Genomic DNA, 55,874 nt, shown 5'->3' with positions numbered 1-55,874 from the left:
GTCGTCTCGAAAGCGAGAGCGGCGAGCCGACCGACTCGGGGTTGGATCGGTCGACTTTCGCCGCTCTCCGTCAGGCGCTGCCCCGCGTGAAGGGTGCGCCGACCTCTGCGGAACGTGTCCGCTCAGAAGCGATAGTTCAGGCCGGCCTTGATGACATGGTCATGCAGATCGGTCTTCGACTTACCGCCGGCTGAATAGGTCGTCACATCGTTGGTCGTGACGTAGTTGTATTCGAGCTTGGCGGAGAGACCGCCGGCGAAACCCTGCTCGACGCCGGCGCCGAGCAGATAACCCTGCTTCCAGCCGCTGGGGCCGGAAATGCCCTTGCCGCCTTCATACTTGGTCATCGTCAGACCCGCGGTCCCGTAAACGAAGGTGCGGTCGAATGTCAGACCGGCCTTGGCCTTGGCAGCGCCGCGGAAGCGCTCTTCCAGGCGGCCGTTCGGCACGCGCACCTCTGCATTTCCGAGATAGGAGCCTTCCAGTTCGGCGCCGATGATGCCCGGGCCGACCTGGAAATTGTAACCGGCCTGAACGCCGGCTGCGAAGCCCTTGCCACCGGAGAAAGGGTTCAGCTTCGGCGAGGCGATGCCCCCATGCGCGCCGAAGTAAGCACCGCTCCATTGGAAGGCGGCCGGGCGTTCGTAGCTGTTGTCCGGCGCCGGGTAATTCGTGTAGTCGGCGGCGGATGCATTGGTCGCGGCCGTAATGGTCAGAGCCGCGAACAGAATCGATTTTGCGCTGAGCGACATTGGTAAACTCCATACGAAACCCATGTGCCATCCCTTGGCGCTCGAGGGGTCTCAGTTTGCGTTGGAGAACCGGAAACCGGTTCCTGCTGCTCTCCGGCACCGCCCGTCTTGGGAACGGATCGGTCCAAGGAGATGCATGTCATTTTGCTCATGAGAATTGCGGCTACATTGCAAGATTTGAAAATATTGAAAAATTATTTAGTATTTTTATGGAGTTGAGCGGAAATATTTAACTTATTTTTAAGGAAGGGCTTGCCGATCGACCTCAACCGGGAAAGGTCAGACGAAAGCATGCACCACCCTGCGGGTTGTCCGTCGCGACAACCTGACCGCCATGCCGCCGCATGATTTCCTGCACCAGATTGAGCCCGAGGCCGGCCCCGTGCTCGTGTGCCTTCAGGCGATGGAAGGGTTCGAAGATCCGTTCGCGTTCCGTCACGGGTATGCCGGGGCCCTCATCCGTAATCTCGATGATGGCGGGCCTGCTGATCCTGATCGTGATGTTTCCCTTGCCGTTGCCATGCTCGATTGCGTTCTGAACGATGTTGACGACGACGCGTTGCAGCGCACCGGCATCTCCCTGGATGCCCAGCTGTTGAAGCGTCGTTTCCAGCGATAGTTCGTAACCCTGGGCGATAGCCAGGGGCGCCATGTCGGCGGCAACGTTGCGGCATATGTCCACCAGATCGACGGAGGTAAATCTGTCGCCCGTGACGTCCAGACGCTGCAGGTCGAGCAACTGCTCGGCGAGCGCCGCGATGCGGCCCGCGTCAGATAGAAGCCGGTTGCGGATCGACCCTTCCGCTATTGCCTCGACGCGCGTCTGGAGGATGGCGACGGGCGTGCGCAGCTCATGTGCCGCATCGAGGATGAACCGTTGATGGCGCTCATGCCCCTCATCGAGCCGTTGCAGGGCACCGTTGATGGCGTTGACGAGCGGCACGACCTCATTGGGAATTCCCGTCTCCGGAAGCCTGTAGCCACGACGATCGATGTCGATGGCTTCCGCTTCCTTCGCGATGGTGGAAAGCCGCGAAAATGCCCGGCTGACGATCCACGGAATGGCGATCACCGTGATGATGACCAGGAGGACAAGGATCGGCACCATCAGCAGGTTGGAGAGAAGGAGGATGGCGTAGGTCATGCTCAGCATATCGCCTTTGCCGAGCACGATGAAATCGCCGGCAGGCCCGGAAGCGCGGCGAATGACGGCAAGATAGGTGAAGGGCGCCTGAGTATCCCTGATGTCGGCAAAGGTGATGCTGTCCAGATGCTGCGCCATGACGGAGTAGACCGGCGGCACATTACCCGTCTGTACGATCTCGCCTTTCTCGCTGCGGGCAACAAACCAGAAGTTCGTGGAACGCTGCCTGATCTTGGCAAGCTCCTCCGTCTCGTTGAGAACGAGATGGCCGTCAGCCTTGCGTTCGATAGCGCTTGCGGCGGCATCGGCGAATGCGGGGTCGGAAAGAACGATACCCTCGCCAACCTGCAGCAGGTAGGCGACGAAGGCGACGCTGAACAGGAAGAGAATGCCGACCTGAAAAAGCAAAAGCTGCGCGATCAACCGGCGCTTCAGCGATTTCGATGTAAGAAGCTTCATGCAATCGGCCTCAAGAGGTAACCGACCCCGCGAATACCATGGATCTCGACATCGGCATGCGCCTCGGCCAATTTCTTGCGAAGTCTCGAGACGTGCGAATCGAGCGCGTTCGACTGAATCTCGTCATCGAAGGCATATACCGCTTCTTCAAGAGCGGCCCTCAGAACCGTCCTGCCCTGACGACGGATCAGCGTTTCCAGCACGAGAAGCTCACGCCTTGGCAAATCGAGCACCTTGCCGGCAATTCGGGCCTCCCTGTTGTCGAGACTGAATTCCAGCCGGCCGAGCCTGGCGACCATCGGCGCGACGTTTGCCGGCCGTCGCATCAGAGCGCGGATGCGCGCCAGCAGCTCCTCAAGCGCGAAGGGTTTGGAGAGATAGTCGTCAGCGCCGAGATCCAGTCCGTTGACACGGTCTGCAAGAGAACCGCGGGCAGTCAGCACGATGACGGGCACCGTCGCACCGATCGACCGCAGATGCTGGATGAGTTCCAGCCCGTCGCCATCGGGCAGCTGCCTGTCGAGCACGATCATGTCATGCACATGTTCGGCGACTGCGCTTCTGGCAAAATCCAGGGTGAGCGCGTGATCGACGATGATGTCGTATTGATGCAAGGCGGTCGCAAGCGCATCAGCCATTTGCGGCTCATCTTCCACGAGCAAGAGGCGCATTCTTTCCCTCATCGAAACTGAATAGTGTCGTCAAGACATAGCGATCAACATTACGATATCATTGCGGCAATCCGATTTTCCCGCATTGTCGGCTGCGTGCCGGATGTTTTCCGGCTAATCGTTCTCGATGGCCTCGAGCCAGGAAGCGCTGATTGCTGCTGCCATTGATAGCAGGAACACCAGAAGGGTGCAGGTCGTGCGAAACGAGGTGAGGCCGATTGCCGTACCGGTCAATATGTATTCGAGCGGCAGAAACAGCAGAACGACGGAATAGGAAAGTCCCATCACATAGGGCCGGCGACCGCGCGGCGACTTGACCTGCAGGATCGAGACGAATGCCGGCGAGAGCCAGCCGTTTGAAAGCCCTGCGACGAGACCCGCCAGCATCATCGTCAAAGGCGATATCTCGACCCACATCAGACCGGTTGCGAATGCCAGTCCCAGGAAAGCTCGCGAAACGATGGATGCCGCAGCGGGCGGGCGCTGGCGGGAGGCCAGATGCAGGTTCATCATGATCGTGCCCGCGGCGGACGCTGCAATGAATATGCCGAGCCAGGCCACGGAAGCGCCTTGCAGCCGCAAGGCGGCAGGTACGAGGAAGATCTGCAGGGTCATGAAGAAGCCCAGTGCCGCACTCGCGCAGAGGGCAAGCGGCAGCGAGATCGCGAGGCCGCGAAACTGCCGCCCGGCAACGATGATGTCCTGCAGGCGCGGAGCCGACCGCAACCGGAAATTCGGCAGGCTGAGGGACAGAAGCGTCATGGCGGCAAAGTTGCAGATCGCAATCCACCAGGCAGCATCCTTGGCGCCGATGACGGCGATGATGAAGGCGCTCGCAGCCGAAGCGGTGAGAAGCACCAGGCCGTCGATCATGTCGTCGATGGAATTGGCATCGGCCGCCGACAGGCCCGAAAGCCGCGCTATTTCCGGCACCTTGGCTTCTGTGGCGACCGTTGCCGGGCCGTCGAGGATCGTGCTCAGAAGGCAGAGAAGGATGAGCACGCCGGGGCTTAGAAAATCGGCGGTATAGAGTGCCGCGACCAGCAACGACGTCAGCGCTCCGATCTTGGCGGAGATGAGTGCGGTGTAGCGTATGCCGAGCCATTCGGCCACGTAGCCGCCGGAGGCCATCCCCACCAGAAGCACGATGCCGTTTATGAACACCATCAGCGCCATGCACACGACGCTGCCGGTCAGGTCGTACATGATCCAGGGATAGAGGACGGTCGCGAAAGCGTGGCTGAAATTGAGCGCCACGTTGCTGAGTTGCAGCCCGACGAAGGGCCATCGCGCGTTGCGTTGAAGTCGTTGAAGCACGGTTCTGTTCCGATGATCGTTTCGATCGTCAGGGTCGGTGCGCTGCCTTGCGGTAACATTACGGGTGCGGAAATTTCTTTGGAAAGCCTGGTTGTGGCCAATCTTGGCTGGGTAAAAGCCCGACTAGCCTGGCCTCTCGGGCGAGATCGGCCGATGGGGCGAAGCGAGATGGATGGTCAATCGCGCGCCGCCAGACCGGCTTGCCCCGGCCTTGACGCTGCCGCCATGCAGTTCGGCGATCTGCCTGACGAGATGGAGCCCAAGGCCGGTTCCGCGCGAACGCGGTTTCAACCGGTAGAAGGGTTCGAAGATGCGGTCGCGTTCGGCAGGCGGGATGCCGGGACCGTCGTCGCACACCTCCATGATACCAGGGGCAATGTGGACATTGATCGTTCCGCGTCCGCCGCCGTGATCGATGGCATTCTGGATGAGGCTTGCCAGTGCCCGGCCCAGCGACGCTTCGTCGCCCTGAACCGGGTGGTCGACGCCGTGGTGGATCAGCTCGAGTTCGTAGCCTGCCGGAAAGGCGAGCGGTGCCATGTCGCTCACCACACGCTTGCCGAGGTCCAGCAGCGATACGGGTTTGAAATCGGCGATATCCCGCCCGAGCCGCTCGATATCCAGCAGTTGTTCGGTCAGCGTCGTCAGTCGCGCCACGTCGGCAACCAGCTGCTGGCGCTCCGGGGTGGGCGGCAGCGCGGCGATCCGGATGCCGAGAATGGCGATTGGCGTCCTCAGCTCGTGTGCCGCGTCCGCAAGGAACCGCTGATGCCGTTCGTAGCCGTCATCGAGCCGACTAAGGGCTTCGTTGACCGCGCGGATGAGCGATGCGATCTCGGGCGGAGTTCCTGCGGTTTCCAAGCGCACGCCTCGCTGGCCGATATCGATGAGGGCGGCCTGTTCTTCGGCTTTCACAATGCCGGCCACTGCGCTGCGCACGACGAGCGGCGTCGCCAGCAGGATGCCGAGGACGATGACGATCATGATCGGCAACCCGATCTTGATGAACACGAGCACGAGCCCAAGCGCAACGATCAGCGGCGGAGCCTTGCCCTCCGTTCCCGTCAGGATTTGTATCTCGCCCGCCGGGGAATAAACCGTCCGCATGCGCGCCTCCGGCCGGTTCATGGCGGCGCCGTCGGCCGTGGACCCGAAGCGGGCTTGGCCGATGCCGGGCAGCACAGTGCTGATGCGCTTGAAGATTGGGGGTACGGGCCCTTCCGAGATTTCCGCCCCCTTGGTGTCGGTGATGATGAGCCATAGGGCTGGCTCGGCTGCTCTCAAGGCGGTCAGCTCCGGCGTGTCGCGAAGCTGCAGCGCGCCGGCCGCATCACGTTGAACGGCATGGCGAACTGCCTCTATCGTTCCATCCATCGAACGGAAGGCGAAGAGATCGCCTCTGAAAAACATGATGCCGAGAACGAGAAAGAGAATCAGACTCTGGAGGATGAGCAGTCCCCGGATCAGTTGCCACCTGAGGGAGCGGCCGGTAGTCCCCTTCATATCTGCTCCATCAGCATGTAGCCGACGCCGCGCACGCCGTTGATGGTGACGCCGGCATCGGCGTCGGCAAGCTTGCGCCGGAGCCGCGATATATGGCTGTCGAGCGTGTTGGACTGTACCTCGTCGCTCATGCCAAAGACCGCTTCCATCAGGATCTCGCGCGGCACCATCCGGCCCGCGCGCCGCATCAGCGCTTCGAGCACAAGAAGCTCGCGTCTCGGCAGATCGAAGCGCATGTTTTCCACTCTGGCCTCGCGATGATCGAGATCGAGGGAGAGGCGGCCAAGCTTGACGGCCATGGGCCTCAGATGGTCGGGCCGGCGCATCACGGCGCGCAGCCGTGCCAGAAGCTCCTCGAAGGCAAAGGGTTTGGCCAGGTAATCGTCGGCGCCGCTGTCAAGGCCGCTGATGCGCTCTGCAAGCCGGCCGCGAGCCGTCAGCACGATCACCGGAATGCTCGCCCTGCACTGCCTTATCCGCGGGATCAGCGACAGCCCGTCGCCGTCCGGAAGGCCGCGGTCGAGAATGATCGCATCGTAGGAGCCAAGCGGGATCATCTCCATGGCTGCGGCCAGCGTATCGGCATGATCGGCGATCATATCGTGCCGTCGCAGCGCCGATTGCAAGGCCAGCGCCATTTCCGGCTCGTCCTCCACCACAAGGAGCCGCATCGATCATGTCCCTTCGCGATACTTTTTGAACGTGCTTCCTGCCTGCGACACATTGCGGCAACATGACGTTTCGAAGCAATGCAGGCATCAGGCGATCCGCTCAAACCCTTGTGGAAACAATCAATCGACAAGGGATGAAACGATATCATGAAAGACAGCCTGTTTTTCCTGCGCCAATGGGCGATGGCTCCTCTTCGCACGGCAGCCGTCGCGCCGTCCGGCCGTGCGCTCGCAAGGCTGATGACGAGCGAGATTACGCCGGCAACCGGCCGCGTGATCGAGCTCGGTCCCGGTACGGGCGTGTTCACCAACGCCCTGCGCAATCGCGGCGTGGCCGAGCACAACATAACCCTCGTCGAGCTCAATCCGCATTTTGCGATATTGCTGAAGCAACGCTTTCCGGCCGCTCGCGTCTTGCAGATGAACGCCGCCGACGTGTCCGAATCCGTCGATATGCAGGAAGACAGCGCCGGAGCTGTCTTAAGCGGCCTCGGCGTCCTGTCCATGCCGACGGGTGTGGTCGTGAAGATCATGCAAGGCGCATTCCGCTGCCTCGGGCCAACCGGTGCATTCTATCAATTTACCTATGGTCCCCGCTGCCCGGTATCGGACGGCGTGCTGAATTTCCTGGGCCTGCGGTCGGAGAGAATTGGCGGAACCTTCTTCAACCTGCCGCCGGCCTCGGTCTACCGGATAACGCGCGTGCCGAGTTGGCCCAACGAGGCGCTCTATCACCGGGCGGCAAATAACGCTTCGCAGCGCGAACTTGGCGCCTCCAGCCGCTGACGGGGCGATAGGCGGAGTTTGATCGGCTCACGCGCAACGCAGGCCTGTGGCGCGATCGAACAGATGCCAAGAGCCGGCGTCGAAACCGAGCTTCAGCATCTCTCCTTCGGCAATGGCGGTCCGCGGCGGCAAGCAGGCCATCAGCCGCTGCGAGCCGGCTTGCGCCGTCACGATCAATTCGGGACCGGTCAATTCCGCCACCTCGCAGATGGCCTCAAGCTGGCCGCTTTCGTCGAGATACAGCGTTTCCGGCCTTATCCCGATCACCAGCTGCTGCTCCTGTTTGATCTGTGCCTTCGTCGGCGGCATGGGCAGCGTAATCGAGGTTCCATCGATGCGCAGGGATCCCTGATGCGCGGTTGCGTTCAGCAGGTTCATCGGCGGCGCGCCGACGAACGTCGCGACATAGAGCGTTGCCGGGTGATTGTAGATCTCGTCGGGCGTGCCGAGCTGTTCGATCCGGCCGTCACGCATCACGGCGATGCGGGTTGCGAGTGTCATTGCCTCGATCTGGTCATGCGTGACGTAGACAACGGTGGTCTTCAGCATCTGGTGGAGACGTTTCAGCTCGGTGCGCATTTCCATGCGCAGCTTCGCATCGAGGTTCGACAGCGGTTCATCGAACAGGAAGACGTCCGGCTTGCGCACGAGCGCTCGGCCGATCGCCACGCGCTGGCGCTGACCGCCGGAAAGCTGGCTCGGCTTGCGCTCGAGAAGCGGTTCGATCTGCAATAATCTTGCCGCCTCGCGCACCGCCTTGTCCCGCTCGACCTTAGGCACTTTACGCATCTCGAGGCCGAAGCCGATGTTGCGATGGACGGAGAGGTTCGGATAGAGCGCATAGGACTGGAACACCATGGCGATGTCGCGGTCCTTGGGATGCACACCGAGCACGGAGCGACCGCCAATGCGGATATCACCGCTCGTCGCTTCGGCAAGCCCGGCGATGATGTTCAGAAGCGTGGACTTGCCGCAGCCCGATGAACCGAGCAGCACCAGGAATTCACCGCTTTCGAGCGAAATATCGATGCCCTTCAGCGTCTCCAACGCGCCATAGCTCTTGCGGATGTTCTGAATTTCAAGCGCGCTCATCGAATGTCTCTCCCGGATGCGGCTGTCGGGCCGTAGCTACGCGGCAGCGCGATCGCGTCGATGCCGGCGGGGCGTGTTTTCTCTGCCGTCATGTTCATCCCTTGACGCCGCCATTGGTCAGGCCCGAGATCAGGGCGCGTTGCATGACAAGGCCGATCAGCACCGGGGGCAGGGCGGCCAGCACGCCGGCAGTCGCGATCAGTCCGTAGTCCGAGACACGGCCGCCCGCGAGATCCGCTATGGCGACGGTAAGGGTCTTGGCGCGCTGATCGGAGGTGAAGAGCAGCGCATAAAAGAATTCATCCCAGGCAAGCAGGAAGGCGAAGAGCGCCGAGGTCGCCATCACGGGCATGGCCAGTGGCAGCGTGATGATCTTCAGTGTCTGGAACAGCCCGGCGCCATCGATCATCGCGGCTGCCTCAATCTCCTTCGGAATGGAATCGAAGCCTGATTTCATCAGCCAGGTCGTGAACGGCGCGAGAATGGTCAGATAGACGAGCGCCAGGCCGAAGACATTGTTGAGCATGCCGAGATGCGCAAGGTCCATATAGAGCGGGACGGCAAGCGCGACCGGCGGCAGCATGTAGGTGGCGATCACGAGAGAAAGCGACCATCCGACGGACGGCGTGCGTGAGACGGCCCAGCCGGCGGGAATGGCGAGCGCTATTGCAGCGATGGTCGCCATGCCTGCCACCTCGATGCTGTTGCGCAGCGAAGAGGTGAAGGCCGCGCCCTCGCTGTTTTCCAGTGTCGACAGCAGCACCTTGTAGCGCGAGAAGTCCGCTGTCTGCGGCCACCAGCGTAGCGGCTTGGCGGCAAGATCGGCAGCGGGCGAAATGCTCATGATGAACAGCCAGGCGATCGGCGCGAGAATCACGACGGCGAGCAGAACGGCGCAGACATAGAGGAAGCAGGTGAAGAGCGGGCTCTGGCGTTCCATCAGGCGGCACTCCCTGCGGTTTTACGGACGAGCGTGGCATAGGCAGCAGCAAGCACCGTCACCAAAAGCGTGACGATGAGGGCGAGCGACGCACCAGATCCCGCCCGCTGGAAAGAGAAGGCTTCCTGGTAAACGAGGATCGACAGTGTGCGCGTGCTGTTTGCCGGACCGCCGCGCGTCATGACCCAGATGATATCGAAGACCTTGAAGGCCTCGATGGTGCGCAGCACGAGCGCCACCATCAAGGGGCCCACCAGATAAGGAAGGATCACGAAACGAAAACGCTTGAACGGTCCCGCACCATCGACCAGCGAGGCTGCAGTGATATCGCGCGGTACGGCCTGCAGAGCGGCAAGCGCGATGAGCGCCACCAGCGGAAAATTCTTCCAGCAATCGGCAACGATGAGGGCCGTAAGCGCTGTCCCCGGTTCGCCGAGCCAGGAGCGATAGGCGTCGAGCAGGCCGAGCTGGGTAAGCAGGGCGTTCAGCGCGCCATATTCGGGATTGTAGATCAGCCGCCACAGCGTCGCATTGACCACAGTCGGCAGTGCCCACGGCAGGATCATCAGGGCGCGCAGCACGCCGCGGCCCTTGAAGTTCTGGTTCAGCAGCAAAGCGGCCAGCACGCCAAGCACCATCTCGGCGGCAACCGAAATGATGGCGAACCAGGCCGTGGTGATCAGCGTGCGCTGGAAATTGGAGTTCGCCAGCATCTTTACGTAGTTGTCTATGCCGACGAAATTGCCGCCGGTTCCCACAAGCTTCGCATCGGTGAAAGAAAGACCGACCGTATCGACGAGAGGCCAGCCGATGACGGCGATCATCACCACAAGCAGCGGCAGCATCAAAAGCCAGGCGCGAGTTGTCATCGAGGTGCCGGACATGGCAGGCCCCTTCTTTCATTCTTCATGGAGGATAAGAGGTGGGCGACGCGATGCGCCGCCCGATAAGACTATCAGAGACCGCTGTTGTCGGCAGCCGACTTCAGCGCGTCTTCCGGGGAAGACTGGCCGAGCAGCGATTCCTGGATCGCCTGCTGAAGCGCTGTCGACAGTTCCTGATATTTCGGCGTCGTCGGACGCGGATACATCGCGGCGAGGCCGACCTTTGCCGCTGCGATCAGTTCTTCCTGGCCCTTGGTGACGGCCGGGTCGCCATAGGACGACGCCCAAATCGGCAGGCTGAGCTTGGCATACTGGTTCTGCGTCGCCTGCGAGGTCATGTAGCTGATGTACTTCCAGGCTTCGTCCGGATGCTTGCTGGCCGAGGTGATGCCAAGGCCCATCGAGCCGTTAACGGCCGAAGCCTCGCTCTTGCCGGCGACGCCCGGTGCCGGCACGACGCCGACCTTGCCGGCAACCTTGCTGTCCTTCGGGTCGTTGGCCATGTTGTACATGTAGGTCCAGTTCAGCGCGAAGGCGGCGTCGCCATTTTCGAAGACCTTGCGGACGTCCTCTTCGAGGAATTCCTTGGAATTCGGATTGGTGAGGCCGGACTTGTAGCTGGTGACCATGTATTTCAGAGCATCAAGGCCGCCGCCGGTCTGGAAGTCCGGCTTGCCACCCTTGATGAAGTCGCCCTTGTAAGCGCTGACGAGCGTGGCGTAATCGCAGATCGCGGCTTCGGCCTGTGACCAACTCCAGGCGATCGGTGTTGCCAGCAGGCCTTTGTCCTTGATGATCTTGGCCTGTTCGCTAAGCTCGTCCCAGGTCTTTGGCGGCGTCTTGATGCCGGCCTTTTCCAGGATTTCCTTGTTGTAGAACAGGTACTTGGTGTCGAGGATCCACGGCATGCCGTAATATTTGCCGTCATACTGGACGGTCGTCCAGGCACCAGGAAGCACGCTCTTCTTCGTGTCGTCGGAGATGCGCGAGGACACGTCGACCAGAACCTTGTTGGTCGCGTATTCCGCGGGCCAGATCACGTCGAAGAGTACGACGTCGTAGCCGCCGCCGGAGCCCTGCGCCAGCACGGTCTTGTCATGCAGACCCTCATAGGGAACGAATTCGAGATTGACCTTGATGTCCGGATTGGCCTTGGAGAAGGCATCCGTCATGGCACGCACATCGGCTTCGCTGTAGGCGGCCTGCGCCATGAAGAGGGCATTGATCGTCGTTTCTGCAAAGGCATGCGAGGCGAAGGATGCGCCGATCAGCGCTGCGCCGAGCAATGTCTTGTTCAATGATTTCAACATTCCATCCTCCAGTTTTTGACACTCACGTGATTTTTCCACTGGCGGCCGAACGTCGCCAAGGGGCTGTCGGGTAGGCAATTGGCCGGGCCGGTTGCCGAATATGAATCGGCACGTTCTGGAGCCTGTGGCTCCCTCTGTTCCCCGATGAAACTCTGCGGTTTCTTTTAAGTCAATTGTCTTGACTAATTTGTTCTTCAATATTCTATTGGTGTCAAGAGGCAAATAGAGATGAATGATAAGCAGCCGATCAGGGCCACGAGCGGAACGAACCACGAAGGCACGAGCGCCCACAACCGGCGGGTCATCATCGATGCCCTGCGGCTCAACGGCGCGCTCTCCCGCGCCGATCTTGCGCGCGCCACCCGGCTGACGAAGCAGACGGTTTCCAACATCGTGGAAGAGCTGGAAGGCGATGGGCTTGTGACATCGCGGGAAACGGTGCGCGGCGGTCGTGGGCAGCCGTCGACGCCCTACGGCCTCGTGCCGGAAGGCGCCTTTGCCATCGGCCTGCAGATCGACCGTCATATCACCCGAGCCATTGCCGTCGATCTCGTCGGCAATGTTCTCATCCGCAAGGAAGCGAACCTCCCCACCGGCGGGCCGACGACGGGCACGCCTGTCGTTCTGCAGCTAGTCCAGGATGTCCGCACGGAGCTGAAGCAGCGCGTGGCGCAGGCGGAGAAGCGCCTCGTCGGTCTCGGCGCGGCAATGCCGGGACCTTTCGGCCTTGAGCGGGATGATGCCGACAATCCGTGGATGATGGGTCCCTGGCAACGCTTTCCGCTGCTGGAAACGCTCTCCGCCGGCACTGGCCTCAACGTCACCCTGCAAAACGACTCCGCCGCCTGTGCGACCGCCGAACGCATGGTCGGCGCAGCGCACGGACTTGACCACGCCGTCTGTCTGTATGTCGGCTATGGGATCGGCGCGGGGCTCATTCTCGGCGGCGAACTCTATAGCGGCGCACGCGGCAACGCCGGCGAAATCGGTATGGCGCTGTTGTCGGCCGGCGGCCGGCGGACCGTGGAACACAACGCATCGCTGGCATCGCTCTACGAGCATCTCGGTGTCGATCCGATGGCACCTGACATCTATTCGCTGATAGAAAAGCGTGCCGCCGCCGACGATCCGGACATTCTGGCCTGGGTCGAAAAGGCCGCTGTCGATCTGCGCTGGAGCGTGCACCTCATCGAAACCGTCTTTGATCCACAGACGGTGATCCTTTGCGGTGGCGCACCAGCGGCTCTTGCCGTCAGGCTGATGGCCGCCATGCAGCCGCTTTTGCCTTCCAATGCCGATCGCCCCGATCGGTTGCTGCCGCGCCTGCAGCTCGGCATGACCGATCCCTGGGCCGTGGCGCGCGGAGCGGCGGCGGAGCCGATCGGCCACGCCTTCGATCCGCGTTTCTCGGCGATCCTGAAATCCTGATTGTCTGGTCGGTCTTCAGGGATGACGCGGGCTGGCGCCAAGGCGCGCAAGCACCTTGTTCGGGATCTCGTAGCGCTGAATGACGTCGCGGCTATTGCGCAGGCCGCAGATCTCGCGGTGAACGAACATTGCCCAGACGGCTTCGGCGGCGCTATCGACCAGCCGTTCGTGCTCTACGCCTTGCCGGCCCTTGGCCTCGCCGTCTCGTAGTGCCGCAAGCGCTGTCTCCACCCTCACGCCGTGATGGCCGAGCGCGCTGGCACGCTCCGACATCATCTCATATTCAAGAATCCCGAGACCTGTGTCGTTGATCCGGGATGGATTGAAGCTGCTTGGCGGGCGAACTGTCATCTCTGGCTCCGCATGCGGATGATATGTCCTGTCCCGGTTCTACACAATTTCGGACCGTTTCCCAAGAGCGGCCATGTCGTCGCCGTTCATTGCGGCAGCGGGGCTTGGCTTCGAAATCGCGGGATTTCTCGGCCGATGTCTCTTTTCGGGTGGCTGGAACGGGGTATTTCGGGTCCTATGGGGTCATGAGCGCTTCATGAAGGCAATTCTGCCCAAGACAGCGAGCGCAATCCAAGGAAAGGATATCGGCATGACCAAAGCTCCCGGATATGACGGAAAGCATTATATCTATCGGATCATGAACTCGCCCGTTGGCGCGCTCAAGCTCGTCGGCAGCGATGATGGCCTTGCTGCGATCCTCTGGGACAACGACCGGCCGCAGCGCGTGCCGCTGTCGATCGTCGCCGAAGACGGGAATCACCCAATTCTGCTCGAGGCCGAACGGCAATTGCTGGAATATTTCGCCGGCAAACGACAGGCTTTCGATTTGCCGCTCGATTTCGCCGGAACGGAGTTTCAGCGCAAGGTCTGGCACGCATTGCTGGCCATTCCCTTCGGGGAGACCCGCACCTACAGGCAGATCGCGGCTGAGATCGGCGCGCTGAAGGCGGTAAGGGCGGTCGGTGCCGCCAATGGCCGCAATCCCATTTCGATCGTTGCCCCCTGCCACCGGGTTATCGGATCGACCGGCGAACTCAGAGGATTTGCCGGCGGTCTCGAACGCAAGGCATATCTGCTGCGGCTCGAGGGTGCGGAGACGAAGACCTTCGATTTCGCCGCCTGATCTCTCCCGGTAATCTCAGTCAGTAAAACAGCCCATCCGTATGCCGGATGGGCTGTTTTCGTTTCATACTTTTGAGCTCAGCGAAAGCTGCTCAGTTTCAGCCTTCGAGCCACTTTACCTGTTCCGGCGTCAGCTTGATGTCGAGCGCCGACAGGCTGTCTTCCAGCTCGGCAACCGTGCGCGGGCCGATCAACGGGATCACGGGGAAGGACTGGGCGACGACATAGGCAAGCGCGATATGGATCGGGCTGCGGCCGAGCTTCTGCGCAAGCTCGATCGCCCTGTCGCGGCGACCGAAATTGCGGTCGGAATACCAGACGCGGACCAATTCCTCGTCGTCGCGCTTGTCGCGGCCGGCGCGGTCGGTGAAGAAGCCGCGGCCCTGGCTCGACCAGGCGAAGTTCGGGATCTGCTTGGCGTTGAGCCATGCCTTCCATTCGTCGTCGGAGGCCGCAACGCAGCCGGCCCAGATCGGGTCGAGCATTTCCGCCAGCGAGAAGTTGTTGGAAAGCGCCGCTGGCGCCGTCTTGCCGTTCTTCTCGGCATAGGCGATTGCCTCGTCGAAGCGGGCGCGCGTCCAGTTCGAGCCGCCGAAGATGCCGCGAATGCGGCCTGCCTTCACCTCGGCATCCATGGCATCCACGAACTCGCCGACCGGAACGTCGGTATTGTCGCGGTGCATGAAATAGATGTCGACATAGTCGGTTTTCAGACGGTTGAGGGACTGGTCGAGCTGCTTGGCGATGATGTCCGGGTAGCAGAGCGGCGAATGCGCCCCCTTGCCGATCAGCACGATCTCTTCGCGCGGAACGTTGCGGCTGGTGTGCCAGTCGCCGAAGATGCTCTCCGTCTTGCCGCCGCCATAGACGTAGGCAGTGTCGAAGGCGTTGCCGCCGGCTTCATAGAAGGCATCGAGCGTCAGCGAGGCGGCGGCGAAGTTCGGGAAGAACTCGAAGCCGAGCGTAACGAGCGAGGCCGGCTTGGAGATGCCTGGTATGCTGCGCTTCGGGATGCTGTTGCCCTTGGTGACGGTCGCTCCGGCGATGTTCTTCGTCCGGTGTGTCGCCTTTTCGACCACATATTCGAGGCCGATCGAAGCGCGCCACTGGTCGAGAACCCTGAGATTGCCGATCGAATCGGCCCAGCCGATGCCGGGATAGGCGAATTCCTTGTTTCCGGCGCGAATGGCATCGCCTGCCGCGTCGACTTCGAAGGAGTAGAGCCAGCGCTCTTCCTTGACTTCGATCGTCTGGGTCTCGCCGCCCTTGATGACATTGATCTTGCCGACGCCGCCCTTGTGGCCGGAGGCGAACCAGAAGTCGGCAACCTCGATACGGCCTTCCGAGCCGATGATGCGCAGCGTGTTGTCCTGATTTGCCATGATCGAGCAGGACACTTCGGCGATGATGTCGTTCGGGAACTTCAACACTGCCGACGCCCATTCGTCGACGCCGGTCTGGCCGAGGTGGCCGACGCCCGACACCTTGTCTGGATCAAGGAAAGGCTTGCCGCTGGCCGCACCGGCGATCAGGCGGGCCATCGAGACCGGATAGCCGCCGACATCGAGGATGCCGCCGCCGGCCATGTCACTGGCAAACAGCCGGTGTTCCGGGCTTACCTTGCCCATGTTGAAGCCGAAGGAGGAACGGATGATGCGCAGATCGCCGACGGCGCCGCTTTTCACCAGCTCGATCAGCTTCGCCGTCTGCGGATGGACGCGATACATGAAGGCCTCGCCGGCAAAAACGCCGGCCTTCTTCGCTTCGTAGTAAATGGCCTCGGCGTCGAAGGCGGAAAGCGCGATCGGTTTTTCGACGAGTACGTGCTTGCCGGCACGGATCGCCTTGATTGCCCACTCGGCGTGGCCGGTGTGCGGAGTCGCGATATAGATCGCATCAACTTCTTTGTCGGCGAGCAATGCTTCATAGCCGTCGACGATGCGAGCGCCGGGGAAGCCATCGCCGAGGCCAGGTTTGCCGGGGTTGCGGCTGGCAATGGCCACCAGCTTGCCGCTGCGGGAATGGGCGACGCCATCGGCAAAAGTCTGGGCGATCCGGCCAGGGCCGATAATGCCCCAGCGGATGGATGTGTCGGTCGTCATGAAATGGTCCTTTCCTAAATTTGCATGCTGTCTTGGGAGGGGATAGAGCGTGATGCCGAAAAGTGCAGGCGGTTTTCGGACGATATCACGCTCTACGTCTTTGATTCTGGAGCGGATTCAGATTTCAGGTCGAGCAGTCCCAAAATCATCCGGCTCCATGAGGCAGCGCCTACCGCAATCGGTTGCCGGCGCTGTCGAACAGGAATGCCTTGGCCGCCGGTAGCCCTACGGTGAGCTTGTCGCGATTGCCCGTGGTCCGGGACTCCTCGCGCTCGATCACGATCTGCTCGTCGGCTGCGATATTGGCGTAGATGTAGCTGGTATTGCCGAGATGCTCCGCAACATCGACATCGACGGTCATGTCCGCATCGCCGCGGCCGGCGTCGAGGAAATGCTCCGGTCGTATGCCGATCGTGACCTGCTGGCCCACCTCAAGCCTTGCTGAAGCAAGAGGGAGCGTCAGGCGAACGTTGCGCTGGTTCTTCAGCACGGTCGAGACGCTGCCGGGGTTGATGTCGACCACTTCGGCCTGCAGGAAATTCATCTTCGGAGAGCCAACGAATCCGGCTACGAACTGGTTGGCCGGATCGTCATAGAGATCGAGCGGTGCGCCGACCTGCTCGATATTGCCGCTGCGCAGCACGACGATCTTGTCGGCCAGCGTCATCGCCTCCGTCTGGTCGTGCGTGACATAGATCATCGTCGTGCCGAGCTTCTTGTGAAGGCGAGAGATCTCGACGCGCATCTGTACGCGGAGCTCGGCGTCGAGGTTGGACAGAGGTTCGTCGAACAGGAAGATCTGCGGCTCGCGCACGATGGCGCGGCCGATGGCGACGCGTTGACGCTGGCCGCCGGAGAGCTGTTTCGGCCGGCGCTGCATCAGCTCCGATATCTGCAGGATCTCGGCCGCCTGCTTGACGCGGCGATCGGTGTCGGCCTTCGGGTTGCCGTTCATGCGCAAGCCGAAGTTGAGGTTCTGCTCGACCGTCAGATGCGGGTAAAGCGCATAGGACTGGAAGACCATGGCTATGCCGCGATCGGCCGGCTCGACATCGTTGACGAGGCGGCCGCCGATCTTGAGTTCGCCGCCGGAAATATCCTCCAGACCGGCGATCATGCGCAGCAGCGTGGACTTGCCGCATCCCGACGGGCCGACGAAGACGACGAACTCGCCGTCCTTCACCTCCAGATTGGCGCCGTGAATGATTTCCAGCGCACCGTAGCGTTTGACGACATTGCTAAGAGACAGTTCAGCCATTCGGATCCCCGGAATTATTTGATTGCGCCAGCGGCGATGCCGGCGATGAAGTGGCGCTGCAGGAGAACGAAGATGATGAGGATCGGCGCCGTCAGCATCACGGCACCGGCCATGATACCGCCCCAGGATACCCTGGTGAGGCCGATCAGCGTCCCGAGCGCCACGGGCGCAGTCATCATTCCCGGCCGGGAATTGATGAGCAGCGGCCAGAGGTAGTTGTTCCAGGAAGCGAGGAACAGGATGATGGCGAGCGCCGCCATCGTCGGCCTTGCGAGCGGCAGGGCGATGCGCAGGAAGATCTGCCATTCCTTGACGCCCTCGACACGTGCGGCATCGAAAAGTTCGCCCGGCATCATCGAGAAGGCCTGGCGCATGAACAGCACGCCGAGCGAATTGAAGAGTGGCGGCACGATCAGCGCGACCCATGAATTCGCCAGTCCGAAATCGCGCGCCACCATGATGAACTGCGGGATGACGACGACGGAGTAGGGCAGCGTGATCGTGCCGAGGATGATGCCGATGACGCCCGAACGGCCGGCGAACTGGTAGCGCGCCAGAGCCCATCCGGCCATCGAGGTCAACAGCACAGACAGTACGGTATAGATGACCGCAACGACGATCGAGATCGTCATGGCGCCGATGAAGTTGGTGTCTGCCTGCAGGTTGCGGACGTTGTCCATGAAACCTGTCGACGGTGTCAGGATGATACCGGGGCTGAAAATGCCGTAGTCGGGCATGGTCGAGAAGACGAACATCATCCAGAGTGGAAACAACCAGATGATGGCGAGTGGCGCCAGCAGGCCGTGCAAGGCGAGCGAGCGGATCAGAGTGGATTTGGACTTTGATTTCATTTCGCTTCGCGCCCCACCCAGAGATTGAGAAGAGAGATGACCACCGCGAGTGCTGCCATCGTGTAGGCGATCGCCGAGGCATAGCCGAAGTTGGTCGACTGGAAGGCCTGGCGATAAAGCAGCAGGCCGAGCGTCTCCGTCCCACCGCCGGGGCCACCCCTGTTGGTGATCAGATATGGTTCGGTGAAGAGCTGCATGGTGCCGATGACGGACAGGACCACGCAAAACAGAATGATCGGCTTCAAGAGCGGCAGGGTGATATGGATGAACTGCTGGAAACGGCTGACACGGTCGAGTGTCGCGGCCTCGTAGACATCTTCGGGAATCGATTGCAGCCCGGAGAGAATGATGATGGCGTTGTATCCGGCCCAGCGCCAGGTGACGGCTATGATGATAAGAACCATGGCCGCATGGGAGTCGGCAAACCACGACACCGGCGAAATGCCGACACCGCCGAGCAACTTGTTGATGATGCCGAAATCGACATTGAACATCAGGCGGAAGACGGCTGCATAGGCAACTTCGCCGACCACGACGGGTGCGAAGAAGGCGAAGCGGAAAATGCCGCGCGCCTTGAGCAGTGGTGAATTCAGTAGCACCGCCATAACTGTGGCGAGCGTGATCATGACGGGGACCTGGACGATCAGGATGATCAGCGTGTTTTGAAGCGCGTTATAGAAGGCCGGGTCGCCGAACAGGCGCCCCCAATTGAGCGGCAGGTTGAAGGTCCAAGGATTGACGCGGGTGTTCTGGAACGAAATCAGGAACGAATCGATGATCGGCCACACCCAAAAGGCCGTAAACACCAGAAGATAGGGCGCAAGAAACGCATAGGCGCTCCGGTTCTGCAGCCGCATGAAAGCCTCCTCCTTTATGCGCAGTGAAGTGACACGTGACGTCGCATCCCCGCCGCCGAAGGGGCGGCGGGGATGCCGGGCGCGGCTTGGGATGCGCGCCCGGCAGTGTCACTCATTTCGCGAGCGGCAGACCTGTCGCCGAGGCGATCTGCTGGGCCGCATCGTCGAGCGCCGCCTTGCCGTTCGGATAGCCGCCGGCAAGGTATTTAGTCTGGACGGCCTTTATGACCTCGTCGGCGTCGCTGAAATACTGGGTACCGGGGTTCGGGCGGATCTTCGGCAGCGTGGCGAGGATATCGGTCCAGATTTTCTGGCCGCCCCAATAGGGCTGCGGCTGGTTGACGAAGGGATCCTGAACCGCGGTCAGCAGCGACGGCACGAGGCCAAAGGACTTCAGCATCGTCACCTGGCCCTCATTGGTGCCGAGCGTATATTCCAGGTACTTCCAGGCGGCTTCCTTGTTCTTCGAGCCGTTGGCAATCGCCAGGGAAGAACCGCCCAGATTGGCAGCATGAGGGCCGTCGGCCGTCATGCTCGGGATCGGATAGACGCCCCATTTGCCGGCGAGATCCGGCGAGGTGGAGCGGACGGTGCCTTCATACCAGCCGCCATAAAGCTGCGACGCTACTTTGCTGGCAGTGTTCGCCTGAATTTTCTCGTTCCAGTTCGCGGCGCTCATCAAGCCGGCGTCCTTGATCTCCTTCACCTTGTCCAGGGCCTTCACGCAGGCCGGCTGGTTGACGGTGATGCTCTGGCTGTCGTCCGAGAAATAGCCGCAGCCCTGTTCATTGGCGAGCATGCGGAACCATTCGGTATCGCCGTTGAGATCGGCCTGCGTCATGATCACGCCGGGGTTTGCGGCGGAGATCTTCTTGCCGGCTGCAATGAAATCGTCCCAGGTCTTGACCGTTGCCGGATCGACGCCGGCTTTTTCATACATGTCCCGACGGTAGAACATCGTGACCGGGCCGGAATCCCACGGCATCGCGTAGGCGGCTGCGCCGACTTCAAGTTCGGCACGTTTGAAATCCGGGAACTGCTTCTTGAGGCTGTCGTTGTAGCCGAGCTTCGTCAGGTCGGTCAGGCAGTCCGGGAAGCGATTCCAGAAGATCGAAGCCTTGTGGTTTTCGATCGACATGACATCGGGCAGGCCGTCGCCGCCAGCAGCACAAGCGGCCAGCATCTTGTCGAAGACTTGGGGGTTGCCGATGTCCTGTACATCGACCTTGATATCCGGATATTTCTTATTGAACCCCTCGACCGTGGACTTCAGCGCCGAAGCGGCGATGTTCCAGCTCCAGACTGTAATGGTGGTCTGTTCTGCAAAGGCAGAACCGGAAGCGAGCAAGGCGGCGAGCGCCGTCGCCCCAGCAAATTTTAAACGCATTGAAAATCCTCCCTTTTCAATTGCTGTCCGCTAGCGAACGCGCTTAAATTAGCTCGCGGTACGCTTCTGTCTCCTAAAAAGGGAACATCGACTTGGCGAAAAGTAAGGTGGGTCAAAGAGCGGTCTATCAGCCGGGCGCGAGCAGCGTCGAAGGGCTTCCGACGTTCCTGCAGATGTTCCATAACCATCCGCTGCGGATGGCGAAGCCGCATTGGCATGCACAGGTGGAGGTGAACTACATCGTGCGTGGCAGCGTGCATTACCGGATCGGCGATCACGAGCTGCATCTGAAGGCCGGGGAGATCTGCCTTTTTTGGGGTGGCCAGCCGCATCAGCTCGACGAACTGTCCGACGATGCGATCTACGCGGGCGCGCATCTGCCGCTCGTGCATTTCTTTCGGCTGCGACTTCCGCTCGACATTTCCGGCCGCCTCATTCGCGGACAGACGTTGATCAGTTCGGCAACCGATGCCGCCGATGACGAGAATTTCGCTCGATGGTATCGCTATGTGATGTCCGATGACGGGAGCAAGGCGGAACATGCCGTCGCCGAGCTGCTTCTGCGGCTGGAGCGCATTGCTTTCGAGCCCTATCGCATGATGCCGGAGAAAGTGGAGGCACTGACGAACGAGCAGGCGCATCCGCAGTCCTCCCGCAGCCTGGCAAGAATGTGTGATTTCATCGCCGAGAATTTTCTGGACGACATCGATACGGTCGATATCGCCAAGGCGGCGCGGCTTCATCCGAAATACGCCATGAACCTTTTCAAGAAATCGACCGGCATGACGCTCGCGAAATATGTGAACCTGCTGCGCCTTTCGCGCGCCCAGGCCATGCTGATGCGCGACGGCGCCAATGTGCTGCAGGTCGCCATGGACAGCGGCTTCGGCTCGATCAGCGCGTTCAACAAGTCTTTCCGCCACATTGCCGGCATGACGCCTTCCGATTTCCGCCGCGACATGCGCGTGCTTTCCGCGATGAATGTGGAAGCCCTCGAATCTTCCATAAGGCGTCCCCCGCAGATTCAGCGTTGAGACCCCTTGCGGTCGCTGCCGATCCCAAGCATTGCTGATGGCAATGCGGGAGGAGATGTCAATGCGTCGGTTTTCTGCTTGTATCGAGTGGTTGTTTGCGCGTGACGGCGACGTTTTTGCGGATCGTATCCGGCGGGCGCATGAGGTCGGGCTGGATGCGGTCGAATTCTGGCACTGGAGGAACAAGGATCTCGATGCGATCGCCGCTGCCGTCGCTGAGACGGGCATCGCTGTTTCGGGCATGGTCGCGGAGCCGATGATCGCATTGACGAATCCGGCAAACAAAGAAGCTTGGCTTCAGGGCCTTCGCGAGTCCGTTGCGGTGGCGCAGCGTCTCGGTGCGCCGGTTCTGATTGCACAGGCCGGCGATGATCTGCCGGAGTTTTCGCGAGCCGAACAGCGAGCCGCGATGGTTGCAATCCTCAGCGTCGGCGCGGATATTCTCCAGGGATCCGGCGTTCGGCTCGGTCTCGAGCCGTTGAACACCAGGATCGATCATGTCGGCTATTATCTGTCTTCGACGGCCGAAGGCCTGGATATCGTCGACCAGGTCGGCCGTCCCGAGATTGGCATTGTCTACGATCTCTATCATTCCGCCGTCATGGGCGAGAGCACGCCCGAGGTGGTCGGCGATCGGGTCGACCGGATCGTGCATCTCCATGTCGCCGATCACCCCGGCCGCAGTGATCCCGGCACCGGCCATGTTGATTTGCGCGAGTGGCTCGATTGGCTGTTTTCTCAAGGTTATCGCGGCAGGGTAGGCCTGGAATACAGGCCGGCGACCGACGATATCGCCGCCGTTCGCGCGGTGATCAAAGCGCTGGGCGGTTAGAGCGCCGTGCTTCCCTCCGGAAGCGCAAAGGACGCTCTAATTCTTTGAATCTACGCACCAGGAGGGGCGCCTGCAGCCTACACAGGCTCCATCATGCCGAAGACGGCAACAAGACCGATGACGGCGACGCCGATGACGATTTCGGCGATGCTTCCAAGCCGCAGCGCCTGCAAGGCGCGGCCAGGATTTCGGCTCATCCAGGGGACGAAGAGATAGCGATTGACAATGGCCAGAAGCGCCATGCCGCCGACCAGCGCGATCTTGGTGGCAAGCAGCCTCTGGTAGGGCGAGGACCAGTTCGTCGGCAGTTGTTTCAGGATCAGCATGGTGTTGACGACACCCGACAGGATGACGAGGGCAACGGCCCAGTGCCCGGCCGTCGAGAAGCGACGGAGCGCAAGCAGTGCATCCGCCCTGCATTCCGGTCGTCCGAGAAGTCTTAGAATGGGAATCAATGGCACGAGTGCTCCCAGCCAGGCGCCCCCGGTCAGCACATGGAAGATATCGTTGGCGCGATGTGCCTGTCGCAGCCAGCCTTCGAGCATCGAGGCATGACCAGTCAGGGAAAGCGCGGCAAGTCCCAGGCCGGAAGCCAATGCCAGGCCGAGGCGCCGCCGGCTTTCGGGCAGCAGGAAGGCTGAGATCATCAGCGCGGCAGCCACCGCCTGCGCCTGCCAGGCCCGGCCGACTGACGTATCGATCAGAACGTCGCGAATGGTGCCGATATCGAGCCCGTCGTTCCAGCCACTGCCGATGATGGCCGTCGCCGCCGGCAGGGAGATCAGCGTCGTCAGGGCGGCGATGGCAGTAATCAGGAAAAACGGCCCAGCCGACATGCGCCAGACGATGTCCGCGAGCGCGCTCGGCACGAGAAAGCAAAGATAGGCGCAGGCGCCCCACAGCAGCATCAATGATGCAGCATGAGAAAAGCGGCAGAGTTCCAGCGCGAGGGTAGGGTCCATCAAGACTTCACGATAAAGTTACAGCTGCCATCGAAGAGCGAAGCTCCCGGTTAAAATCTGGTCCATTCCGGCCGGATGCCGGTGCAAAGGCCGCACCGGCGCAGACCAATGCCGGAATGAAGACGATGTATACCCGGACTGAGGTCCGGGCGATTGGTGTTTTTCCCGCCAGGGGTCCAAGCGCGATAGAATTGCGGATACTCCCTGTCAACTTTCTCCATGCATAAAGGCGCGGTTCGAGGCGCTTTGCCGCAAGGCAGTTCGGTGCCGCAGGCTTCAGGCGACTACGATATCGGTCGGAAGCGCCGATTCCCGCTCTTCGGCACAGAATCGTCGCTTTTGAGTTCTCTTACAGAGATCGCCAAGGCGTTTCGGGGTGTACGCTCGAAAGGGAGTTTTATGTCGGCAGCTAGGATACGCGAAAAGATGGCGCATGGCTTCGGCCATCGCCGGCGTCGCGAGCGGCTCGAGAATCTTGATGTGCCCACTTATGTCATCGGCGACGTCCATGGCCGCTACGATCTGCTGAGCGTATTGGAGCGCAAGATCGTCGCCGATGCCGCCAGGCTTCCCGGGCGCAAGCTCATTGTCATGCTTGGCGACTACATCGATCGCGGCCCTGCCTCGGCGCAGGTTGTCGGCCGACTGATGGCGCCGCCGCCGAAAGGTTTCGATCGCATCTGCCTGACAGGCAATCATGAAATGGAGATGCTAGCCTATATTGATGGCGAAATATCGCTGGATGATTGGATAGCGCTCGGGGGCGATGCCACTCTTGCTTCCTACGGCGCGGATATCCTGGCACTGCGCCAGCAATATCTGAGCCAGAAGAAGCTCGACACGTTCCTGCGAACCTGGCTACCCGACGATCACATCAATTTCCTGCGCCGTTTGCCGATCATGCTCGATACGCCGCAAGCCTTGTTCGTCCATGCCGGCATCGATCCGGATCGTTCGATCGCGGATCAGCAGGACCATGACCTCGTTTTCATCCGCTCGCGTTTCTACGATACGGCACAGCCGCTGCCGAAGCTCATCGTGCATGGCCACACGCCGATAGGCCAAGCTGAGGCCCATGGCCTCCGCCTCAATCTCGATACCGGCGCTTTTCGCACGGGCAAGTTGACTGCGGCCCGGCTATGGCAGGGCCGCATCAGCATTACGTCGACTTGATTTGCCGGCTATACGTTGCCCATGCAGAGATACTTCATTTCCAGGTAGTCGTCGGCACCATGGCGCGAGCCTTCTCGGCCGAGGCCGGATTGCTTGATGCCGCCGAACGGCGCCGTCTCAGACGACATGATGCCGGTATTGATGCCGACCATGCCGTATTCGAGTGCCTCGGCCACCCGCCATACCTTCTTGAGGTCGCCGGCAAAGAAGTAGGCGGCAAGGCCGAATTCCGTGTCGTTCGCCTGGGCGATGACATCCTCGACCGTTTCGAAGCGGAAGAGCGGAGCGACGGGGCCGAAGGTTTCCTCGCGGGCAACTTTCATCGTCCGGTCGATGCCGGTCAGAATGGTCGGCGCGAAGAAAGTGCCGGCACCTTCGATGCGCTTGCCGCCGAGCAGGATGCGGGCGCCCTTCGACACAGCGTCACGAACATGGTCTTCCGCCTTGGCAACACCCTGCTCATCGATCAGCGGCCCGATGGTCACGCCCGGCTTGAAGCCGTCGCCGACCGAAAGCGCCGAGACCTTGGCTGCAAGCTTTGCGGCGAAGGCGTCATAGACGTTGGACTGCACATAGATGCGGTTGGCGCAAACGCAGGTCTGGCCTGCATTGCGATATTTCGAAGCCAAGGCACCTTCGACGGCGGCATCGAGATCGGCATCGTCGAAGACGATGAAAGGTGCATTGCCGCCGAGCTCGAGGCTGACCTTTTTGATCTGGTCGGCGCACTGGCGCATCAGGATACGGCCGACTTCGGTCGAGCCGGTGAAGCTGATTTTCCGCACCTTCGGATTGCCGCAAAGCTCGCGGCCGATCGCCGGGCCGTCCGTGCCGACGATGACGTTGAACACGCCTGGGGGAATACCAGCCTCTTCGGCCAGGACGGCGAGCGCAATCGCCGTCAGCGGCGTCTGCTCGGCCGGCTTCGAGACGATCGTGCAACCGACGGCGAGCGCCGGTGCGATCTTGCGGGCGATCATTGCGGCCGGGAAGTTCCAGGGCGTGATCGTGCCGACGACACCGACTGGCTGCTTGATGACGATCATGCGCTTGTCGTTGGAAGGCGCCGGGATGGTTTCGCCGTAGATGCGCTTGGCTTCTTCGGCATACCATTCGACATAGGAGGCGGCGTAGAGGATTTCGCCTCTCGCTTCCGGCAGCGGCTTACCCATTTCGGCCGTCAAAATGTTGGCCAGCTCATCGGCATTGGCGACCATCAGATCGAACCACTTGCGCAGGATGACAGCGCGTTCCTTGGCGGGACGGCCGGCCCAGGCCGCCTGCGCCGCATAGGCGGCGTCGATCGCTGCCGTCGTTTCGGCAACACCCATTTCGGGGAGGCTGGCAAGCACTTCGCCGGTAGCGGGGTTAATGACATCGAATGTCTTGGTCGCGCCACCCGCGGTCCAGGCGCCGTTGATGTAGCCGGCGGCCCGCAGGAAGCGCGAGGAGAATGGCACATGCTTGGTCATTGCTGTTGTAAAGGACATGCTATGCACTCCGACAGGTTTCGCCCGGCAGGCCGCACAGGCGGATCGTAAGAAAACGCGGATGGCCGGCGCGTTTAGCGGCCGGTGCTGGCCTCGATCAGCGACGCCTCGAGAACATCGAGCGCCTCGCTGAACACGCCGTCTTGAATAGTGATCGGCGACAGGAAGCGGATGACATTGCCGTGGACGCCGCAGGTCAAAAGGATCAGCCCCTTGTCGAGCGCGATCAGCCGCACCTTGTTGGTGAAATCCGCGCTCGGCAGTTTCGTCGTCGCATCGTTGAATTCGACCGCATTCATGAAGCCGGGGCCGCGGATGTCGGCGATCTCCGGCACTTTGTCGCGTAGCGATTCCAGCCGCTGTTTCAGGCGCGAGCCGAGCTGATTGGCACGGTCGCAGAGGCCCTCGTCGGCAATGACGTCGAGCACGGCATGGGCGGCGGCGATCCCAAGCGGATTGCCGCCATAGGTGCCGCCGAGGCCGCCCGGACCCGGTGCATCCATGATTTCGGCGCGGCCGGTGACAGCGGCCAGCGGGAAGCCGCCGGCAAGGCTTTTCGCCATGGTAACGAGATCGGCGGCCACCTCATGGTGATCCATCGCGAACATCTTGCCGGTACGTGCAAAGCCGGTCTGTACTTCGTCGGCGATCAAGAGAATGCCGTGCTGGTCGCAGATCTCGCGCAACGCCTTCATGAAGGCCACGGGTGCGGGATAGAAGCCTCCTTCGCCCTGGACCGGCTCGAGGATGATTGCGGCGACGCGCTGCGGGTCGACATCGGCGGCAAAGAGCTTCTTAAGCGTCGCCAGCGATTGCTCCACGGTGACGCCGTGCAGCGGCACCGGGAAGGGCGCATGGAAAACATCACCCGGCATCGGGCCGAAGCCGATCTTGTAAGGCGCGACCTTGCCGGTCAGCGCCATGCCCATGAAGGTTCTGCCATGGAAGCCACCGCCAAAGGCGATGATGGCGGAGCGGCCGGTGGCGGCGCGGGCGATCTTGACGGCGTTTTCGACCGCTTCGGCTCCCGTCGTCACGAAGATGGTCTTCTTGGCGAAGTCGCCGGGGACGATCGCATTCAGTCGTTCGGCAAGATGCACATAGCTTTCATAGGGTACGACCTGATGGCAGGTATGCGTGAAGCGATCGAGCTGCTCCTTGACGGCGGCGATGACACGCGGGTGGCGATGGCCCGTGTTCACGACGGCGATGCCCGAGGCAAAATCGATATATCGATGGCCTTCCTTGTCCCAGATCTCGGCATTTTCGGCGCGATCGGCATAGATCTGCGTCGTCATGCCGACGCCGCGGGAAATGGCGGCGTTCTTCCGCTCGGTCAAGGTCATCGTGTGCGCTCCCAGAAGGCAGTTTCGAATTATCTTGCAGAAGTTCTGCAAGTTATTTAGAAAACTCCTACATTTTTCCTGCAAGATTTCAAGCGGGATTTTGTGTGGGTGACAAGAATGCGCCGGGGGTTCCGAAACTGCGCCGTTCGGGTCACGTGGAGCGTTCCGGGCAGGCTCTGGCACCGCGAAAAGCCACCTGATTTCTTAAATCGATTTAGGGAGCTGTGCAGTTGGCGTTTCATTCGTGCTAAACAGATCGAAAGACCAGAACATCGTCGGGAGGTCAGCAGCGGCTTTCTGTCCGGAATGTGCTGGAAAATAAGAAGATTGAGCGTTCTCGCGATTCGCAGAAAGGCGAAAATGCTTGAGAGATCAGGGATCATTGGCAAATGAGCAGCATCGAGCCCGAGCGCTATTCAGTGCGCTATAAGGTGGCGGAAGCGGCGCGTCTGGCCGGCGTGTCGGCTTCCACCTTGCGCCTATGGGAAAGCCAGGGGCTGGTGGTGCCTTCCCGCTCTGAAACGGGGCACCGTCAATATAGCGCCGAGGATGTGGCGCGGTTGAAGCGTATTTCCTGGTTCCGGGCCGAGCGCGGTCTCAACCCCGCAGCGATTCGCGAAGCGCTTGAGACGGAGGAGGGCGGCGCCTCCGGTTTGGAGAATGGCGAGCAATCGGCATCCTCCGATATCGGCCGCCGATTTCGCTCGCTGCGCCACGCCGCCGGCAAGACATTGGAGCAGGTTGCGGCCGACATGGGCATGACATCTTCGACATTGTCGACGCTGGAGCGCACCTCGCAGGGCGTCAGTTTCAAAACCCTGCATGATCTTGCCGATTATTACGGCACGACCGTTTCGCGCCTGTCGGGCGAAGAGCGTGAGGATGTGCCGGCCCTGATCCGATCGGGCGAATGGCGGGCCTGGCCGGCGACCACGCCCGGCGTCACCGTGCAGCTGCTCGCCGAGGGGCGGACGATGATGGATTGCCATCGCTTCGTGCTGGCGCCGGGTGCTGCGAGCGAAGGCGCCTATCGTCATGAGGGCGAGGAATTCATTCACGTCCTTGCCGGACGCCTGGAACTGGTGCTCGACAGCGATCAGTTCTTCGATCTGTTGCCCGGCGATTCGCTTTATTTCGAAAGCCGCCGCTATCATTCCTGGCGCAACCGGCATGACGGCGAGACCGTATTGCTCTGGATCAATACGCCGCCGACATTCTAGAGCATCTCCAGGAAAAGTGCGGAGCGGTTTTCCGTTCGGAATGCGCAAAGAAACAACAAGCCCCGGACGCGATGGTATCGTTATCTACCTGTCTGTTCTATAGAACGGATGAAAAGCGAATTCAGAAGACAGAGCCGGGAGAATCTCATGGCTGCCACCATCCGCTATCATGAAGGCGATATTTCCGCTGCAGACGCCGCCCGCTATACCGGTGCGATAGCCATCGACACGGAAACCCTCGGCCTCGTTCCGCGTCGTGACCGGCTTTGCGTCGTGCAGCTGTCGCCGGGCGACAGTACTGCCGACGTCATCCGCATCGCTGCCGGCCAAAAGCAGGCGCCCAACCTCGTCGCCATGCTCGCCGATCCGACGCACCAGAAGATCTTCCACTATGGCCGTTTCGACATCGCCGTCTTGTTCCATACCTTCGGCGTTACCACCACGCCGGTTTTCTGCACCAAGATCGCCTCGCGCCTTTGCCGTACCTACACGGATCGCCATGGCCTGAAGGACAATCTCAAGGAAATGCTCGAAGTCGATATTTCCAAGGCGCAGCAGTCGTCCGACTGGGCGGCCGACCCGCTTTCGCAGGCACAGCTCGAATATGCGGCGTCCGACGTGCTCTATCTCCACGCATTGAGGGACAAGCTGACGCAACGCCTGCTGCGCGATGGCCGCATGGACTATGCCGACGATTGCTTTGCCTTCCTGCCGACCCGCGCCAAGCTCGATCTTCTCGGCTGGGAAGAGGCGGATATATTCGCGCATAGCTGACGGCCGCCCTCAAAAGGTGAGATTCAGGAGCCGGTCCCGCGAAAGTGGCGCCGGCTCTTTCATTTAGGACTCCATTAACGATTCGGCTGTTATTTTGCGGATGATTTCCAGCTCGTCGCGTTTGCGTATCGCCACCCGGGTCGTCTGGCGTTAGGAAGTCCACCGGCCGCATGAGCGGACCTTGATTGATCCTGCCCTCCGCTTCCACCGTCGCCTTGCCAGACAAAGGAGCATGTCATGTTGCTTCCCGCCGTTGGTGCCGTGTCCGCTGTAAGCGTGTCCATCGAAAAACCGGTCGTCGTAACTGCGGAGACATCGGGGCTGCAGGCCGCTGCAACGCCTGCGGCGGTCTTGTCGAGCGCCGTCAACGCCAGCGTCGAAGGCAAGTTGAACATGCTGCTGGTCGCAGCGCGCGAGCGCATGTTCGACAGCCTGCTTTCCGCCATCGATACCGCCGCGCGCGCATTGAACCTTTCGCGCGAGCCGGGCGAGAGCAACGCCGTATATGCGCAACGCGTAGCCGCCGCCATCAGCAACCTTTCTCCGCAGCAGCTCGCCGCGGCCCAACAGCGTATGGATGCGCAAATGAGCACGCCGGTGCCGCTGCCGTTGCTCGCTGCGGCCCTGACGGATCCTGAGAGCCCGCAGGCCGTCCACTTGGCGCTCAGCCTGGAACAGGCATCGACAGTTGAGCCCGACGCCGCGCTGAAAGCAGTCGTCAACTCCTACGGACAAAATGCCGGCGATGTGAAGGCTGCGACAGCCCAAGCGATTGCGCCTGCTATATTGCAGAAAGTCGCCGATATCGCTGCCCAGGCGGCTAGCCTTGCATCATCAGTGAAAGAGCAGGCGCCTGCGGCTACCTCTGTGCAATCCGCCGCGCAACCGGCATCCACCCCTCAAGGGGCGGCTCAGCCCGGCGGCGCAAGTTCCCCGACTGCCGCCGCAAATCAGGCCGCTCCCGTGCAGGCGCTGCCGCAAAACGGAGCCGCCACAACGTCGCAAGCGGCCCCCGCCGGCTCCGGCGTAAATGCCGCAACGACTTCGCCCTCTCAGCCGCTATCTCCTCCGGGCAATCAGGCCGCCGGGCCGCTGTTGGCGGCGATCGCCGCCGAGGCCAAGCTTCCGACCGAAATCGAGTTGATCAGGTCGCCGCTTGCGCCGCCGCCGCTGCCGCGTGATATCCAGCAAATCCAGGCTGATCTCAAACAAGGGCTGCAGGTCGTCATCGGCTCACCTGCGGCTACAATCAGTTCCGATCTTCTGCAGATCATCAACAACCCGATGGCGTCCGCCGAGAAGATCATAGCGCAGGCGCTGACTGCCGGTGCCGCAGGGCAAATCCCGCAGCCGGCCGTCGACGAGAGCGGCAGAAGCCGCTCCCTTCCGCTCGCCGGGATCCCGGTGTCGCTGGCGATTGAAGAGGAAATGCCGCTTCCTGCCGCCGCCCTTTCCGGCAAGCCTCAGCTTCAGGCGCCTTCGATGGCGGCCATGGCCATGTATGATGCCGCTGAGCAGACGGGAATGCCGGTTCCCTTGCCGATCGGCGTGCCTTTCGTGGTTGCCAACTATCTGCCGACCGCAGCACCGGCCAAGGCAATCGATCAGAAACGGATCGACCGTGTGGATCCCGTCGGCGATGAAGAGGACCAAGGTTCTTCTGACGACGAGGAGATGGCGCAGCATCAGGAAGAAGACGATTCTCGTCCGGAGGAGCAGCCGGCCCCGGCGGCCGAGGAGGCTGCCGATGATCAGGAAACCGGGCCTGTCGTCTCGCAGCAGCGCGCCGATCCGGAGATGGCCGCGCTGCCGCAACCTTCGCTGGGCGATCGGCAGCAGGGACAGGCTTTCGATTTCTATCGGCGCATGGTCGCCTGGGAATAAGTCTCCGCGGATCAGACGAACCAGCTGACCCGAGTTCCGCATGACGAGCAAAGAAAAACCCGCCGGATCGCTCCGGCGGGTCTTTTGTTTGCAGGCTTCTACCGAGGATTACTCGGCGTTGCGGTTCTTCAGAGCCGCACCCAGGATGTCGCCGAGCGAAGCGCCCGAGTCGGACGAACCGAACTGAGCAACAGCTTCCTTCTCTTCTGCGATTTCCAGAGCCTTGATCGACAGCATGATCTTGCGGTCCTTCTTGGAGAAGTTGGTGACGCGAGCGTCGACAACCTGACCAACCGAGAAACGCTCCGGACGCTGTTCGTCACGGTCACGCGACAGATCGGCACGGCGGATGAACGAGGTGATGTCTTCGTGGTTGACGAGCTTCACTTCGATGCCGCCTTCGTTGACTGCGATGACTTCGCAGGAAACGACTGCATTCTTGCGCAGGTCGCCGGAAGCTGCTGCTTCGCCGACTGCGTCCTTGCCGAGCTGCTTGATGCCGAGCGAGATGCGTTCCTTCTCGACGTCGACGTCGAGAACGACAGCCTTGACGACGTCACCCTTGTTGAACTCTTCGATGACCTGTTCGCCCGGACGATTCCAGTCGAGGTCGGAGAGGTGCACCATGCCATCCACATCGCCGTCGAGGCCGATGAACAGGCCGAATTCGGTCTTGTTCTTGACTTCGCCTTCGACTTCGGTGCCAGCCGGATGGTTGCGGGCGAAAGCTGCCCACGGGTTTTCGAGCGTCTGCTTCAGGCCAAGCGAGATACGACGCTTGGTCGGATCGACTTCGAGAACGACGACTTCGACTTCCTGGCTCGTGGACAGGATCTTGCCGGGGTGAACGTTCTTCTTGGTCCAGGACATTTCCGAGATGTGGATCAGGCCTTCGATGCCCGGCTCCAGCTCGACGAACGCACCGTAGTCGGTGATGTTCGTAACCGTACCGGAAATCTTCTTGCCTTCCGGATACTTGGCCTGGATGCCATCCCACGGATCGCTCTCGAGCTGCTTCATGCCGAGCGAGATACGGTGGGTTTCCTGGTTGATGCGGATGATCTGTACCTTGACCTGCTGGCCGATGGACAGGATTTCCGACGGATGGTTCACACGGCGCCATGCCATGTCGGTGACGTGCAGCAGGCCGTCGATGCCGCCGAGGTCAACGAACGCACCGTAATCGGTGATGTTCTTGACGACGCCGTCAACAACCTGGCCTTCTTCGAGGTTCTGAACGATTTCAGAACGCTGCTCGGCACGGGACTCTTCCAGAACCGTACGACGCGATACGACGATGTTGCCGCGGCGCTTGTCCATCTTGAGGATTTCGAAGGGCTGCGGGTTGTGCATCAGCGGGGTAACGTCGCGGATCGGACGGATGTCGACCTGCGAACGCGGCAGGAAGGCGATAGCGCCGTCGAGATCGACGGTGAAGCCACCCTTGACCTGGTTGAAGATCACGCCTTCGACGCGCTCGCCAGCTTCGAACTTGGCTTCGAGCTTGATCCAGCTTTCTTCGCGGCGAGCCTTTTCGCGCGACAGAACAGCTTCGCCAAGTGCGTTTTCGATGCGCTCGACGTAGACTTCGACTTCATCGCCAACCTTCAGCGTGCCGTCCTTGGCGCGTGCACCGAATTCCTTCAGCGCGATACGGCCTTCGACCTTGAGACCGACGTCGACAACGGCAACGTCCTTCTCGATGGCGGTGACGATACCCTTGGTGACATAGCCTTCAGCCAGATCGTTCTTGGCAAAGGATTCTTCGAGAAGAGCTGCGAAATCTTCGCGAGAGGGGGAAGTTACAGACATAAAATCTCCTGGCGTGTCCTTATTATGCAATTTGGACACTGACGCGCCGGTGGTTCGCGTTAAACAGGCCTGACCCCAGTCCGCCTCCTTGTTCGGGAAGCTATCCGGCGCTTGGACGGAATGTCAGGCTATTTGAAATCGGCAGTTTCCGGCGCGGGGCGCGCGAAAGCCGCTCATATTTTCAGGCATTTCGGCTCAGAGCGGCGTCGATGATCGATTTTGCCGCCTGAAACGCCGCTTCTATACTCATTTCTGAGGTATCTAGCAAGTACGCGTCTTCAGCTGGTTTCAAAGGGCTGTCGGTGCGGCCCATGTCGCGCTCGTCGCGCCGCTTCACGTCCTCGAATATGGCGTCGTAATCGGCGCTGCCGCCGGCCTCCACGATCTCCTCGTAGCGGCGTTTGGCCCGGATTGCAGCCGAGGCGGTGACGTAGAACTTCACCGGGGCTTCCGGGCAGACGACGGTGCCGATGTCACGGCCGTCGAGCACGGCGCCCGGTGCCTTCTCGGCAAAGCGGCGCTGCGTCTCGCGTAGCGCCGAGCGCACGGCCGGCATGACTGCGATCTTCGAGGCGGCCTCGCCGATCTCGTGCCTGGAAAGGACGCTCCGGTCGAGCCCCGCCAGATCGACCTTGCGCGCCATGTCCTCGGCAACGGCCTCGTCGTCTAGCGGCAATCCGGCATCGATGAGGGCCTTGGCGGTGGCGCGGTAGGTGAGGCCGGTGTCGAGATGATGAAAGCCATAGGCCTCGGCGATCCGGCGCGCCAGAGTTCCCTTGCCGGCGGCCGCAGGCCCGTCGATGGCTATGATCATGTCTTTTTCGTCCCTACACCGTATCTCGTTATTTGCTGTAGCGACGCACCAGAGCGGCCATTTCGGCGGCTTCCGTTCTATCGATTGCCCCGAGGCCTTCGGCCACGCCCTGTCGGTCAGCCAGCGGCCGGTTCTGGCTCACCTTCCATTTGCCGTCAATCGTCTCGATGTCGATTTCGATGCCGATAATGCCTTTCATCTGGGCGGCGATGAATTCCGGCGGTGCGTCTTCCACCGCCCAGGGCTGCTGGCGGTCGCTCTCGTTCTCGCCTGTCAGCGCGCCGATCTGCGCGCGCAGCCAGGCAGGATCGTCGATGATGCGCGCGCTCCCGCGAACCTGCACGATTGCATAGTTCCAGGTCGGCACGACCTTGCCGGTTTCTCGCTTCGTCGCATACCAGGATGGTGTGATGTAGGTATCGGCACCCTGGAAGACGACCAGGACCGGCGCTCCGTCGGCGATTTCCCGCCACTGGCCGTTTGCCCTTGCGACATGGGCCTGAAGCGTGCCTTTGGGCGAAAGCGCCGCATTCAAATGAAATGGCACGGGATTGGCGATCAGCCCGCCGCCGCCGGCCGTGATCAGCAATCCCAGCGGATGGGTGCGGATCAGCTGGTGCTGTGTGCTGAGATCGTCTTCGCGGTGAAGTGGAGGCTGATACATGGCTTCCGTCCGTTTGTCGCACCATTCTCGGAAACCTCGCGCGGCAAGGCTTCGAACGGCCATCCGCGAGGTCTACCAGCCCTTGGCTTGGATCGTCGCGTCCAATCTTGTCATGATAGCAAAAAATCGGGAAAACATCGGGGCCATGTCGTTCGAGCCGAGGCCTGTTGCAGACGGTTTTAACCGTCTTGCGCCGGATGCTCGGGGATTTGCATCGGCCCGCTGGCGCGGGCCCGCTCACCCTTTGGAGCGCAATGCACGAAAACCGCGTGCAAAGCGGTATGAACTTTAGCTTTGACAGAAACGGCCGCAACGATTAAGGGGACCGGCTGATATTTCCCTTAAAACGCCGGCTTCCCCGGCATTGCCGAATTTTCCTTCGGCCATTCATGAGGCTTTGACAGTGGCGAAAGCGGAACTTGGAACAAAACGTACCGACCCGGATACCGGCAAGAAGTTCTATGACTTGAACCGGGATCCGGTGATCTCGCCCTATACCGGCAAGTCCTGGCCCTTGTCCTTCTTCGAGGAAACCTCCGCAGCGAAGGAAGTTCCGGAAGAAGAAGAAGTGGCCGAAGTCGATACCGAAAACACGGAAGTCGAACTGGTATCGCTCGAGGACGCCGATGAGGCTGCAGCCGGCGACGATATTCCGGATATCGGCGACGACGACGTCGAAATCGGCGACGATGACGACGACACCTTCCTCGAAGCCGACGAAGATGAAGATGATGACGACATGAGCGACATCATCGGCGTTACCGGCGACGACGACGACGTTTGATCAGACGACAATCGGCCCGGTACTCAAGAAAAGTTTGCCGGGCCGAATTTTTCGGCTTGCTATCTGTGAAAACCACAAGTAATAAGCCGCCACCCCGACGGGCGAAGCGCTCGGAAGGGACCCAGGGCCGGTCAAACGGCACCATCTTGATGGGGCTATAGCTCAGCTGGGAGAGCGCTTGCATGGCATGCAAGAGGTCAGCGGTTCGATCCCGCTTAGCTCCACCAATCTTCGCTCTGCAAGCTTCGATTTGGTAAGCCACTAAGCGAATTACTCCAAAACTCTGCGAATTAAGTTCTAAGGCTCTCGTGAGATAATCGATCGATAACGTGTCGGTTGTGTCCGTGCCGCTGCGCGCGATTACTTTGTGCATGAGGTACGTCTACATTCTTCAAAGCCGCGATTTTCCCGATCGTCACTATATCGGCGTGTTTGGAGATCAGAGGACGCACCTTGCAAAGCGCATAATGGCACAGAAGTGCCGCACACATCGAAATATGCTGCTGCAGGTTGGTTAAACCTGCATCGCCTTCTCAAACGTGTTGCAGGCGCTTGCGTTGGAAAAATATCTGAAATCCGGATCGGAGCGCGCCTTCGTCAAGAAGAGATTGTCGTCGGAACGCACACCTACCGATTGCTCCGAATCGACGCCATAACACTCCGCATCCCCCAAACTTCATGCTAGCCTCCTGTCTCCCGCAACACACTCCGATTCGCCCATGACCAGACAGCGCCGCCGTCGTCTCATCAGGACCCGCCGCACGGTGACGGGGCTTTCGCTTGTCGCCTCGATCGCTTTTCTCGCCGGCATGACCGATGCCGTGGGGCTGATGCTGACAGGCAGTTTCGTGTCCTTCATGACGGGCAATACGACGCGGGCTGCGATCGCCGTTGGAACGGGGGACTTCGGTCATGCCTTGGTATTGTTTTCCGCCATTCTGACATTCATAGCCGGCAATGCGCTTGGTATCGTCATCGCCCATTTGGCCGATCGGCGGGCTTTCGTGGTGCTTGCCTGCGTCAGCATCCTGCTGGCTGCGGCCGCCGGCTTTGCAGAGCCGGCGCTGATCCTGGTACAATTCTTTCTCGTTGTGCTGGCCATGGGCCTGGTCAATGCCACGGTCGAGCATATCGAAGGCCTGCCGATCGGGCTCACCTACGTGACCGGAGCTCTCTCTCGATTCGGCCGCGGCATCGGCCGCTTCCTGCTGGGGGAGCGGGATTTTGCCTGGACGGTGCAGATCGTGCCGTGGAGCGGTATGATATCGGGCGCTGTCATCGGAGCACTTCTCGCCCGCACCTTCGGGGCACATGCGCTCTGGCTGGTTTCCATGGTCGCACTTCTCCTGGCGCTGTCGACGCTTTTCATACCTCGCCCGCTGCAGCGCCGCTTCAATCAGCGCTTCGTGGCGACGGCTCCGTTGGCGCGGCGATCGAAATAGCCACATTGCGGTGCACAAAAATCTGCTAGGGCGCCGTGCTTCCTTTCGGAAGCACAAAGGTCGCTCTATCTCCTTGAAGCCACGCATCGGGCTTTCCGAAAATCGATTCCGATTTTCGGGCCGATGCTATAGGGAGAAACCGAATCGTTTTCCGCCGACAAGCGTAAGGATGTGCCGTGTTCTTTTTTTCGAAACTTGTCTGGATTTTCGGTCAGCCATTGTCGCTGGCGTTTCTCCTCGGCCTTCTGGCCTTCATCGCCGGGCTCGTGCGTTGGCGGGCTGCCATGCTCACCACCTCGCTTCTGTCTGCCGCCGTTCTGTTCGTCACGCTTTACACGACGGCAGGCGCCTATGTGGTCCAGGGGCTGGAGGAACGCTTTCCGAAGCCTGCCGCCGACCCAGCTGATCTGAAGTGCATGATCGTTCTTGGCGGCGCCACGCAGAATGAAGTGACGACGGCGCGGGGTGGCTACGAGCTCGATTCGGCCGGTGACCGCCTCGTCGAAGCGCTGCGGCTGGCGCAGAAATATCCGCAGGCACGCATTCTGATTTCGGGCGGCGATGGTTCGATCGGCGGTAGCTATGAGGGCGATGCCGTTATCTCCGAGCGCTTCTTTACCGCCTTCGGCGTTTCGACGAGCCGCATGATCGAGGACAAGACCTCGCGCACCACATTCGAAAATGCTGTTAATACGAAGGAACTGCTTGCCCAGAACGGACTTTCGGATTGCCTGCTCATCACCTCGGGCTTCCACATGCCGCGCTCGATGGGCATCTTCCGCAAGCAGGGTATATCCGTCGTGCCTTGGCCTGTCGATTATCGCAGCACCGGCAAGGAGACGCCCGGTTTCGATTTCACCCAGCCTTCGCGCAACGCGCAACTGCTGGCGACCGGTCTGCGCGAATGGGTTGGCCTCGTCGGCTATTATGCGGTCGGCCGCACCTCGGCACTCTACCCCGGACCGTAACTACGTGTCCGGACAGTAAACCACGTGCCCGGGCCGAAACACGTGCCCGGGCCGCAGCTAGGTGTCCGCAATAATTATTTCTGCGATATGGTGACGAACTTGGTGCCGCGCACCCTGACGGTGATTTCGCAGACGGCCTCGCCATCCTTGCGGTCGCAGAAGCGCGGATGCATCTTCATGACCAGCACCATGTTGCCGAAGCGCAGGATGAAATCGTAGCCATAGATCTTTGCCGTGGCGACGAGCAGATACCCGCCCTCGGCAACCTGAACATAGAAGTTGTAGGGGCAACCCTCGTCCGTGCAGTAAGCCTGTTTTTCGCCCTTGCAGGTGATTTCGCCCTCGTTGATGACGATATCCATCAGCTTGTCGTTGTTGATGTCCTGCTGGGTCGCGAACTTGTCGCCGAAACTCACCTGTCCGTCGCAGCTCTTGGTGAAGTGATCCTTCTCGTAGGCCACCGGATCCTGCAGGAGCGATTGCTGTGCCTCGGCCGCCGCAGGCATGACCACGAATGCAATGAGGTTGAGGATGACGATCAGCAGGGATTTCACGGGGGGATTCCTCTTCGAAGCGCTGTCGCGGCCATATTGGTCGCCTTGGTCGCCGCAGCCGCTGCGACATGTTTGCACACGCCTGCTTGCGCGGCCCTTGCGCTCATGATTCATTTCGTAAAAATCACAGCCGACGCCCCGTTGGAGTTCCCGATGTCGCTTCTCTCGTTTCTTGATTATGTCGGCGTCGCCCTCTTTGCCGCCACCGGCGCGCTGGCCGCGTCGCGCAAACAGCTCGATCTGATCGGTTTCCTGTTCTTTGCCGCAGTGACCGGCATCGGCGGTGGCACACTGCGGGATATCATTCTCGGCCGCGTTCCGGTCTTCTGGGTGCTGAACCCGACCTACATCATCATCTGCGCTATCGTCGGCGTGCTGTTCTTCTTCACGGCGCATCTGTTCGAATCACGTTACCGACTGCTGATCTGGCTCGATGCGGTGGGATTGTCGGCCTATTGCGTGATGGGTGCCGCCAAGGGCATGGCGGCAACGGGCTCGCCGACGGTCGCCATCGTCACCGGCACGCTGACGGCAACTTTCGGCGGTATCCTGCGCGATCTTCTGGCAAATGAGCCTTCGGTGCTGCTGCGGCCGGAAATTTATGTGACGGCATCCATCGTCGGCGCCGGCGTCTTCACCGCGGCCAATGCGACGACCCTGCCTCTCTTCGTATCGGCAGGGCTCGGCGTTGCCGCCGCTTTTGCGGTGCGGGGCGGTGCACTCTGGTTTGGCTGGACCTTTCCGACCTACCGCCACAAGCCAGGCCGGCATCCGGATGACGTCATGTAGGACAAGTCGTTTTGCCCCACGCACATTCGGGCGGACGACGGCCTAACGCTGCTGCTTGCGGCGCAGGCGGATCACCACGTCGACATGGGCGATTTCCATGCCGGGAGGCGGCTCAGGCAGGTTCCCGATCGTCAGATTGCTGATCGGGATATCCAGCACCTCGTTATGACCTTCCACGAAAAAGTGATGGTGGTCGGAGACGTTGGTGTCGAAATAGGTCTTGGCGCTCTCGACAGCGAGCACGCGGATCAGGCCGGCTTCCGTGAACTGATGCAGCGTGTTGTAGACGGTCGCGAGCGAGACGGGAACACCCGCGGCTACGGCTTCCTCGTGAAGCTCTTCGACGGTCAGGTGACGATTGCCTTTGGCAAAAAGAAGATCACCCAGCGCGATCCGCTGCCTGGTCGGCCTTAGGCCTACATTGCGCAGCCTGCTCTCGATCGCGATTTCGGCTTCTTCCGCCATTCAGGGACTCCGGATTCCTGATCTCTATAAATCTTTACTAAGCCATATAACTTTTGCCTTGATTGCTTTCAATAGTTTCAATGGGGTGGGAAGGTGCTCAAAAGCCGGAAAAATCGGGCTTTTGCCGCATTTGGCTCTGGTAGCGGCTCTGGCGTTCCTGTATGCGACCACCACATAAGGGCTAGTGCGTTCGATCGGAAGGATGAATGAAGCTGCAATGCTTTCGCTTCATTTTCCATCCATCTTGCACTAAAGCTTCAAATCCATCGGCATTCCTGCGGGGGAAACGGAATTTTTATGACGACGAGACAATCCAGCTTCAATTACGAGGAAATCCTGGCCTGCGGCCGCGGCGAGCTGTTCGGCCCCGGCAATGCACAGCTTCCCCTGCCACCGATGCTGATGGTCCATCGCATTACCGAAATTTCCGAGACCGGCGGCGCCTTCGACAAGGGCTTCATCCGCGCGGCGTACGACGTGCGCCCGGATGACTGGTATTTCCCTTGCCATTTCGCCGGCAATCCGATCATGCCCGGCTGCCTCGGCCTCGACGGCATGTGGCAGCTCACCGGCTTCTTCCTCGGTTGGCTCGGCGAGCCCGGCCGCGGCATGGCGCTTTCCACGGGCGAAGTGAAGTTCAAGGGCATGGTTCGCCCGGACACGAAGCTTCTCGAATACGGCATCGACTTCAAGCGCGTCATGCGCGGCCGCCTGGTTTTGGGCACGGCCGATGGCTGGCTGAAGGCCGACGGCGAGACGATTTATCAGGCGACGGACCTGCGTGTAGGCCTGTCCAAGGACAAGGTTGCCTGATTTGCGGCTTTGCCGCCTCCACCAAGACAGACTGTTTAAGAAAAGGTCATCGATATGAGACGGGTAGTTGTTACGGGTCTGGGTATTGTCTCTTCGATCGGAAATGATGCTCAGGAAGTGGCTGCCTCGCTGCGCGAAGCCAAGTCCGGTATTTCTTTCTCTCCCGATTTCGCCGAGCACGGCTTCAAGTGCCAGGTCTGGGGCGCTCCGAAGATCGATACGACAGATCTGGTGGATCGCCGCGCCATGCGCTTTCTGTCGCAGGGCGGCGCCTGGAACCATGTCGCCATGAAGCAGGCGATCGCGGATAGCGGTCTTGAGGAAGGCGACATCACCAACGAGCGCACCGGCATCATCATGGGCTCCGGCGGCCCGTCGACCCGCACGCTGATCGAAGCTGCCGACATCACCCGCAAGAACAACAGCCCGAAGCGCATCGGCCCCTTTGCCGTGCCGAAGTCTATGTCCTCGACCGCCTCGGCGACGCTTGCGACCTGGTTCAAGATCCACGGCGTCAACTACTCGATCTCGTCTGCCTGCTCGACCTCGGCGCATTGCATCGGCAACGCCGCTGAAATGATCCAGTGGGGCAAGCAGGACGTCATGTTCGCCGGCGGCCATGAAGATCTCGACTGGACCATGTCGAACCTCTTCGATGCCATGGGCGCCATGTCCTCCGACTTCAACGAGAACCACCCGGAAACAGCCTCGCGAGCCTATGACGCCAAGCGTGACGGTTTCGTCATCGCCGGCGGCGCCGGCGTGCTGGTTCTGGAAGAGCTTGAGCATGCCAAGGCTCGCGGCGCCAAGATCTATGCCGAAATCGTCGGCTACGGTGCTACTTCGGACGGTTACGACATGGTCGCGCCGTCGGGCGAGGGTGCCGTGCGCTGCATGCGCCAGGCGCTTGCCACGGTGAAGGGCGATATCGACTACATCAATACCCACGGCACCTCGACGCCTGTTGGCGACAGCAAGGAAATCGGTGCGATCCGCGAAGTGTTCGGCGACAAGATCCCGCCGATCCAGTCGACAAAGTCGCTGACGGGCCATTCGCTCGGTGCGGCCGGCGTACAGGAATCGATCTATTCGATCCTGATGATGCAGGAGCGCTTCATCGGTGAAAGCGCCCATATCACCGAACTCGATCCGGAATTCGCAGGCGTGCCGATCGTGCGCAAGCGCATCGACGACGCCAAGATCGACATCGCTCTTTCGAATTCCTTCGGCTTCGGCGGCACCAACGCCACGCTCGTATTCCAGCGCTACAACGGATAAGGCAATGACGGGAATCATGCAGGGTAAGCGCGGGCTCATCATGGGCGTCGCAAACAATCATTCGATTGCCTGGGGCATTGCAAAGGCGCTCGCTGCCGAAGGCGCGGAGCTGGCCTTCACGTTTCAGGGCGATGCACTCGGCAAGCGCGTCAAGCCGCTTGCAGCCGAAGTCGGTTCGGATTTCCTTCTGCCGTGTGATGTCGAGGATCTCTCTTCCGTCGACGCCGTCTTCTCGGCGATTAGGGAACGCTGGGGCAAGCTGGATTTCATCGTTCACGCCATCGGCTTTTCGGACAAGAACGAGTTGAAGGGGCTTTATGCCGACACCACGCGGGACAACTTCACCCGCACCATGGTGATTTCCTGCTTCTCCTTCACCGAGGTCGCCAAGCGCGCCGCCGAATTGATGACGGAAGGCGGCAGCATGCTGACGCTGACCTATAACGGCTCGACGCGCGTGATCCCAAACTACAACGTCATGGGCGTCGCCAAGGCGGCGCTTGAGGCGTCTGTCCGCTATCTCGCCGCCGACTACGGCCCGCGCGGCATCCGCGTCAACGCCGTTTCCGCCGGCCCGATCCGCACATTGGCCGGCGCCGGAATTTCCGATGCCCGCGCCATACTGTCGTGGAACCAGCGCAACGCGCCGTTGCGCAAGTCTGTTACCATCGATCAGGTCGGCTCGTCGTCGCTCTACCTGCTGTCGGACCTGTCGGCGGGCGTTACCGGCGAAATTCATTTCGTCGACGCCGGCTACAACATCACCTCGATGCCGACGCTGGAAGCGCTGTCGAACGCGGATGCGGAATAAACCCGTTATCGGGACTGAGCTATCTCAGCGCCTGGAAATTCTGTAGTAATTTTGGGGCCGCCGCGTGCGGCCCTAAGCTTTTGTTGGGGGGCGGCTATTGCATCAGAACTGCATCTTCTGCCGTACAGGGGAATTGACCATCCTTGCCGAAAATCCCTCGGCCTTTGCGATCAGGGACAAATTCCCGGTCCGGCCATTACACACGCTGATCATTCCGAAGCGCCATGTGACGGATATTTTCGCAACGGACGCAAGCGAGCGGGAAGCCATCCACGATCTCGCTCTGCTGTGCCGGGAAGCGATCGTCGGCGAGGATCCGTCCGTGAGCGGATTCAATTTCGGGTCAAATATCGGCCATGCAGCTGGCCAGAAAATCTTTCATGCCCATGTCCATCTTATTCCGCGCCGGCCGGGTGAGGGGGATTTGCCTGCGGCGAGACCCGGCTGAGCGCTGATGCCGCCAAAGACATTCAGGATAGCCTATGACATCGACTGACACCGAATGCCTTGCCTCCACCGACCGCCTTGTCCTTCGCAAGTTCGTTGCGGAGGATTTTGAGGCCTATAGCGCCTATCGCTGCATGCCGTCGGTCTACCGCTTCCTTTATCGCGATCCGCCTTCGCCAGAGGTGTTGAGGGAGCGCTTCGATGCAAGCTTGAGCGCATCTTTCTCTGACAATGGCGACTACTTGCGCTGTGCGGTCGTTCGGCGGGATGACGGCGCCTTGCTGGGCGATGTTGGCCTGATCCTCGCCAACAAGGCGGCCCTGCAGGCCGAAGTGGGTTATGTCTTCAATCCGGCCTATGGCGGCAAGGGATATGCGACGGAAGCAGTCGAGGCCGTCATTACTCTTGGCTTTGAAAGCTTCGGCTTCCATCGGATTTTCGCGCGGCTGGATGCCAAGAATATTGGCTCCGTCGGTGTCGTAGAGCGGCTCCGCCTTCGGCGCGAGGCGCACCTTGTCCAGAATGACCGCTTCAACGGCATTTGGGGGGACGAATATGTCTATGCCATCCTGCGGCAAGAGTGGTCCGAGAGAAGTCTGACCGGATCGCGGTAGTTGCCAACGGACGCCCGAGGAAAGTGCGCAGCGCTTTCCGTCCGGAACGTGCAAGACAACCATAGCTATTGCCGTCCGTCATATGCGCATCAGGCGACGGGCGCGAATCGATAATGTCCCGTCCGCTGATAGGCAAACAGGGTGTCATCCTCGCTTGCCCCGGCGCCGATGTTCTGGATGACCAGCGGCCGTCCCGGCACTTCGGCTGACGTTTTCGACGAGACGATGACGATATGGGTGAGATTGCCCGGAAGCATCTGGGTGACGAGGTCGCCGGGGTGATAGGTCGCGAAATCCTCGGTCAATGACAGCGCCGCTTTCCGCCGCGTGAAATAGGCGGCCAGATTAGGGACGCGGCGATGGTCGATATTCGGATCGGGCGCCTTCATGCCCCATGCCTTGGGATAGGCTGCAAAATTGGCCTTCATGTCCTCGTGCAGCAGTTTCTGCAGATCGAGTCCGAAGGCCTGACGATAGGCACGGATGACGACATCGGTGCAAACACCGCGATCGGGGGGTACATCTCCGCCTGGATAGGCAAGTCTGACATAGGTGGGATCGTAACGTGTGGTAACGCCAATCTGCGTTCTCGCCGCCTGCACCAGAGATGACGGCCACGCCGGCGCAGCCATGGCGGCTCTGCTCGCCAAAGGCATTGTCGAGACCAGGGCCATAAGACCACTTTGCAGCGCCGCGCGGCGCGTGACTTCAATCATTCGTTTCCCCTTCTTACGACGGCCGTGGCCTGAACCTCTTCAATCCGAGGGGGAGCCTCCTTTTGAAACGAGGCGAATCTATGTGTAGTTCACGCGTCGGTGGAATTTTGAGGGCGGCTCGCTTCGAAAGCAATTCCAGGAAAAGTGCGCAGCGGTTTTCCGCGTCCGGGATTGCGTATATACCCAAGGCTCAGCGCTCGGAGCATGCGGAACTCGAAGGGACGGCAAAGGCAACGAATCGGCCGCGTTAACCCGCATTCGATAAAATTTTACGAAAATTTTAGGTTAATTCTATCTTGCCGGGGATGGCCCGTTACGGCCGGCCGGAATTCCGATACATCCAGCGCATTCAGCAGTATTGCCAGCATGTCCATCGGCGTTCATTGACCATTTACGGGAACCCCAGCCGTGAACACCATAACTGTTGCCAATTCCAGACCGCTCGGGCCATCGGCTGAGACGACATCGCTTACCGTCGTCGGCACGAGGGCGCTCGGGCCGGATCTGCTGCGTGCGCTCGCTATCCTGCTGGTCATGCTGGTGCATCTGCCGGCCGAGGCGACCCCGCTGCCGCTTGTCGGCATCAGGCCCTATGGCTGGATCGGCGTCGACATATTCTTCGTGCTCAGCGGCTATCTCATCGGCACGCAATTGATGGCGGAGGTCGCGCGCACCGGCCGCGTGGATTTCAAGGGCTTCTACCTGCGTCGCGCATTTCGCATCCTGCCGGCGTTCCTCGTCGTACTTGCCCTCTACACCTTCGTTCCGTCGCTTCGCGATGCGCCGACGATGCAATCGGTCTGGCGGTTCCTCACCTTCACCGTCAATTTCGGGCTTGATCCGCGCTATGGCGGAACCTTTACGGAAGCCTGGTCGCTGAGCGTCGAGGAGCATTTCTATCTCGCCCTGCCGGTTCTCGTTCTTTTTCTGAGACGCAGGGTAACGGTGGCTCTCCTCCTATTTGCGATCGCCGCGATCATGGTTGCCGGCATGGGCCTGCGGTTCACGATATGGGAAAGTCAGGTCGGCCTGCCGGCCGGGGCAGGTGACTACAGGGAAGCCTTCGCGGCCTATCTGCGGGATGTTTATTATCCGACATATAATCGGCTTGATGGCCTGACCTTCGGCGTCGCTCTGGCTGCTGTCAGGCTGTTCAGGCCATTGCTGTGGGGGCGCTATATGCCGCCCTATATCGCCCTCGTCATCGGGGTCATCCTGGTCATGGCCGCGCTCATGATCTTCTCTGGGCGAGGGCCGTTCGCAGAGACCAATCTGCCGCTCGTCCTGCAGTCTCTTTCGGGGGCCGTTGTCGGGTTTCCGCTATTTTCGGCGGGTGTGGCGTTCGTTCTGGGTGCGCTGCTGGATCTGCAGCCTAAGATCGGGCGTTTGCATATGCCTGCCGTCACGGGCATCGCAACACTATCCTACAGCCTCTACCTGACCCACAAGGGCGTCTACCATCTCGACAGGATGGTGTTTGGCAGGGAGAACCTGCAGGGCCTGTCCGGTTTCGTGATCTATCTTGCCACGTGCTTCATCGTCGCGGCGGCGCTTTGGTTCCTGGTCGAAAGAAGCTTCCTGCATCTGCGCGATCGTCTGGTGCAGCGATCGCGCTGAGCCATCCGTTTCCCCGCACGAAAAAGGCGGCCAATGGCCGCCTTTGTGACTACTTCTTCGCCCAGAGCACCTTGAAGCGGGCGTTGCGGCAGGTCTCGCCATGCTCCCTGAAGCTTTCCGCCAATACCGGCTCATAGGGCAGGCCGCGATTGGCAACCAGCATCAGGCGGCCACCGCCGCGCAGAGCCGAGGCTGCCGCCTTGATCATCGCCTGCCCCAGCGAAGGCTCGGCGGCGTGACCCTCATGGAAGGGCGGGTTCATGACGATCAGGTCGTATTTGTCCTTGACCGGCTCGCTCGCCAGATCGTGCCAGAAGAAGCGCTGAGCGACTTTCGGGCAGTTTGCCAGCAGATTGGCGCGGGCGGCCTCCAGAGCGCCGTAGTGGGCCTCGTAGAGGTCGATGCGGGCGATCCTCGGCGATTTGGTCGCAAGCTCGACCGAGAGATAACCCCAGCCGGCGCCGAAGTCGGCGGCATCGCCGGAAAAGTCTGTCGGCAGGCGCGAGGCAAGCAGCTCCGAACCGGCATCGATCCGGTCGTGCGAGAACATGCCGGCCGTCGTCGTGAAGCGGTCTTCGACGCGCGTTTCCGACTTTGTCAGCGGTGCCGTCAGTGCCTTGACGTCGGCGGGGCGGGAGAACCAAAGGGCGACGCCGTGATATTTCGGCATGTGCTCAACCGTGAGACCAAAACCCTCGAGGCGCTTGCGCAATGGCTGAATGCCGTCTTCCTTGCTGCCGGCGACGACGATGAGGCCGCCTTCCTTAACACGCGAAAGCGCTTCGGCAATATTGCCTTCGTTCTCGCCCTTATGCTTGCCGCAAAGCACCAGCGCGCCGTCATAATCAGCGCCCTCGATCTCAGGCGTCACATTGATCCGCTGCGCCTGCAGCTGGCGATAGAAGGGGCGGAAGCCCTGAACGGCGGAAAGCTCGGCAGCAAAGTCCCCAGGCAGCGCAAAGCCGGCTTCGGCGCCGAGAAACAGGATCCGCTGGCCCTCGCCGGGCGCGTCAACGGTGCCGGAGGCAAAGGGATGGAAAAGGGTCTTCAGGGCGTCGCGGCTCATGGGTGCGGTCTCGTTTTTTGTTTCGTTGGTTGGGCCTGCGGGCAGGTATCTGTCCCTGTGCTTGCCCCTCATCCTAGCCCTCTCCCGTTCGGACGGGGAGAGGGCTAGGGTGAGGGGCCGGGCACAAAGCTTCGGGAAAACCGAAATTGCCAGCCTCTTCAATATAAAAGGGGCGCGGAAACGAATCCCGCGCCCCGGAACCTGAATGAAGGCGCAGCTTATTCGGCTGCGTCGTCCTTCTTCTTGTCGGCGGCGATTTCCTGGCCGGTAGCCTGGTCGACGACCTTCATGGACAGGCGAACCTTGCCGCGTTCGTCGAAGCCGAGCAGCTTGACCCAGACCTTGTCGCCTTCCTTGACGACGTCCTGTGTCTTCGCAACACGCTCGGAAGCGAGCTGCGAAATGTGGACGAGGCCGTCGCGGGCGCCGAAGAAGTTGACGAAGGCGCCGAAGTCGGCGGTCTTCACAACAGTACCTTCGTAGATCTGGCCGACTTCCGGCTCAGCAACGATCGAGTGGATCCACTTGCGGGCCGCTTCGATTTCCTTGCCGGAGGACGAGGCGATCTTGACGGTGCCGTCGTCTTCGATGTTGATCTTGGCGCCGGTCTTTTCGACGATTTCGCGGATGACCTTGCCGCCCGAGCCGATGACTTCACGGATCTTGTCGACCGGGATGTTCATGACTTCGATCCGCGGTGCGAATTCGCCGAGCTGGCCACGGCTTTCGGTGATTGCCTTGGACATTTCGCCGAGGATGTGGGTACGACCGCCCTGTGCCTGGCCGAGAGCGACCTTCATGATCTCTTCGGTGATGCCGGCGATCTTGATGTCCATCTGCAGCGAGGTGATGCCGTCGGCAGTGCCGGCGACCTTGAAGTCCATGTCGCCGAGGTGGTCTTCGTCACCGAGAATGTCGGAGAGAACGGCGAAGCGTTCGCCTTCCAGGATCAGACCCATGGCAATGCCGGCAACCGGCTTGGCCAGCGGGACGCCGGCGTCCATCAGAGCGAGCGAGGTGCCGCAAACCGTTGCCATCGAGGACGAGCCGTTGGACTCGGTGATCTCGGAGACGACGCGCAGCGTGTAGGGGAACTGTTCAGCCGTCGGCAGCATCGGGCGGATAGCGCGCCATGCGAGCTTGCCGTGACCGATTTCGCGACGACCCGGGGAACCCATGCGGCCGGTTTCGCCAACCGAGTAGGGAGGGAAGTTGTAATGGAGCAGGAAGCGCTCCTTGTACATGCCGGTCAGGCTGTCGACATACTGTTCGTCTTCGCCGGTGCCGAGCGTGGCGACGACGATTGCCTGCGTTTCACCGCGGGTAAACAGCGCCGAACCGTGCGTGCGCGGCAGAAGGCCGACTTCCGAAACGATCGGGCGAACGGTCGACAGGTCACGGCCGTCGATACGGCTCGAGGTGTCGAGGATGTTCCAGCGAACGATCTTGGCCTGCAGGTGCTTGAAGACGGCGCCGATGACTTCGGCGGAATACTTCGGCTCTACGCCTTCCGGGAAGAAGTGTGCCTTGACCTTTGCCTTGACGGCGTCGACGGCAGCGTAGCGCTCAGCCTTCTGCGTGTTCTTGTAGGCGGTGCGCAGTTCGGCTTCGGCGATGCCGAGCATCTCGGCTTCGAGTTCGGAATAATCTTCCGGCGTGAAATCGCGCGGTTCCTTGGCAGCGACTTCAGCGAGCTTGATGATCGCGTCGATAACAGGCTGGAAGCCGCGGTGACCGAACATGACTGCGCCGAGCATGACGTCTTCAGGCAGTTCCTTGGCTTCCGACTCAACCATCAGAACGGCGTCCTGCGTGCCGGCGACGACGAGATCGAGGCTCGATTCGTCCATCTCGTCGAGATGCGGGTTGAGCACGTATTCGCCATTGATGTAGCCGACGCGAGCGCCGCCGACCGGGCCCATGAAGGGAACGCCCGACAGCGTAAGCGCTGCGGAGGTTGCTACCATCGACAGGATGTCGGGATTGTTTTCGAGGTCATGCTGGATGACCGTGACGACGACCTGCGTGTCGTTCTTGTAGCCTTCCGGGAAAAGCGGGCGGATCGGGCGGTCGATCAGGCGGGAAACGAGGGTTTCGTTTTCGCTCGGGCGTCCTTCGCGCTTGAAGTAGCCGCCGGGGATCTTGCCGGCTGCGTAGGTCTTTTCCTGGTAGTTGACGGTGAGCGGGAAGAAGTCCTGGCCCGGCTTCGGCGACTTGGCCGAAACAACGGTGGCAAGAACCACGGTCTCGCCGTAGGTGGCAACGACGGCGCCGTCAGCCTGACGGGCGATCTTGCCGGTTTCGAGCTTCAGCGGGCGGCCTGCCCACTCGATTTCGACGGTATGGATATCGAACATATCTTGTCCTTACATTGTGCGGGAAAAGGCGCCGTCGCCGACGATTTCGGCAAGGCGCATCTTCAACCGCACGAAATGTGACGCATCACGGGCAAGACAACGAGAGGCTTTCGAAATCAGGCCGAAGCGCGAAGCTTCGGCTGAAAGCATCCGGCAATCCTGCCCCATGACAGGTCAACGGTTGTTGTTGGCAGCGCCGGCCCATCCGGGCTGCCGGCAGCTTCGCATCGCGCAGACACAGGGCGCGAGGGAAGCTGGTCTCAAGGGTTCATACCCTTCATAAGCATCCGGCGGACGTTCAGGTGAACGCCCGCCGGAAATTCTATTAGCGGCGGATACCGAGGCTGGTGATCAGCTTGGTATAACGGCCTTCGTCCTTCTTCTTGAGATAGTCAAGAAGCGAGCGCCGGCTGGAAACCATCGTCAGAAGGCCACGACGGGAGTGGTTGTCCTTCTTGTGGTCCTTGAAGTGGTCCGTGAGGTTGTTGATGCGCTCGGTCAGGATCGCAACCTGGACTTCCGGAGAACCGGTGTCGCCTTCGACGGTCGCATATTCCTTGATCAGCGCAGCCTTGCGCTCAGCAGTGATCGACATCGGATAGTCCTTTCTATGAGAGGAAATTAAAGTCGCCAAACGCCGGGATGTCGTCCAGCATTGGCCGCGAATGCAATCAGGCATGCCCGATGCTGGCGCTGCCTATAAACCAAATGAGCGCCAATGGAAAGAGGCTTCTCCCTGAGCCGGTTTTCAGCGCCCTGCCATCGCGTTCCGGATCATGGCATCGTAGCCCTCGGGATCCTGCAACATGGCGAAATGGCTGGCATCCTTCAGAATGACGAGCTTTGCCCCCGGGATCTCCTTCGCCATCATCTGGGTATGGTCGAGCTTGACCGCCTCGTCATGGTCGCCGATGGCAAGCGTCACCGGCACCGTGATCTTTCCGAGGTCGGCTGCCGTCCATGCCGGCTGGGTCGCCCACATCTGCGAGATCTGGTTGACGAAGGCATCGTATTCGTTCGGCGTCGGCGACAGCTTCTTGTAATAGTCGCCAGCGACATTGATGTAATCGTTGAAGGTCTTGTTGTTCATGACATCGGGTTTTACGCCGTCCGTCGTGACATTGGCTGCCTGGGCAATCACGCGCGTCAGCTTTTCTGGATGTTTCATCGCCATGTCGATGCCGATGATGCCGCCGTCAGACCATCCGACGAGCGTCACCTTGCCGATCTTCAGATAGTCGAGCAGCGCGACGTAATCTGACGTCATCAGGTCATAGCCGAAGGGCTGCTGGCTGCGCGTCGAGCGGCCATGACCACGGCTGTCGGCGACGATGACCAGGTGATCCCTTGCGAAATCGGCCACCTGGCGGCCCCATATGTCGGCATTTCCGAGCCCGCCATGGATGAAGAGGATCGGGTCACCCTCGCCATATTCGGCATAGTACATCTTGATGTCGTTGACATCGGCCATGCCGCTCGTTTTCGGCTGCGGCATTGGCGGAAATGGCGGTAGCCCAGCCCATCGCTCGGCGGATTGGGCGCTCGCAACGGTCATAAACAGGGAAAGGAATGCAAGTATTCCGAATGCAACTCTGCGCATGTTTGCCCCCTTTTGAACGGGCCGTGGCGGCCCGTCGGGAAGCATATCGCATCGCCGTTACCCGGCAATAGAGCGCCGTGCTTCCCAAGGAAACGCGGCGCTCTATCTCTTACTCTACGCATCAGGCTTTCCGAAAATCGATTCCGATTTTTTGGCCGACGCTGTAGCCGGCTCTCCCGGCTGATTGAAGGTCAGACGAACACGCGCTTGGGGCGGAACTCGCCCTGGCCGATTTCGCCGATGGCAATCAGCTTGCCGCGCGCCGTGGCATAGGCCTCGGTTTCCGCGACGGGCGCATCGCGGCCGCGAACCAGGATCGGGTTGCCCATCTTCAGGCGGTGCGCCTGATCGTCGTTGATGACGAGATGCGGTAGCGACGATAGGGCTTCCGCCGTGTCGATCAGCAGAGCATCGAGAGCGGCGAGCCGCTCGTCGGCATCCTCGATCGCTTCCAGTGCTACCAGAGCGGCGAGCGGCACCATCGTCTCCTCGGCAAAGGGCGCGACGAAGCTGCGGCGCAGGCCGGAAATGTAGCCGTAGCAGCCGAGCTCGCGACCGAAATCGCGGGCGAGCGCCCGCACATAGGTGCCCTTGCCGCATTCGACTTCGAAATGCGCCGTATTCGCATCCGGGCAGGCCAGCAACGTCAGGCGGAAGATTTCCACTTCGCGCGAGGGGATTTCGACCGTTTCGCCTTCGCGGGCGAGGTCGTAGGCGCGTTCGCCTGATATCTTGATGGCGGAGAACTGCGGCGGGATTTGATTGATGACGCCGGTATATTTCGGCAGCAACGCCTGGATATCGTCTTCGCTCGGACGCTGGTCGGAATTGGCGGTTACGCCGCCCTCGAGATCGTCGGTGGCGCGTTCTTCACCCCAGGTCACGGTGAATTCGTAGATCTTGCGGCCGTCCATGACATAGGGAACCGTCTTGGTGGCGTCGCCGAGCGCGATCGGCAGCATGCCGGAGGCGAGCGGATCGAGCGTACCGGCATGGCCGGCCTTCTGGGCCTTGAATAGCCACTTGATCTTGGAAACGGCTTCGGTCGAACCGAAATCGACTGGCTTGTCGAGGATGAGCCAGCCCGAAATCGGGCGGCCCTTGGGCTTGCGTGGCTTGGACATTCTCTGTCTCTGTTATTGATCTTGGTCGTTGTCGTCTTCGAGGTCGCGGCTGACCTCGGGCGAGCGCAGCAATGCATCGATCTTCTGGTAGTTGTCGAAGCTCGTATCGTCGCGGAAGCGGACTTCCGGCATGTATTTCATCTGCCGGAGCTGCGGGCCGAGACGGCCGCGAATATATTTCGCATGGCGGTTCAGCGCGTCGATGACGGCGCCGTGGTCGGAGACGCCGAGCGGGGTCACGAAGGCGGTGGCGATCTTCAGATCCGGCGACATGCGCACTTCGGAGATGGAGATTACGGTGCGCTCGATCAGGTCGTCGCGCACTTCGCCACGCTGCAGAACCTGCGTGATCGCTGAGCGCACCTGCTCGCCGACGCGAAGCATGCGCTGCGAAGGCGCGGAAGAAGTTGGTCTGGTCATGGTTGTTCCGTTAGCAGCGTCCCGTGGACGCGATAAAGGGGGTCAAATGACTCGATCCGGCGCAAAGGTCAAGGCTGGACAGGGTTTACGGCCCGCCAGAAGCCGAGAATCCTTGCGAATGCGGCATCCTGTGCCTTGTGATCGGAGAAAGCCGAGGCTGGAATATAGGTGACGAAGGATTCGAGATCGAACTCGATCCGCCCGTCGGCGCGGCTGATATTGACGATCTCGCTCCAGCCGAGCCAGATCTTCGTATCGGTCGACGCCCAGGACGCGCCCTCCGCATTGGCGGTCACGGTGATCGTGACGCCAGGCCGAATGCGTGAATGCATTGCTGCCCGCCGTCGTCGCATTGCCCAGCGGGAGTAAACCAGAATGAGGGCGTAGACCATCAAGGAAGGCACAAGCCATATAATCGCGATGTCGGCTTCGTGGATGGAAGGCGATAGTCCGAACACGGGAACATACACATAGCATCTTAGCAGATAGAAAAGAACCGGCAGGCCCGCGCCGACTGTAATCGCCGATATGAAGAACCATCCCACCTCGTTCTGGGCTTTCTGCGGACTGCGGCGCGCCATGCGTCTGCCTGCCCGCAGCATCACCGCGACATGTTCGTCGGGCTGGCGCACGAAGGAAACGGTGACTGAATCGTGATCTTCAGACCCTGTGGTCATGGCAGCAGTTCATCCTTGCTCGCTCGGCTCCAATAAAAAACCGCCGGTCATAGCCGGCGGTTTTGATATCTCGCAAATCGAAGGATTGCTTACAGCGTGCGCGTAATATGCTCGACGCGGAAGCACTCGATCGTATCGCCGACGCGGATGTCTTCGTAGTTCTCGAAGGCCATACCGCATTCCTGGCCCATGTTGACTTCCGAGACTTCGTCCTTGAAGCGCTTGAGCGTCTTGAGCTTGCCTTCGTGAATGACGACGTTGTCGCGCACCAGGCGAACACCGACGCCGCGCTCGACCTTGCCTTCCGTAACGCGGCAACCCGCGACCTTGCCGACCTTCGTGATGTTGAACACCTCGAGGATCTCGGCATTGCCGAGGAAGGTTTCGCGACGCTCCGGAGAGAGCAGGCCCGACATCGCTGCCTTCACGTCATCCACCAGGTCGTAGATAATGTTGTAGTAGCGGATCTCGATGCCTTCGCGCTCTGCGAACTGGCGTGCCTGTGCATTGGCGCGAACGTTGAAGCCGATGATGGCCGCATTCGAAGCTTCTGCGAGCGAAATATCCGACTCGGTGATGCCGCCTGCGCCCGAATGGACGATGCGGGCACGGACTTCGTCGGTGCCGAGCTTGTCGAGCGCTCCGGCAATGGCTTCGATCGAGCCCTGCACGTCGCCCTTGATCACCAGCGGGAATTCCTTCACGCCGACGGTCTGCAGCTGGGTCATCATCTGTTCGAGCGAACCGCGCTGGCCGGACTGGCGGGCAGCGGCCTTATCGCGGGCCAGACGCTGGCGGTACTCGGAGATCTCGCGGGCACGGCTCTCGTTTTCGACGACGGCGAACTTGTCGCCTGCCGCCGGTGTGCCCGACAGACCCAGAAGCTCGACCGGCGTTGCCGGCGTTGCTTCCTTCACATGCTCGCCCTTGTCGTTGATCAGTGCGCGCACGCGGCCCCACTGGTCGCCGGCAACGACGATCTGACCGGGACGCAACGTGCCCTTCTGAACGAGGACCGTGGCGACGGAGCCACGACCACGATCGAGCTGAGCTTCGATGACGGTGCCTTCTGCCGTGCGGTTCGGATTGGCCTTGAGGTCAAGGATTTCCGACTGCAGGAGAATGGCTTCGAGCAGCTTGTCGAGATTGGTGCGGTTCTTCGCGGATACTTCCACGTCGAGCACTTCACCACCCATGGATTCGACGAAGACTTCGTGCTGCAGCAGTTCCATGCGGACCTTCTGCGGGTTGGCTTCGTGCTTGTCGATCTTGTTGATCGCCACGATGATCGGAACACCCGCCGCCTTGGCGTGGTTGATCGATTCGATCGTCTGCGGCATCACGCTGTCATCGGCTGCAACGACCAGGATCGCGATATCTGTCGCCTGGGCGCCGCGGGCACGCATTGCCGTAAAGGCGGCGTGGCCAGGAGTATCGATGAAGGTGATCTTCTGACCGTTCTGCTCGACCTGATAGGCACCGATATGCTGGGTGATGCCACCGGCTTCGCCGGCCACCACGTTCGCATGGCGGATAGCGTCGAGCAGCGAGGTCTTGCCGTGGTCGACGTGACCCATGATTGTGACGACGGGCGGACGCGAAACCAGTTCGCCTTCCTCGTCGGCAACGTTGAAGATGCCCTGTTCGACGTCGGATTCCGAAACGCGCTTGACCGTGTGGCCGAATTCGCCGGCGATGAGTTCGGCCAGATCGGCGTCGATGACGTCGCCCGGCTTCATCATCTGGCCTTCCTTCATCAGGTACTTGATGACGTCGACGGCGCGTTCGGACATGCGCTGCGACAGTTCCTGAATGGTGATGGTCTCAGGCAGAATGACTTCACGCGAGATCTTTTCGCGCGTTTCCTGCATCTGGCTGCGGCGGAACTTTTCCTGGCGGCGGCGCATGGCCGAAAGCGAGCGGCCGCGAGCGCTGCCGTCGTCGTCGACATTGGCCGTCGTGACCGTCAGCTTGCCGCGGCGGCGTTCGTCCTCGGTCTTCGGGCGCGTCGTGACCGGCTTTGCCGGTTCCGGACGCACGACCTTGCCGCGTGCGGGAGCGCCGCGCGGTGGGCCACGGTCGCTCTCTTCTTCATTGACACGGCGGCGGTTGGCAGGTGCTTCCGTGGCAGGAGCGCCAGGACGTGCCGGCTGCGGAGCCGAATCCGGACGGCGCGCGACGACAGGGGCCGCAGCTGGCTGTGCGGCCGGCTTCGGTGCTTCCACTGCGGCGGGCGCTTCTACCTTGGCTTCAGCGGCGCGGGCGGCCTCTTCGGCGGCGCGACGGGCAGCTTCGGCCTCCTCGGCGATGCGGCGTGCCTCTTCTTCCTGGCGGCGGCGCACTTCTTCCTCGGCACGGCGCACGGCGTCCGCGGCATCGCGGGCCTGGGCGTCGGCGAGTGCGCGGCGGCGGGCATCCATTTCATCGGCGGACAGATGGTTCAAAACCACCGGGCGCGACGAGCGTTCCTGCTGCGGGCGCTGCTGATGGCTCTGGTTGGACTGCCCCGGCCGCTGCTGCTGGCCACCGGGCTGATGAATGCGCGGAGCCGGCTGCGGCGGACGCGGCGGCTGCGGTGTCGGTTCTGCAACCCGCGTCACCGATGGCGCTGCGGCAGTCGTCGTCGAACCAATGATCGGCTTTTCGTCTTCTGGGCGTAGAGGGCGACGCTTGCGGGTCTCAACCACGACCGCCTTGGTGCGACCGCGGCCCATATCCTGGCGCACGGTGCCCTGGTTCACGCCTGAAGGCTTCAGGGTGAGGGTCTTCTTACCCGATGCA

Annotated in this window: 53 protein-coding genes and 1 tRNA gene; 20 read left to right on the top strand and 34 right to left on the bottom strand. The window is 61.0% G+C overall.

Annotation, left to right across the window (positions count from 1 at the left end; genetic code table 11):
• Positions 1-122: 122 nt before the first annotated feature.
• From ACIQJ2_RS36350 to ACIQJ2_RS36325, 6 genes are all read right to left on the bottom strand, one after another.
• Entirely contained in the window at positions 123-752 is a 630-nt protein-coding gene (locus ACIQJ2_RS36350; RefSeq protein WP_199148993.1) for an outer membrane protein, read from the bottom strand.
• 265 nt (positions 753-1,017) lie between these two features.
• Positions 1,018-2,355: a sensor histidine kinase gene (locus ACIQJ2_RS36345; RefSeq protein ID WP_400677415.1), complete on the bottom strand. Its 1,338-nt coding sequence runs from the start codon at positions 2,353-2,355 to the stop codon at positions 1,018-1,020.
• Positions 2,352-3,026 (bottom strand): response regulator transcription factor, encoded by a 675-nt coding sequence (locus ACIQJ2_RS36340; RefSeq protein ID WP_199148991.1) that lies wholly within the window; start codon positions 3,024-3,026, stop codon positions 2,352-2,354. Before ACIQJ2_RS36340 ends, ACIQJ2_RS36345 begins: the two co-directional genes overlap by 4 nt.
• A gap of 114 nt (positions 3,027-3,140) precedes the next feature.
• Complete coding sequence (locus ACIQJ2_RS36335) at positions 3,141-4,343, bottom strand: hypothetical protein (protein WP_400677412.1); 1,203 nt, start codon at positions 4,341-4,343, stop codon at positions 3,141-3,143.
• A 123-nt stretch (positions 4,344-4,466) separates the two neighbouring features.
• Positions 4,467-5,846, bottom strand: coding sequence for a sensor histidine kinase (locus ACIQJ2_RS36330; protein ID WP_400677409.1), 1,380 nt, complete (start codon positions 5,844-5,846; stop codon positions 4,467-4,469).
• On the bottom strand, positions 5,843-6,517 hold the full coding sequence (locus tag ACIQJ2_RS36325; protein WP_199148988.1) for a response regulator transcription factor: 675 nt from the start codon (positions 6,515-6,517) through the stop codon (positions 5,843-5,845). Before ACIQJ2_RS36325 ends, ACIQJ2_RS36330 begins: the two co-directional genes overlap by 4 nt.
• A gap of 147 nt (positions 6,518-6,664) precedes the next feature.
• Here ACIQJ2_RS36325 and ACIQJ2_RS36320 point away from each other — a divergent pair, with 147 nt between their 5' ends.
• Entirely contained in the window at positions 6,665-7,303 is a 639-nt protein-coding gene (locus ACIQJ2_RS36320) for a class I SAM-dependent methyltransferase (RefSeq protein ID WP_400677405.1), read from the top strand.
• A gap of 27 nt (positions 7,304-7,330) precedes the next feature.
• Here ACIQJ2_RS36320 and ACIQJ2_RS36315 read toward each other — a convergent pair whose 3' ends face one another.
• The 4 genes from ACIQJ2_RS36315 to ACIQJ2_RS36300 all read right to left on the bottom strand — a co-directional run bounded on the left by ACIQJ2_RS36315 (position 7,331) and on the right by ACIQJ2_RS36300 (position 11,529).
• A complete protein-coding gene (locus tag ACIQJ2_RS36315; RefSeq protein ID WP_400677402.1) occupies positions 7,331-8,395 on the bottom strand; it encodes an ABC transporter ATP-binding protein in 1,065 nt (354 codons plus the stop codon).
• 94 nt (positions 8,396-8,489) lie between these two features.
• Entirely contained in the window at positions 8,490-9,335 is an 846-nt protein-coding gene (locus ACIQJ2_RS36310; protein WP_400677400.1) for a carbohydrate ABC transporter permease, read from the bottom strand.
• Positions 9,335-10,219 (bottom strand): carbohydrate ABC transporter permease, encoded by an 885-nt coding sequence (locus ACIQJ2_RS36305; protein WP_400677398.1) that lies wholly within the window; start codon positions 10,217-10,219, stop codon positions 9,335-9,337. The genes ACIQJ2_RS36310 and ACIQJ2_RS36305 overlap by 1 nt, the downstream gene beginning before the upstream one ends.
• A 71-nt stretch (positions 10,220-10,290) precedes the next feature.
• Positions 10,291-11,529, bottom strand: coding sequence for an extracellular solute-binding protein (locus tag ACIQJ2_RS36300; RefSeq protein WP_199148984.1), 1,239 nt, complete (start codon positions 11,527-11,529; stop codon positions 10,291-10,293).
• Between the two features lie 228 nt (positions 11,530-11,757).
• Between ACIQJ2_RS36300 and ACIQJ2_RS36295 the strand changes: the two genes are divergently transcribed.
• Positions 11,758-12,957, top strand: coding sequence for an ROK family transcriptional regulator (locus tag ACIQJ2_RS36295; RefSeq protein ID WP_199148983.1), 1,200 nt, complete (start codon positions 11,758-11,760; stop codon positions 12,955-12,957).
• Positions 12,958-12,972: 15 nt separating this feature from the next.
• On the opposite strand, the gene ACIQJ2_RS36290 is transcribed toward ACIQJ2_RS36295, so the two are convergent.
• Positions 12,973-13,308: a DUF6665 family protein gene (locus tag ACIQJ2_RS36290; RefSeq protein WP_199148982.1), complete on the bottom strand. Its 336-nt coding sequence runs from the start codon at positions 13,306-13,308 to the stop codon at positions 12,973-12,975.
• 250 nt (positions 13,309-13,558) lie between these two features.
• Here ACIQJ2_RS36290 and ACIQJ2_RS36285 point away from each other — a divergent pair, with 250 nt between their 5' ends.
• Positions 13,559-14,092: a methylated-DNA--[protein]-cysteine S-methyltransferase gene (locus ACIQJ2_RS36285; protein ID WP_400677394.1), complete on the top strand. Its 534-nt coding sequence runs from the start codon at positions 13,559-13,561 to the stop codon at positions 14,090-14,092.
• A gap of 97 nt (positions 14,093-14,189) precedes the next feature.
• Here the strand turns inward: ACIQJ2_RS36285 and ACIQJ2_RS36280 are convergent, their stop codons facing one another.
• The 5 genes from ACIQJ2_RS36280 to ACIQJ2_RS36260 form a co-directional block, all read right to left on the bottom strand.
• Positions 14,190-16,193: an aldo/keto reductase gene (locus ACIQJ2_RS36280; protein ID WP_400677391.1), complete on the bottom strand. Its 2,004-nt coding sequence runs from the start codon at positions 16,191-16,193 to the stop codon at positions 14,190-14,192.
• Between the two features lie 169 nt (positions 16,194-16,362).
• Complete coding sequence (locus tag ACIQJ2_RS36275; RefSeq protein WP_400677389.1) at positions 16,363-17,451, bottom strand: ABC transporter ATP-binding protein; 1,089 nt, start codon at positions 17,449-17,451, stop codon at positions 16,363-16,365.
• Between the two features lie 14 nt (positions 17,452-17,465).
• Complete coding sequence (locus ACIQJ2_RS36270; protein WP_400677387.1) at positions 17,466-18,302, bottom strand: carbohydrate ABC transporter permease; 837 nt, start codon at positions 18,300-18,302, stop codon at positions 17,466-17,468.
• Complete coding sequence (locus ACIQJ2_RS36265; RefSeq protein ID WP_037199318.1) at positions 18,299-19,159, bottom strand: carbohydrate ABC transporter permease; 861 nt, start codon at positions 19,157-19,159, stop codon at positions 18,299-18,301. The genes ACIQJ2_RS36270 and ACIQJ2_RS36265 overlap by 4 nt, the downstream gene beginning before the upstream one ends.
• Before the next feature lie 112 nt (positions 19,160-19,271).
• Positions 19,272-20,546: an ABC transporter substrate-binding protein gene (locus ACIQJ2_RS36260; protein ID WP_400677384.1), complete on the bottom strand. Its 1,275-nt coding sequence runs from the start codon at positions 20,544-20,546 to the stop codon at positions 19,272-19,274.
• An 86-nt stretch (positions 20,547-20,632) separates the two neighbouring features.
• Here ACIQJ2_RS36260 and ACIQJ2_RS36255 point away from each other — a divergent pair, with 86 nt between their 5' ends.
• Together ACIQJ2_RS36255 and ACIQJ2_RS36250 are read left to right on the top strand one after the other, a co-directional pair.
• Positions 20,633-21,580, top strand: coding sequence for a helix-turn-helix domain-containing protein (locus ACIQJ2_RS36255; RefSeq protein WP_199149001.1), 948 nt, complete (start codon positions 20,633-20,635; stop codon positions 21,578-21,580).
• Positions 21,581-21,641: 61 nt separating this feature from the next.
• Complete coding sequence (locus ACIQJ2_RS36250) at positions 21,642-22,412, top strand: TIM barrel protein (protein WP_400677381.1); 771 nt, start codon at positions 21,642-21,644, stop codon at positions 22,410-22,412.
• Positions 22,413-22,489: 77 nt separating this feature from the next.
• On the opposite strand, the gene copD is transcribed toward ACIQJ2_RS36250, so the two are convergent.
• Positions 22,490-23,374, bottom strand: coding sequence for a copper homeostasis membrane protein CopD (gene copD / locus ACIQJ2_RS36245; RefSeq protein WP_400677379.1), 885 nt, complete (start codon positions 23,372-23,374; stop codon positions 22,490-22,492).
• Between the two features lie 399 nt (positions 23,375-23,773).
• Between copD and ACIQJ2_RS36240 the strand changes: the two genes are divergently transcribed.
• Positions 23,774-24,547, top strand: a complete 774-nt coding sequence (locus ACIQJ2_RS36240; protein WP_400677376.1) for a metallophosphoesterase — start codon at positions 23,774-23,776, stop codon at positions 24,545-24,547.
• 8 nt (positions 24,548-24,555) lie between these two features.
• Here the strand turns inward: ACIQJ2_RS36240 and ACIQJ2_RS36235 are convergent, their stop codons facing one another.
• Both ACIQJ2_RS36235 and ACIQJ2_RS36230 read right to left on the bottom strand, forming a co-directional pair.
• Complete coding sequence (locus ACIQJ2_RS36235) at positions 24,556-26,037, bottom strand: NAD-dependent succinate-semialdehyde dehydrogenase (RefSeq protein ID WP_400677374.1); 1,482 nt, start codon at positions 26,035-26,037, stop codon at positions 24,556-24,558.
• Positions 26,038-26,111: 74 nt separating this feature from the next.
• Complete coding sequence (locus ACIQJ2_RS36230; protein ID WP_400677372.1) at positions 26,112-27,383, bottom strand: 4-aminobutyrate--2-oxoglutarate transaminase; 1,272 nt, start codon at positions 27,381-27,383, stop codon at positions 26,112-26,114.
• A gap of 389 nt (positions 27,384-27,772) precedes the next feature.
• Here ACIQJ2_RS36230 and ACIQJ2_RS36225 point away from each other — a divergent pair, with 389 nt between their 5' ends.
• The 3 genes from ACIQJ2_RS36225 (at position 27,773) to ACIQJ2_RS36215 (ending at position 31,261) form a co-directional block, all read left to right on the top strand.
• The gene (locus tag ACIQJ2_RS36225; protein ID WP_199148972.1) at positions 27,773-28,603 is read left to right on the top strand and encodes a MerR family transcriptional regulator; all 831 of its coding nucleotides are present in this window, start codon (positions 27,773-27,775) and stop codon (positions 28,601-28,603) included.
• Between the two features lie 147 nt (positions 28,604-28,750).
• Positions 28,751-29,377 (top strand): ribonuclease D, encoded by a 627-nt coding sequence (locus ACIQJ2_RS36220; RefSeq protein WP_400677369.1) that lies wholly within the window; start codon positions 28,751-28,753, stop codon positions 29,375-29,377.
• Positions 29,378-29,614: 237 nt separating this feature from the next.
• Entirely contained in the window at positions 29,615-31,261 is a 1,647-nt protein-coding gene (locus ACIQJ2_RS36215) for a hypothetical protein (RefSeq protein WP_400677367.1), read from the top strand.
• 108 nt (positions 31,262-31,369) lie between these two features.
• Here ACIQJ2_RS36215 and rpsA read toward each other — a convergent pair whose 3' ends face one another.
• From rpsA to ACIQJ2_RS36200, 3 genes are all read right to left on the bottom strand, one after another.
• Positions 31,370-33,073, bottom strand: a complete 1,704-nt coding sequence (gene rpsA, locus ACIQJ2_RS36210) for a 30S ribosomal protein S1 (RefSeq protein ID WP_199151530.1) — start codon at positions 33,071-33,073, stop codon at positions 31,370-31,372.
• Between the two features lie 181 nt (positions 33,074-33,254).
• A complete protein-coding gene (gene cmk / locus ACIQJ2_RS36205) occupies positions 33,255-33,887 on the bottom strand; it encodes a (d)CMP kinase (RefSeq protein ID WP_400677363.1) in 633 nt (210 codons plus the stop codon).
• 28 nt (positions 33,888-33,915) lie between these two features.
• Positions 33,916-34,551, bottom strand: a complete 636-nt coding sequence (locus ACIQJ2_RS36200; protein ID WP_400677360.1) for an FMN-binding negative transcriptional regulator — start codon at positions 34,549-34,551, stop codon at positions 33,916-33,918.
• Positions 34,552-34,954: 403 nt separating this feature from the next.
• Between ACIQJ2_RS36200 and ACIQJ2_RS36195 the strand changes: the two genes are divergently transcribed.
• The 4 genes from ACIQJ2_RS36195 (at position 34,955) to ACIQJ2_RS36180 (ending at position 37,745) form a co-directional block, all read left to right on the top strand.
• Positions 34,955-35,335, top strand: coding sequence for a TIGR02300 family protein (locus ACIQJ2_RS36195; protein WP_004127699.1), 381 nt, complete (start codon positions 34,955-34,957; stop codon positions 35,333-35,335).
• Between the two features lie 151 nt (positions 35,336-35,486).
• Positions 35,487-35,562, top strand: a tRNA-Ala gene (locus ACIQJ2_RS36190).
• Between the two features lie 492 nt (positions 35,563-36,054).
• Positions 36,055-36,777: a YoaK family protein gene (locus ACIQJ2_RS36185; protein ID WP_400677358.1), complete on the top strand. Its 723-nt coding sequence runs from the start codon at positions 36,055-36,057 to the stop codon at positions 36,775-36,777.
• A gap of 176 nt (positions 36,778-36,953) precedes the next feature.
• Entirely contained in the window at positions 36,954-37,745 is a 792-nt protein-coding gene (locus ACIQJ2_RS36180) for a YdcF family protein (protein ID WP_199150054.1), read from the top strand.
• A gap of 74 nt (positions 37,746-37,819) precedes the next feature.
• Here ACIQJ2_RS36180 and ACIQJ2_RS36175 read toward each other — a convergent pair whose 3' ends face one another.
• A complete protein-coding gene (locus ACIQJ2_RS36175; RefSeq protein WP_400677355.1) occupies positions 37,820-38,299 on the bottom strand; it encodes a hypothetical protein in 480 nt (159 codons plus the stop codon).
• A 153-nt stretch (positions 38,300-38,452) separates the two neighbouring features.
• Here ACIQJ2_RS36175 and ACIQJ2_RS36170 point away from each other — a divergent pair, with 153 nt between their 5' ends.
• A complete protein-coding gene (locus ACIQJ2_RS36170; protein ID WP_400677352.1) occupies positions 38,453-39,088 on the top strand; it encodes a trimeric intracellular cation channel family protein in 636 nt (211 codons plus the stop codon).
• Between the two features lie 42 nt (positions 39,089-39,130).
• Here ACIQJ2_RS36170 and irrA read toward each other — a convergent pair whose 3' ends face one another.
• On the bottom strand, positions 39,131-39,553 hold the full coding sequence (irrA, locus tag ACIQJ2_RS36165) for an iron response transcriptional regulator IrrA (RefSeq protein ID WP_199150051.1): 423 nt from the start codon (positions 39,551-39,553) through the stop codon (positions 39,131-39,133).
• A gap of 297 nt (positions 39,554-39,850) precedes the next feature.
• On the opposite strand from irrA, the gene fabA reads away from it, so the two are divergent.
• From fabA to ACIQJ2_RS36140, 5 genes are all read left to right on the top strand, one after another.
• Positions 39,851-40,366: a 3-hydroxyacyl-[acyl-carrier-protein] dehydratase FabA gene (fabA, locus tag ACIQJ2_RS36160; protein WP_199092056.1), complete on the top strand. Its 516-nt coding sequence runs from the start codon at positions 39,851-39,853 to the stop codon at positions 40,364-40,366.
• 54 nt (positions 40,367-40,420) lie between these two features.
• The gene (fabB, locus tag ACIQJ2_RS36155; RefSeq protein WP_199150050.1) at positions 40,421-41,644 is read left to right on the top strand and encodes a beta-ketoacyl-ACP synthase I; all 1,224 of its coding nucleotides are present in this window, start codon (positions 40,421-40,423) and stop codon (positions 41,642-41,644) included.
• A gap of 4 nt (positions 41,645-41,648) precedes the next feature.
• Positions 41,649-42,455 carry an enoyl-ACP reductase FabI gene (fabI, locus tag ACIQJ2_RS36150; protein ID WP_199150049.1) on the top strand — a complete coding sequence of 269 codons (807 nt, stop codon included), beginning with the start codon at positions 41,649-41,651 and terminating at the stop codon, positions 42,453-42,455.
• A 97-nt stretch (positions 42,456-42,552) separates the two neighbouring features.
• The gene (locus tag ACIQJ2_RS36145; protein ID WP_400677347.1) at positions 42,553-42,903 is read left to right on the top strand and encodes an HIT family protein; all 351 of its coding nucleotides are present in this window, start codon (positions 42,553-42,555) and stop codon (positions 42,901-42,903) included.
• A gap of 34 nt (positions 42,904-42,937) precedes the next feature.
• Positions 42,938-43,516, top strand: a complete 579-nt coding sequence (locus ACIQJ2_RS36140; RefSeq protein ID WP_400677344.1) for a GNAT family N-acetyltransferase — start codon at positions 42,938-42,940, stop codon at positions 43,514-43,516.
• An 89-nt stretch (positions 43,517-43,605) separates the two neighbouring features.
• On the opposite strand, the gene ACIQJ2_RS36135 is transcribed toward ACIQJ2_RS36140, so the two are convergent.
• Positions 43,606-44,232 (bottom strand): DUF1287 domain-containing protein, encoded by a 627-nt coding sequence (locus ACIQJ2_RS36135; protein ID WP_199150046.1) that lies wholly within the window; start codon positions 44,230-44,232, stop codon positions 43,606-43,608.
• A gap of 408 nt (positions 44,233-44,640) precedes the next feature.
• On the opposite strand from ACIQJ2_RS36135, the gene ACIQJ2_RS36130 reads away from it, so the two are divergent.
• Positions 44,641-45,849: an acyltransferase family protein gene (locus tag ACIQJ2_RS36130; RefSeq protein ID WP_400677341.1), complete on the top strand. Its 1,209-nt coding sequence runs from the start codon at positions 44,641-44,643 to the stop codon at positions 45,847-45,849.
• 49 nt (positions 45,850-45,898) lie between these two features.
• Here ACIQJ2_RS36130 and ACIQJ2_RS36125 read toward each other — a convergent pair whose 3' ends face one another.
• The 9 genes from ACIQJ2_RS36125 to infB form a co-directional block, all read right to left on the bottom strand.
• Entirely contained in the window at positions 45,899-46,915 is a 1,017-nt protein-coding gene (locus tag ACIQJ2_RS36125; protein WP_199150044.1) for a class I SAM-dependent methyltransferase, read from the bottom strand.
• A gap of 218 nt (positions 46,916-47,133) precedes the next feature.
• Positions 47,134-49,272: a polyribonucleotide nucleotidyltransferase gene (gene pnp, locus ACIQJ2_RS36120; protein WP_400677337.1), complete on the bottom strand. Its 2,139-nt coding sequence runs from the start codon at positions 49,270-49,272 to the stop codon at positions 47,134-47,136.
• Between the two features lie 9 nt (positions 49,273-49,281).
• A complete protein-coding gene (locus tag ACIQJ2_RS36115) occupies positions 49,282-49,422 on the bottom strand; it encodes a hypothetical protein (protein WP_199150042.1) in 141 nt (46 codons plus the stop codon).
• Positions 49,423-49,597: 175 nt separating this feature from the next.
• On the bottom strand, positions 49,598-49,867 hold the full coding sequence (gene rpsO / locus ACIQJ2_RS36110; RefSeq protein ID WP_047635766.1) for a 30S ribosomal protein S15: 270 nt from the start codon (positions 49,865-49,867) through the stop codon (positions 49,598-49,600).
• A gap of 153 nt (positions 49,868-50,020) precedes the next feature.
• On the bottom strand, positions 50,021-50,872 hold the full coding sequence (locus tag ACIQJ2_RS36105; RefSeq protein WP_400677333.1) for an alpha/beta fold hydrolase: 852 nt from the start codon (positions 50,870-50,872) through the stop codon (positions 50,021-50,023).
• 191 nt (positions 50,873-51,063) lie between these two features.
• On the bottom strand, positions 51,064-51,996 hold the full coding sequence (truB, locus tag ACIQJ2_RS36100) for a tRNA pseudouridine(55) synthase TruB (protein ID WP_400677331.1): 933 nt from the start codon (positions 51,994-51,996) through the stop codon (positions 51,064-51,066).
• Positions 51,997-52,008: 12 nt separating this feature from the next.
• Positions 52,009-52,416 carry a 30S ribosome-binding factor RbfA gene (gene rbfA, locus ACIQJ2_RS36095; RefSeq protein ID WP_199150039.1) on the bottom strand — a complete coding sequence of 136 codons (408 nt, stop codon included), beginning with the start codon at positions 52,414-52,416 and terminating at the stop codon, positions 52,009-52,011.
• 68 nt (positions 52,417-52,484) lie between these two features.
• Positions 52,485-53,093 carry a hypothetical protein gene (locus tag ACIQJ2_RS36090; protein WP_400677328.1) on the bottom strand — a complete coding sequence of 203 codons (609 nt, stop codon included), beginning with the start codon at positions 53,091-53,093 and terminating at the stop codon, positions 52,485-52,487.
• 89 nt (positions 53,094-53,182) lie between these two features.
• On the bottom strand, positions 53,183-55,874 hold a 2,692-nt coding region (gene infB / locus ACIQJ2_RS36085), incomplete at its 5' end, for a translation initiation factor IF-2 (protein ID WP_400746744.1).

It is taken from the genome of Rhizobium sp. NPDC092011, assembly GCF_044756305.1.
In the GTDB taxonomy this organism is placed as follows: Bacteria; Pseudomonadota; Alphaproteobacteria; order Rhizobiales; family Rhizobiaceae; genus Rhizobium.
This window is presented reverse-complemented; position numbering and strand designations above follow the sequence as displayed.

Coding starts and splice junctions, on each gene's coding strand:
- rpsO (WP_047635766.1), bottom strand. CDS start 49,867: ATGTCGATCACTGCTGAGCGCAAGGCTGCGCTGATCAAGGAATATGCG.
- ACIQJ2_RS36340 (WP_199148991.1), bottom strand. CDS start 3,026: ATGCGCCTCTTGCTCGTGGAAGATGAGCCGCAAATGGCTGATGCGCTT.
- rpsA (WP_199151530.1), bottom strand. CDS start 33,073: ATGTCTGTAACTTCCCCCTCTCGCGAAGATTTCGCAGCTCTTCTCGAA.
- ACIQJ2_RS36330 (WP_400677409.1), bottom strand. CDS start 5,846: ATGAAGGGGACTACCGGCCGCTCCCTCAGGTGGCAACTGATCCGGGGA.
- rbfA (WP_199150039.1), bottom strand. CDS start 52,416: ATGACCAGACCAACTTCTTCCGCGCCTTCGCAGCGCATGCTTCGCGTC.
- ACIQJ2_RS36250 (WP_400677381.1), top strand. CDS start 21,642: ATGCGTCGGTTTTCTGCTTGTATCGAGTGGTTGTTTGCGCGTGACGGC.
- ACIQJ2_RS36345 (WP_400677415.1), bottom strand. CDS start 2,355: ATGAAGCTTCTTACATCGAAATCGCTGAAGCGCCGGTTGATCGCGCAG.
- truB (WP_400677331.1), bottom strand. CDS start 51,996: ATGTCCAAGCCACGCAAGCCCAAGGGCCGCCCGATTTCGGGCTGGCTC.
- ACIQJ2_RS36225 (WP_199148972.1), top strand. CDS start 27,773: ATGAGCAGCATCGAGCCCGAGCGCTATTCAGTGCGCTATAAGGTGGCG.
- ACIQJ2_RS36235 (WP_400677374.1), bottom strand. CDS start 26,037: ATGTCCTTTACAACAGCAATGACCAAGCATGTGCCATTCTCCTCGCGC.
- ACIQJ2_RS36125 (WP_199150044.1), bottom strand. CDS start 46,915: ATGAGCCGCGACGCCCTGAAGACCCTTTTCCATCCCTTTGCCTCCGGC.
- fabB (WP_199150050.1), top strand. CDS start 40,421: ATGAGACGGGTAGTTGTTACGGGTCTGGGTATTGTCTCTTCGATCGGA.
- ACIQJ2_RS36185 (WP_400677358.1), top strand. CDS start 36,055: ATGACCAGACAGCGCCGCCGTCGTCTCATCAGGACCCGCCGCACGGTG.
- ACIQJ2_RS36315 (WP_400677402.1), bottom strand. CDS start 8,395: ATGAGCGCGCTTGAAATTCAGAACATCCGCAAGAGCTATGGCGCGTTG.
- ACIQJ2_RS36200 (WP_400677360.1), bottom strand. CDS start 34,551: ATGTATCAGCCTCCACTTCACCGCGAAGACGATCTCAGCACACAGCAC.
- ACIQJ2_RS36270 (WP_400677387.1), bottom strand. CDS start 18,302: ATGAAATCAAAGTCCAAATCCACTCTGATCCGCTCGCTCGCCTTGCAC.
- fabI (WP_199150049.1), top strand. CDS start 41,649: ATGACGGGAATCATGCAGGGTAAGCGCGGGCTCATCATGGGCGTCGCA.
- ACIQJ2_RS36140 (WP_400677344.1), top strand. CDS start 42,938: ATGACATCGACTGACACCGAATGCCTTGCCTCCACCGACCGCCTTGTC.
- ACIQJ2_RS36290 (WP_199148982.1), bottom strand. CDS start 13,308: ATGACAGTTCGCCCGCCAAGCAGCTTCAATCCATCCCGGATCAACGAC.
- ACIQJ2_RS36220 (WP_400677369.1), top strand. CDS start 28,751: ATGGCTGCCACCATCCGCTATCATGAAGGCGATATTTCCGCTGCAGAC.
- irrA (WP_199150051.1), bottom strand. CDS start 39,553: ATGGCGGAAGAAGCCGAAATCGCGATCGAGAGCAGGCTGCGCAATGTA.
- ACIQJ2_RS36260 (WP_400677384.1), bottom strand. CDS start 20,546: ATGCGTTTAAAATTTGCTGGGGCGACGGCGCTCGCCGCCTTGCTCGCT.
- ACIQJ2_RS36240 (WP_400677376.1), top strand. CDS start 23,774: ATGTCGGCAGCTAGGATACGCGAAAAGATGGCGCATGGCTTCGGCCAT.
- ACIQJ2_RS36170 (WP_400677352.1), top strand. CDS start 38,453: ATGTCGCTTCTCTCGTTTCTTGATTATGTCGGCGTCGCCCTCTTTGCC.
- ACIQJ2_RS36305 (WP_400677398.1), bottom strand. CDS start 10,219: ATGTCCGGCACCTCGATGACAACTCGCGCCTGGCTTTTGATGCTGCCG.
- ACIQJ2_RS36115 (WP_199150042.1), bottom strand. CDS start 49,422: ATGCTTTCAGCCGAAGCTTCGCGCTTCGGCCTGATTTCGAAAGCCTCT.
- ACIQJ2_RS36285 (WP_400677394.1), top strand. CDS start 13,559: ATGACCAAAGCTCCCGGATATGACGGAAAGCATTATATCTATCGGATC.
- copD (WP_400677379.1), bottom strand. CDS start 23,374: ATGGACCCTACCCTCGCGCTGGAACTCTGCCGCTTTTCTCATGCTGCA.
- ACIQJ2_RS36325 (WP_199148988.1), bottom strand. CDS start 6,517: ATGCGGCTCCTTGTGGTGGAGGACGAGCCGGAAATGGCGCTGGCCTTG.
- ACIQJ2_RS36105 (WP_400677333.1), bottom strand. CDS start 50,872: ATGCGCAGAGTTGCATTCGGAATACTTGCATTCCTTTCCCTGTTTATG.
- ACIQJ2_RS36295 (WP_199148983.1), top strand. CDS start 11,758: ATGAATGATAAGCAGCCGATCAGGGCCACGAGCGGAACGAACCACGAA.
- ACIQJ2_RS36265 (WP_037199318.1), bottom strand. CDS start 19,159: ATGCGGCTGCAGAACCGGAGCGCCTATGCGTTTCTTGCGCCCTATCTT.
- ACIQJ2_RS36215 (WP_400677367.1), top strand. CDS start 29,615: ATGTTGCTTCCCGCCGTTGGTGCCGTGTCCGCTGTAAGCGTGTCCATC.
- ACIQJ2_RS36300 (WP_199148984.1), bottom strand. CDS start 11,529: ATGTTGAAATCATTGAACAAGACATTGCTCGGCGCAGCGCTGATCGGC.
- ACIQJ2_RS36320 (WP_400677405.1), top strand. CDS start 6,665: ATGAAAGACAGCCTGTTTTTCCTGCGCCAATGGGCGATGGCTCCTCTT.
- fabA (WP_199092056.1), top strand. CDS start 39,851: ATGACGACGAGACAATCCAGCTTCAATTACGAGGAAATCCTGGCCTGC.
- ACIQJ2_RS36090 (WP_400677328.1), bottom strand. CDS start 53,093: ATGACCACAGGGTCTGAAGATCACGATTCAGTCACCGTTTCCTTCGTG.
- pnp (WP_400677337.1), bottom strand. CDS start 49,272: ATGTTCGATATCCATACCGTCGAAATCGAGTGGGCAGGCCGCCCGCTG.
- ACIQJ2_RS36275 (WP_400677389.1), bottom strand. CDS start 17,451: ATGGCTGAACTGTCTCTTAGCAATGTCGTCAAACGCTACGGTGCGCTG.
- ACIQJ2_RS36310 (WP_400677400.1), bottom strand. CDS start 9,335: ATGGAACGCCAGAGCCCGCTCTTCACCTGCTTCCTCTATGTCTGCGCC.
- ACIQJ2_RS36135 (WP_199150046.1), bottom strand. CDS start 44,232: ATGATTGAAGTCACGCGCCGCGCGGCGCTGCAAAGTGGTCTTATGGCC.
- cmk (WP_400677363.1), bottom strand. CDS start 33,887: ATGATCATAGCCATCGACGGGCCTGCGGCCGCCGGCAAGGGAACTCTG.
- ACIQJ2_RS36280 (WP_400677391.1), bottom strand. CDS start 16,193: ATGACGACCGACACATCCATCCGCTGGGGCATTATCGGCCCTGGCCGG.
- ACIQJ2_RS36350 (WP_199148993.1), bottom strand. CDS start 752: ATGTCGCTCAGCGCAAAATCGATTCTGTTCGCGGCTCTGACCATTACG.
- ACIQJ2_RS36230 (WP_400677372.1), bottom strand. CDS start 27,383: ATGACCTTGACCGAGCGGAAGAACGCCGCCATTTCCCGCGGCGTCGGC.